Origin of the sequence: Psychrobacter sp. TB15, from assembly GCF_000511655.1 — a bacterium.
Lineage (GTDB): Bacteria > Pseudomonadota > Gammaproteobacteria > Pseudomonadales > Moraxellaceae > Psychrobacter > Psychrobacter submarinus.
In genome coordinates, this window is record NZ_AYXN01000013.1 from 1 (window position 1) to 56,215 (window position 56,215).

The following is a 56,215-nucleotide window of genomic DNA, read 5'->3' on the forward strand; positions in this document are numbered from 1 at the left end:
CTTAGATTAACACATGAAGTGCAATACCAAATGCAAGGTGAAAAAAAGACCTAGATGCGCTAGCATCAAAGTTTTTATCCACCGACCAAAGTGAGATTGCAACCATGAGCTATACACATCTAAGCCTAGGTGAACGATACCAGATTTATGCCCTTAAAGGGGCAAAACATAGTATTAATTTTATAGCGAGGGTGTTAAACAGAAGTCCCAGTACCATATCAAGAGAGCTTAGGCGTAATAAAAGCCTACGAGGTTACCGAGCAAAGCATGCTAATAACAAGGCTTGTGACAGACGGGCTAACAACGCCACAACTATTGTGACTGACCTCTGGGCATGGGTGACAGACAAGCTTAAAGAGAACTGGAGTCCTGAGCAAATATCTGGCGTTCATGCTGGTATCAGTCATATGAGCATTTATCGCTATATTTGGCGTGATAAGAGGCAGGGCGGTACATTGTGGCAGTGTCTCAGACGTAAAGGAAAACCATACCGGCAGCGTCTAACCGCTGAGACTCGAGGCCGTATCAATGACAGAGTCTCGATTCATGAGCGCCCTTGTATTGTTGAAGAACGCTCACGTATTGGAGATTGGGAAGCGGATACCGTTATCGGTCAGCATCACAAGCAAGCGATTGTCACGCTCGTTGAACGTAAAACGGGGCTGCTGAAGATGAAGCGTGTGGGTCATAAAACAGCACAGCAAGTATCAGAGGCAATGATAGAACTCTTAGCGCCAGTGAGGTTGCAGGTTAAGACCATTACCTCTGACAATGGTAAAGAGTTTGCTCAGCATAAGAAGGTGAAACAAAAGCTCTTTAGCCCTTTCTTCTTTGCCGATGCTTATGCGTCATGGCAGCGAGGAACCAACGAGAATACCAATGGCCTTATCAGAGAGTACTTGCCTAAGGGTTGTGACTTTAGACAAGTCTCTGATAATGAAATACAGGACATTGAGAACAAACTAAACAACAGACCAAGAAAACGATTAGGGTTTAAGACGCCTATGCAGGCGTTCTATAATATTAATTAGCGTTGCACTTGGTGTGTTAATCTAAGTATTGTTTGCGATCCACTGCTACCAAGTCGGTTCTAACTGTAAAATTGCATTCATACTGATTCTCCACCTTCTCGTCCGTGACAATTATCTCAATAGCATTGTAGAGTCATATAGTAGCCTAAACGCAGCCTCTATCCGATAACCCTACCCTAACCAACACTACTTCAAACTACTATAAAGTGGATTTTTATAAATTATAAGGTCGACTCAATATATAATCTTAGTCTAATAATCAGCCCAATAGTCAGCTCAATAAAAAGCCCCGCTATATGATAGCAGGGCTTATATGATACAAATTAAGTTTCTTAGTAGTCAAAAGCGTTGAGCTTTATACTTTGCTAGTCAATTCAGGTAAAGCTTCGAATAGATCTGCTTCTAAGAAGTAATCGGCAACGCTAGCAATAGGCGCTTCTGGGTCATTATTGATCGCAACGATAACTTTAGAGTCTTTCATACCTGCTAAATGCTGAATCGCACCAGAGATACCAGCGGCGATATAAAGCTGCGGCGCAACAATCTTGCCTGTTTGACCGACCTGCATGTCGTTTGGCACATAACCTGCGTCTACAGCGGCGCGTGATGCACCGATAGCAGCGCCTAGCTTATCTGCTAATGGCTCAATGTATTTAGTGAAGTTTTCACCATTTGCCAAGGCACGACCACCTGAGACGACAATACCAGCTGAAGTCAGCTCTGGACGATCTGAGGCTGCCATCTCTTCATTAACGAAGCTTGACTTACCTGCGTCTTGTACATTATCGATGGTTTCAACAGAGGCTGAACCACCTTCACTTGCTACTGGGTCAAAAGCGGTCGTACGTACGGTGACAACTACTTTTTCTTCTGAGGTTTTCACTGTCGCAGTCGCGTTACCAGCATAAATAGGACGCTCAAAAGTATGCGCGTCTACTACTGCTGAGATCTCAGACAGCATACTAACGTCAAGTAGCGCTGCAACGCGAGGCATAAAGTTCTTACCGGTTGTGGTCGCAGCGGCAACAATATGGCTGTAATCACCAGCGATGTCCGCTACCAATAGCGCAACGTTTGCGGCTAGTTGATGCTCGTAAGCGGCATTATCCGCTAATAAGACTTTGCTAACACCTTCAGCTTTTGCTGCTTCATCAGCTGCTGCTTGAGCGCTACTGCCAGCGACTAATACATGGATGTCATCGCCCATTTGCTTTGCCGCAGCGATAGTATTTAAGGTTGCCTTTTTTAGACTGGCATTGTCATGTTCTGCATATACCAAAATGGCCATTGTTTTTGTCCTTTATATATTCGCGTAATCGTTTATGTGCTTTAATATCTATGATGGCAGCTTTTGTGATATGTCTTATTCTTCAGTCCCTACTCTATCTTTTAATCAGACGGATTTTAAAAGAAACTATGCATATCACTTTGCCAAATATATAGTCAATATTAGATTACTTTAGCTTCATTTTTTAGCTTATCAACCAACTCATCTACAGACTTCACAGTGATACCTGCCTGACGCTCTGCTGGCGGCTCAACTTTAGTAATTTGCTGCTTAGATGCCATATCTACACCAAAATCAGCTGGCGTCTTTTCGTCAAGTGGCTTTTTCTTTGCTTTCATGATGTTTGGTAGCTTAGCGTAGCGTGGCTCATTTAGACGTAAATCAGTAGTGATAATTGCCGGTAGATCTAAAGCAACGGTCTGCAAACCACCATCAATCTCACGAGTGACGTTGACTTTATCGCCTTCTACTTTGACCTCTGAAGCGAAAGTACCTTGACCTACGCCCATCAGCGCCGCTAGCATCTGACCGGTTTGGTTGTTGTCATCATCAATAGCTTGCTTACCTAACAAGATGATATCAGTGCTCTCGCTCTCAGCGATATTTTTTAAGATTTTAGCGACTTGTAACGGATATGGTTTTTCATCAGTTTGGACGAGTACACCACGATCAGCACCTAGTGCTAAAGCTGCACGGATCTGCTCTTGTGACTCTTTTGGTCCGATTGACGCGACGATAATCTCATCAATGACGCCTGCTTCTTTTAGGCGTACTGCCTCTTCTACAGCGATTTCATCAAATGGGTTGATAGACATCTTAGTATTCGATAAGTCGACACCTGAGTTATCAGCTTTGACACGAACTTTTACGTTATAATCAATGACACGCTTGACCGCGACTAATGCTTTCATACGTTCCTCGTTTATGAATATTATGAATTAAAGCCATTCATTGATGGCTAATATAGATCTTACTTTTATTAATCTTACCTTTGACACATAAGTTTACTATAGTCAGTAAACTGGGATGTGGTAAATATTTACGCTTAGCTTATAAGACCCGACTATCTTGCGTGAGCAAGGCTTTTAGGTCAAGATGACGCCGTGAATAATGGGTCATAAATTTATAAGCATTTGAATAAATACTATAATTAAAACAATGATAGCTTTGCTCGTTTTCCTAAAGCCTTGTTATTAGTACCCTTTATAGCATCTGTCACCTGCAAATTGCTTAACGTTTTGTTATTATTTCGAAAATACGTCTACCCTACTTTGCTGCTCAATACCATTATCGTAGGTCGTTACCAAAATCTCATTATCGCGAATATCGTCAAATAGCGACCAATCAGGACTGGTATCGCTAGATTTTATAACGCTTATGTCAGCTGTCGTCTCCATAATCACTGCAAAAACTTCTGATTTAGATTTTATGCCATTTTTACGTAGGATTTGTTTGATATCGTTCTCGCTAAGCTTTGCTTCTTTTAGATTGTCATAAAGATACGCTCCATTCGCCATCAAGATAATAGGCTGATTATCTATAAGCGCTTTAAATGGCTTGAACTTTCGTCTAATGATGGAGAGTACTGCTTGCAGCGTGAACAGCATCCCAATAGCAAACACGCCTTGCAGCAGCGACGTTGATTTTGACAATACGGTTGATGCCAATATGCTACCGATACCGACAGTCATAGCCAAGTCATAACTCGATAACTTCGAGAAGCTACGTAAACCAACAATACGAGTAAACAATATCAGACAAAAATAAAAGCCGATAACTGACAGTGCTATACCGACAACTTGTTGCCAATTAATCGAAAACCAAGTTTGCCAATCCATATTCTTATCCTAGTCGTTTTGTTTTTGTAGATGACATTCATTGTAAGATATCAGACAAGATTCGCTTGTTACTTTCTTTTTGTTATCTCCTGCAAACTGTTGAACATGAGTAAGTAATGCTTTAATTCAAAAACGGTTGTCTCTCAAAGCGCTATCGAGGTATTTGCAGATAGCCTTTTGTACAATTTATCCAAAATTTAGACAAAAAAAAGCAACCCGATGAAAGGTTGCTTTTGCTATACAGTCTAAACAATAGGTTTGTTGTTCTCACAACATAGTCATTTGTGCGTGTAGATCTATAGATAAGAGTAACTGATATCAGTTATCCCCTATAGTAAATACACTTATAGCGCTTCGATTTGCTCAGCTTGTGGACCTTTTTGGCCTTCACCTAAAACGAATAACACTTTTTGGCCTTCCGCTAGTGTTTTGAAACCACTACCTTGGATAGCGCTGTAATGAGCAAATACATCTTGACCGCCATTATCTTGTGCGATGAAACCAAAGCCTTTAGCTTCATTAAACCACTTTACGGTGCCTTCAACTTTATCAGACATAATTTTTCCTAACTCTTAAACGATTGGTGCGACATCAGTCATCACCGATTAATTGATAAATACCCATCTGCTTTTGGATTGAACCCTTAAACTAACACAGTAATTTATCTTAGCGATTGCTTACCGTTATTGGCTTGCAGCCTATGAGCACTCTTCGATTATAGCAGTTTTTATCAATAGTGACAGGTTAAATTAGGTATTTTTGTAAAGTTTTAATTGTTAATCCTTGCCAATGAGTGAGTCTTATGTCCATACATAATAGACAAGCTTTAACTTGCTATAGGTAGCCAAGGTGACGCTAATACTAATAAACACAGAGCGAAGAATATCAATGCAAAAGATTGGCTATACGCTATATATTTGACGGGTACCACCAAATCTGCAGGTGAGTCTGGAATGCCTTTGCGCTTTAGTAGTCGCGTGCCATATATCCAGCCAAAAACAGTATAAATACCATAAGCGGCGGGCACAGCCACAGCAAGTGGTGCTAAATCTATAGCGTACAAGGCGACAGTTGAGACAAAAAACCAAGCGGTATCTGCAAATGAGCTGAACCTAAATAGCGCTGACTTAGGTAGCTTACCGTCACTGCGCTTGAGCATTGAGCACTCAATCCAAATCAAAACAGCGACTACGGCGCTAAGAGTAATATATACGAACTGCGGCGTTAGCCAGTCTGGATTTGATATTTGCACAACACAACCTATAGTTAACATTAAATTTAATTTTGTCTTATTTTTTGCTTAGTCTGGAGAGAAGCACATAAATCGCGCTTTTAGATCGATAGTTGTAAACCATACATTCATAGTAATCATGATAATGACTCATGCAGTAACGACTTAAAAAGCATATCGAGCACTACAAATACTGATTCAGAGACTAAGCTGAGTGCTTATATGAGGCAATGTCTACTCGTTTTCAAGATCCTTGTTGGACTAGACGGCGCTTTTTCTACTATAAACTTTTTACTTATAAAAAACCCATGCCATCGAGCGGATAGCATGGGTTAGTATTTTGATTGAAACTAAAATCTTAGAACTTATATTTTAAGTACTTAGATTTTAAAGACTTAGACTTTAAAACTTAAGTCCCAAAACTACAAAGACACCTTATTCAGGTTGGCTTTAGTTTTTATCTTTATCGATGATTTTGTTACCACCGATCCAAGGCATCATGCCGCGTAGTTTGGCACCAGTGATCTCGATTTGATGCTCAGCGTTGTTACGACGACGCGCAGTCATTGATGGATAGTTGGTTGCGCCCTCAGAGATGAACATCTTGGCATACTCACCTGACTGGATGCGTTTTAGCGCATTGCGCATCGCCTCACGTGATTGCTCATTGATGACCTCGGTACCTGTGACGTATTCGCCGTATTCAGCGTTGTTACTGATAGAGTAGTTCATATCAGCGATACCGCCTTCATACATGAGATCGACGATAAGTTTGAGCTCATGCAAGCACTCAAAGTAAGCCATCTCTGGAGCATAGCCAGCTTCGGTCAGGGTTTCAAAGCCCATTTTGACCAGCTCTACTGCGCCGCCGCAAAGTACCGCTTGCTCGCCAAATAGATCCGTTTCCGTCTCATCTTTGAAAGTTGTCTCGATAATACCTGAACGACCACCGCCCACACCTGCTGCATAAGATAAAGCTAATTGCTTGGCTTGACCAGAGGCATCTTGATAGACAGCGATGAGATCAGGGATACCGCCGCCTTTAGTGAACTCGTTACGCACGGTATGACCAGGCGCTTTTGGCGCGACCATGATGACATCAAGATCTTTACGCGGCTCGACTTGATTATAATGAATCGCAAAACCATGAGCGAACGCTAGCGTTGCGCCTTCTTTGATATTTGGCTCGATCTCATTTTTATACAGCTCTTTTTGGAACTCATCAGGCGTCAGAATCATGACCACGTCAGCGGCTTTTACCGCTTCAGCGACGTCTGCGACTTTTAAGCCAGCGTTTTCAGCTTTTTTGCGAGAGCTTGAGTTAGCACGTAGACCAACTGTGACGTCTACGCCAGAGTCTTGCAGGTTTAGCGCATGGGCATGGCCTTGTGAGCCATAACCGATAATAGCGACTTTTTTGCCTTGGATGATAGATAAATCACAGTCTTTATCATAAAAAACGTTCATACAGAGTCCTTTTCCTTAATCATGGAGAGCCATGGCTAGTAACACTTATAGTATCGCCAATGTATTCATTGATTGTACGCTATAAGCTTGTTGTTAATTTTAAGTTATCAGTTTTAAAGTCCTGATAACTGACAGTGTTAATTTCGATATCAAACTTAAAATGAGTTTTATATACTTAGCGTTTTTTCACCGCGGGCAATACCTATCACCCCAGAGCGGACGACTTCAAGTACGCGTTCACGGCCTATAGTCTCAATGAAACCATCGAGCTTGGCTTTATCACCGACGATTTGGATGGTGTATAAGCTGGCATTGACATCGACGATCTGCGCGCGAAAGATATCTGCGCTACGTTTAATCTCTTCACGGACATTACCAGTCGCACGCACTTTAATCAGCATCAGCTCACGCTCAACATGAACTGTTTCGGATAAGTTAAGCACTTTAACGACTTCAATAAGCTTATGCAACTGCTTAGTGATTTGCTCTATTTTCTCTGGAGACGTGATCGTCGTTAGCGTCAAACGCGAGATTGTAGGATCATCAGTTGGGGCGACGTTCAAAGTCTCGATATTGTAGCCGCGCTGCGAGAATAAGCCGACCAATCGCGACAACGACCCTGCTTCGTTTTCCATTAATACCGAGATCAGATGTGGTTGTTGCATTAAGTACGCTCCCCTTTGGTTAGCCACATATCACGCATCGTCTGTCCAGCCACTTGCATCGGATAAACATGTTCATTGCGATCTACATAGACGTCGATAAATACTAGCTTGTCAGTCATCGCCATAGCTTCTGCTAACTGTGCTTCCATGGTTTCAGGATTGGTAATCTTGATCCCAACATGCCCGTAGCTCTCAGCGAGCTTGATAAAATCAGGTAAAGAGTTCATGTAGGACTGAGCATGACGACCTTCATATAGCATGTCTTGCCACTGCTTAACCATACCAAGCTGCGCGTTATTGATGTTCAAGATTTTGACAGGCAGATTGTACTGTAAGCATGTGGATAGCTCTTGGATATTCATCTGAATAGAGCCCTCACCGGTGATACATACCACGTCGCGATCTGGACAAGCTAATTTGGCTGCCATAGCATAAGGCAAGCCCACACCCATAGTGCCAAGGCCGCCTGAGTTTAACCATTGGCGCGGCTCTCTATAGGTATAATACAGCGCGGCAAACATCTGATGCTGGCCGACGTCGCTTGTGATAATAGCATTACTATTGGTCACTTTGTCTAAAGCTTGTACGACGCTTTGCGGCTTAATACCATTTTCGGTACTGGTGTCATAACGTAGGCCATGACGCTTACGCCACTCATTGATTTGTGACCACCAATCAGTTAATGCTGGCTGATCAAGCTCTTTATCATGTCCAATGCTATCAAGCATATCAGTCAAGACAGATTTGACATCGCCAACGATAGGAACATGAGCGAAGATAGTCTTTGAGATAGAAGCCGGATCGATATCAATATGAATAATCGTTGCATTCGGGCAGAATTTTTTGACATTATTGGTGACGCGATCATCAAAACGAGCTCCTACCGCTAGGATGACGTCAGCATGATGCATACTCATATTGGCTTCATAAGTACCATGCATACCAAGCATCCCGAGGAACTGCTCGTCGGTACCATCAAAAGCCCCTAAACCCATTAGCGTATTGGTCACAGGCAGATTCAAACGGTGCGCAAGATCGCGAAGCTCTTCATAAGCATTGCTCCAAATCACGCCGCCACCTGAGTAGACCACTGGGCGCTTCGCCGCTAATAAAGTCTCGACCGCGCGTTTAATCTGACCGCCATGGCCTTTTTGTGATGGCTGGTAAGAGCGCATGGATACCGATTCTGGGTACTCATAAACGTATTTTTCGCTTGGCGCTGTCATGTCTTTTGGCACATCGATAACGACTGGGCCTGGACGACCTGAGCTTGCGATATGAAAGGCTTTTTTGACGATGGTAGGGATTTCGCTGGCATGGCGCACTTGAAAGCTATGCTTGACGATTGGGCGCGAGACCCCAACCATATCAGTCTCTTGGAACGCATCTTCACCAATTAGACTACTAGGGACCTGTCCTGAGATGACTACCATTGGCACTGAATCCATAAAGGCCGTGGCAATAGCCGTTACCGTATTGGTCGCGCCTGGGCCAGAGGTGGCGAGCACAACACCCGTATTGCCTGTCACTCGCGAATAGGCATCGGCCATATGGCCTGCCGCCTGCTCATGACGCACTAGAATATGCTCAATGACTTCTTGCTTAAATAGCGCATCATAGATATGTAGAACCGCGCCGCCGGGATAACCGAAGATATACTTAACGCCTTCGTCAGTCAGCGCTTGTATTAGCATCTCAGCGCCAGAGAGCATGACAGGCTCATTCTCAGCTAGCTGCTGTTGCTTTTCTTCAAAATGTTTGGCGGCGTTAGCCGTTTGCGTGTGTCCGGTCATATTCGGACTTTGCGTAGTTTGCGTCACTATCATCACCTTTATTTACAGCGCAGATGCAGCTTTTATGAGTATAGATCAGAGCACAAAGACTTATTGTGCCGACATCTACTACCCAAAGTTGTGCTTATCTTTGTCCATAGAAGAGTATCTACTCACTATGCAAAAACAGCTTGGCTTTATAAAAAGCATAAAGCAGCTTGCTACTTGAACACAGCCATTTTAAGGTCAGCTTAAAGAGGTATATCGGTATATGATGACTAGATGCGAGTGCATCTATAAAAGAGGCTTATTATTTAGATACCAACCAAATACCAATAGTGCGTTACTACCAATAAAGGCTAATGAGTCACTGAACCGCTAAAGATAAAAGAGCTCAAACTCACTAATAACAATTATGATAATTGCCTCTTAGTGTCTTTGCGTAAGCGATTCACCTTTTAAGCTTATGGCATCAAAACTAGTTTGTAGCATTGATACGCCATTACTCATGGCAACAAACCGACTTGGCGGTAAAGGGTTAAAAATAATAAGTTTATCTTAGTCATTGTAGACCGATAAGTCCGGAGACAAATAGCACAATCAACAATAGGCCAATGAATGGCCGCTATCCTTGCTCTGCTACTGTCACAAAGAAAACAAAACTATCAAGCCACCGATAAGCAGCCTAAGAGACTTTGTTTTCAAGTGCTACGGCAAAATTATAAATGCCGCTCACTGACCAACTGTTATTATAGTCACTGTTTTGGCTATTATTGTCAAGAGAAACTTATGAAGCCTAAGCCCAACTATAAGTTTTACAACTCCCTTTGAAACAAAATAATTGGTATTTAGTTTTAAAGATTTTTACTAAAATGAAGTTAGGCTTTTTAATTGAGCTAAGCTTTTTTAATTATGTATAATGTGGCTAGGCTTTAATGCTTACCTATAGATATCGATAGATAAACACTCCCTGTTTTCTCATTGGCAAAAAGGATTCTGAAAATGGCTTACGCCCCCTTGACAACTATCGCCTCTAAGCTTGTTTTTGGCTTATCGACTTGTAGTATTTTGTTATTGTCTATGAATGCCAGTCATGCGATTCAGGTTTACAAGTCTATTGGAGCGCATGGGGAGATTAAATATAGCCAACACGCCCCGCATAATGGCGAAAACGTTGAGATGATTGAGTTTCGCAGTGATGGTCGTCAAACTGATGCCGGCCAAATGGCTAATAGAACTAGCGATAGTCCAGATACTGCCCCTAAAGACGCTGAAGCTCAGCGAGTCGCTCAGCTTGAGGCTCGTATCAAAGAACAAGAAGCCAACGCCAATGCCCAGCGCTGCCAATCACTACGTAATAACTTAACCAACCTCAATGTGGGTGGGCGCATTTATGAGATGGACGCAAGTGGTAATCGCGAATATCTAGACAGCCGTGAGATTGAGCTCAAGCGTGAACGAGTACAACAAGCGATTAGCCAGTATTGTAGCTAACAAAACTAAGCTCGCTCAATATACTAAGCGAGCTTATAAACGGTTTGAAAAAACCTATATTATCAATGAGGTACTATTAAAGCCTCCATCACAGAGCGAACAGCCGCTGGCATATCTTGCGCCTGCATGCCGCGCTGCCCTACTCTCAGCGATAAGCCACTAGCAACGCTAGCCTTATCACTTGTTAATTGATTCAGTAAGGCATCACCTGCTAAGCCGTGAACAAGCACAGCCTGTCTGAGACTGCGCGCCTCATCGGCCAAGTCTAGCTGCGCTAACAGCCCTGCGCATACTCCTGATAACACATCGCCCATGCCCGCCGTTGCCATTCCTGCATTGCCAGTAGCACAGACATACACCTTCGGTTTATTATTATTTTTATCATGTAGATTCTGCTCTAATATAAGCGTCCCTGCTCCTTTTAGCACCCAATTGCCACCATACTGATCCGCAGCTTGCTTGATGGCGGTTAAGCGATCTTCTTCTATTTCGCTAATTTCTTTATTTAATAGCATAGCCGCCTCGCCACTATGCGGCGTCAGATACACTTTATGCTGAGTACTATGTGCTTTTAGTGCTTTAACTAACTTATGCTCATCACTTTGTAAGGTCGCTAAATGGTACAAACCATCCGCATCAATGACTATAGCCTTACCTGCTTCGATGGCCGCGTTTAGGTAAGCGATAAATAAATTTTTAGCCTTATCATCTCGGCCAAGTCCCATGCCTATAGCGATAACGCTAGCATCTTTAATCAAGCTTTTGAGACCTTCGACATCGTGCAGATCGATAGTCATTGCATCTGGTAATGAGGTCAGTAGTGCTCCATGAAAAGCGTCGTGACAAGCTACCGTAATTTTGCCGGCTCCAGTTGCCATAGCACTTGATGCTGATAAAATCGCTGCGCCGCCCATGCCTTGCGAGCCATCCACACGATTGCCAGCTATTATTAACACGTGACCATAACTACCTTTATAACTGTTTTGCTGACGCGGCGCTAAAGCATAAGCGGTCTGTAATAAAGTAGCCGCAGGCGATTTAGAGGTGATAGGTTTAGAAGTGATAGGTATGAGCGGAATGTCCAAAACTTCACCAGCATAGTCTTTACCATCTTTGGTATGTAAACCAAGCTTACGCGCGACAAGGCATAAAGTAATATCAGCACGTACTACCAAATGCGCAAACACCTGCCCTGTTGAAGCCACAAGACCACTAGGCACATCTACCGCTACTGCCAAAGCACAGTCACGCTCAGTCAGCCGGTTAAAAGTGGTAATCGCTTGCTGATAAATACCTGTTGGTGCGCGATCTAGGCCGATACCAAAGAGCGCATCAATATAGACATCTGCTCTAGGGAAATCACTCTCATCAAACTCCTTATCTTTAAAACCCTGATCTTCAAAACGTAGATAAGAGCAACCAGCGGTCAGTGCTAAGCGCTGGGCTTTAAGGGCATCACTGACCTGCTCTGTCTCCTCACTATTGTTTGAGTCATTATTCCCTTCTTTGTCGATAGCGGCCATGCCAACGGTCATAACTTTGACCTGCCAGCCTGCTCGCTGTAAATATAAAGCAATCAGCCAGCCATCACCGCCATTGTTACCTCGTCCCGCCCAGATAACGGCGCGCTTGTCTCTGTTGTATTGCTGAGCTGTGAGGTGGGTATTCTCATGACTCAGCCTGCGACTTTTTTGACTTTGCACGATATCATCAACGTCTATAATGCGCTGCGCCATCTGCCAAGCGGCCTGCTGCATCAAGGCAAAACTGCTATAGCCATCAGCAAACCAATCTTGCTCTATAGCATAGACTTGCGAGCTAGTATACAAAGCGATGGGCAGCGTTGCAGGACTTGAAAGTGACTTTTTAATAGTAGGCATAGATAATCCTTATAAAGCTTAGAGTACAAATAGATGAGAATAAGGGTAGCAAATGTCGAGGGCGACTTCTGTATGGATATCATCGGTATTATGCTATCTTTTTTGGGTCAGAGCGGCTTGTCATGGCATAATAGCTGTCGTTCACTTAATCATCCGTTCGCTCAATTATCCGTTTACTCAATCATATAGGCCGCTTATCTTATCCTATGAAATCATCTTCTAGCCTTATCCCTAGTACTGACAAACCTAGCTTTTCTTCGCCTGAAGAGATCAAGCAGTGGATTAAGGCGCAAGCGCGAGATTTAGGATTTGCCGATTGCGGATTTATATCCGTGCAGCATCCTTTATTTGCGCAGCAGCTTGAGCAGTTGCAGCTTTGGTTAGCGAAAGGTTATGAAGGACAGTTACAGTTTATGCATGGCAATCACCACCTGCGTGCTCATCCTGAGCAGTTGGTAGAAGGCGCTAAGACTATCGTTAGCGTGCGTATGGACTATTTGACTGAAACGCCTAAACCGCGCACCGTTGAAGATGACGATCGCCCAAACCACGGTATCATTGCGCGCTATGCTCGCGGGCGCGACTATCACAAGACCATGCGCAGTCGCCTCAAACAACTGGCTTTGAGGATAGAAGCGATGCTGCCAGAATGGCAGCAACTAGCTATTGGAGACGATATTGGTGCAAATAGTGATTTTGTCTTTCGGCCTTTTAGCGACTCTGCGCCTATTTTTGAGCGGCCTATCGCTGATGCTGCTGGCCTTGGCTGGACCGGCAAGCACACCTTGTTGCTCAATAAACAAGCCGGTTCTTTTTTTGTATTGGGCGAGCTATTTATCAGTCTAGAGCTACCTGATGATCAGCCGGTTGCCGCGCATTGCGGTAGCTGCCGCGCTTGTATCGATATCTGTCCTACTCAGGCAATCGTGGGTCCGCATGAGCTCAACGCAGCCGCTTGCATCTCATATTTGACCATCGAGCATGACGGCGTTATTGATGTTAAATATCGCCGCGCTATTGGCAACCGTGTGTTTGGCTGCGACGACTGTCAGCTGATATGCCCTTGGAATCGTTATGCCAAGCTCACAACGGTTGAGGACTTTGCCCCAAGACATAAACTCGATAGCAGTAGTCTGCTTGAGCTTTGGCAATGGAGCGAGGCGGATTTTTTACAATACACCCAAGGCAGCCCGCTACGCCGTACCGGCTATGTGAACTTTCTGCGTAATATCGCTATCGGTCTAGGCAATGCCACTGCTGATGATATTAATATTGAGCAATTAAAATCTAGACTTGGTCAACACAATGATATTTTGAATGAGCATATTCACTGGGCTATAGAAGAGCAAACTAGCAAATTAATCGCTAACAAGACTTCCCCTTCAAGTTAAACCAATAAAAAACGCCTCTTATTAAATAAGAAGCGTTCATCAAAATCAAAATATTACTTTTTACCCAGTTAATGGGTTAAAAATAAGTTGGCAGCATTATGGCTTAGGAATACGCAGTACTTGACCGGGATAAATCTTATCTGGATCTGACAGCATAGGTTTGTTAGCTTCAAATATTTTCATATAATCGCTTGATGAGCCATAAACGTCTTGAGCGATTTTTGAGAGACTGTCACCTGATTTTACTGTGTACATGGTAGATTCTGGCGCATCTTCTTCGATATCGATATTGTCGATAACCTTTGCTACGTTTTGAACGTTACCAATAGCAATAATCGCTTTTTCGCGGTCCGCTTGAGTCTTTGCATTACCGCTGATTTCAGCAGTATCAGTAGAACCATTATATTTGACTTTTAAATTACTGATCTGCAGATTCTGCTGCTGAATACGACGTAGCAAAATATTCGCCACCGACTGCGCCGATGGTTCGTTATCTTTTACTGGGGTATTAGCGTCTGCTTGAGTTTCTTTTTTTGCATCGTGCTTGTCATCATCACGATTAAAAATCTTATCACCAATGTCTTTTGCAAAACTGAACATTCCCATCTAATTACTCCTTTTGATGTTGTTATCTATTATTTACTTTATGAGTATAACAAAGGCTAGAGTTTTGCATAGTAGCGGTATGTTGAGTAATGTTAAACTTATGAAAACTTATGTCACCTTATGGAATAGGTTTAGCTTAATATCAATGCTAGTCATAAATGCGAGCCAAAAAAAAACCGCTTATCTATTAAGATAAACGGCGCAGCAGCTCGCTGATAATAGGGTAAACTGACACCATATTACAGCTGGGCTTGTACGTAATCGATAGCTTTTTGTACTGTAGTCAATTCTGCTGAGTCTTCATCAGGGATAGTGATACCGAAATCACTTTCAAATGACATAACTAGCTCAACTAAGTCCAAAGAATCAGCGCCTAAGTCTTCCATAAAAGAAGCTTCGTTTTTGATATCTTCAACGTTCATGCCTAACTGCTCTGCTACGGCAGATTTTATTCTTAGCTCAATATCGTTATTGCTCATACAAAGTACTCCTTAGTGTCTATCAATTTGGGAATTATAGCAATTATCTGAAGCGTTAAGGGCTTAGTTAAACTGTGATAGTGCTGACTGGTTACAGATAGCTCGATATCATTATCAGTTTTTGACCCGAATAACCAATTGCTATAATACAGGGGTTTGGCCTAAAAGTGTCCGTTATTATAACAGCATTTATTAGAGTTTACACTCGTTCACACAGTTTTTTATTGTGCTAATGTAACTTTTTAATATTTAACTTTTTGTGCTTAGTGTAGCGCACTACATATAAGCACAGTATATCATTGCAGCGCACTACATATACATGCCGCCGTTGACTGGAATGACAGCTCCTGTGATATAACTGGCTTCGTCACCTGCTAAAAATAACACCGCAGCAGCGATATCTTCTGGCTGACCCAAACGCCCGATAGGCACGGCATCTAACATAGAGTTGAGCAGACGCTCGTCAAGCTCGTCCGTCATATCCGTTTCGATCAGACCGGGTGCCACGCAATTGATAGTCACCTGCCGTGAGCCGATCTCGCGCGCAAGCGTTCGGCTAAAACCTTCAAGACCTGCTTTAGTCGCGGCGTAGTTCGACTGTCCAGCATTACCCATCTTAGCGACTACTGAGCTGATATTGATAATACGGCCACGGCGCGCTTTCATCATACCGCGAACCGCACGTTTGCTCATCCGGTACACTGAGGTCAGGTTAGTGTCGATGACACTTTCCCAATCTTCATCTTTCATACGCATAAGCAGGCCGTCTTTAGTGATGCCAGCATTGTTAACGAGTACTTGCACCGCGCCGTAGACACTCTCAATCTCTTCAAACAGCTTATCGATTTGTTCAGGGTCTCGAACGTCTAATACTCGGCCTATACCACCTGAATCATGCAGATAATCATCGATGAGGGCTGCGCCCTTCTCAGTCGTTGCGGTACCAATGACAAAATGACCTTCTTTAGCAAAGCGCTTGGCAACCGCCTTGCCTATGCCTCGGCTAGCACCAGAAACTAAGGTAATTGTACGACTCATGATAGTGCCTCCATTAATTTATCAAGACGAGCAGGCTTGTCCGTTGGATAGCTGGTAATCGGTTGAGCTTGACGCTTAGCCAAATTGCTCAGTACATTACCACTGCCGCATTCGATTAGAATATTGATTTGTTTGTCTGCGAGCTCTTGCATAGTTTTTGACCATAGCACCGCTTCACTGAGCTGCTCGGTCAATGCTTGCTTAATACTGGGCGAACTGGTCTCGACCCGTGCATGGCGATTTTGGATCACCGGAATCGTCGCTTGATCGAAATTAATAGCTGCCAAAGCTTCGGCTAATGCTTGGCTAGCAGGTTCCATCAAAGCGCAATGAGAAGGCACACTGACCTTGAGAGGTATCGCTTTTTTGCCCGTGTTCTGTACTTTGTCGATGACGGCAGCAACGCCTAGCGCATTGCCAGAGATCACCACTTGCCCAGGGCTATTGAAGTTTGCAGCGTTAACAATAGCATCATCTACATGCTCAGTCGCTTGCTCACATAAGGTTTCGACGCGGCTATCTTCAAGACCTAATACAGCAGCCATAGCAGTATCGATACCAGCAACCGCCTCTTGCATTAGTTGACCACGTTTATGTACTAGCTGTATCGCATCAGCAAAACTAAGCACTCCAGAAGCACACAGCGCACTGTACTCTCCAAGAGAATGCCCCGCTAAATAGCAAGGAGTAATATTCGCCTCAGTCAGCTTTTCTTGTAAGATACGCCAAATAGCGATACTCGCTGCTAATAGCGCAGGCTGAGTATACTGAGTCTGGTTGAGCTTATCCTCGTCTTGACAAATCGCCCACAAATCCTCTCCCAGCGCAGTGCTAGCCTCAGCGAATGTATCGCGAATCTGCGGGTAGATTTCGCTCAGCTCTGCGGTCATGCCGACTGCTTGCGCACCTTGCCCAGGAAAGACAATTGCAATACGGGGCTTCGTTGTTATCGTATCAGGCGTTAATGCCATAGCCAATATTCCTTAGTGATTAAAAGCGCTTTTGACAATAAGCAAATATAATAAACGGGTCAGTTATCATAAATTGTATTTAGTAGCTCATCGTCTGTGGTAATAGCTCATTCATTTATAATTCATCATAATCATGAGCAAACTATACACTGCTCTGCTCAATTATCATAGTTAACAACTGTACTCAGATTATTATAGCGCTAATAAATGATATCAATTAAACAACCACCATATATGAGACGGTGACGACATTGTTCATCAAATTCTAAATGGCAAAAAGCCAAGCCACCACGCTATACAATATATGATAGCAAGATAACTTGGCTTTTTTATAATCTGTATGTTCAACAGCAAACATCATAACGAATAATAGCTACTATTATGGTTAGCTACTATTTATTGATACGTTTACTTATCAAGCAATAGATTAAGCGTCTTGAGCAACTTTGAACAACTGACGACCGCGATAGAATCCGTCTTTAGTCATATGATGACGACGATGTTTCTCACCAGTAGTAGCATCTACGCTCAGCTCAGCCACTTCCATACGGTGGTGTGAACGGCGCATGTCACGACGAGAACGGCTTTTACGACTTTTTTGAACAGCCATGATATAGCTCCTATACTTAAAAAGGGGTAAGCTTAAAATTCAGCTTTAATCGATACTGACTTAAGCTTATGATCTATCAAACATCAACCACGAAAACTTAACACAGTACTAAATTAATGAGTTTGCTATCTGTTTAACCTGCCAATTGAATCTCACTAAGCCTTTATTAATACAAGCTCAGCGACCAGCAGCGCCTTACTAGAATGCAATAAACGGGACATTATACGCGGATTTATCAGATTAATAAAGCCCTGCGTCAAACTCTTCTGTGCCTAGTCACAAAATAGGCTAGTAAAAAATTACAGCTTGCCCTTTAACGCTGATAAAGCAGCAAAAGGGTTTTCGCCCTCTTCCTCTTCTGGTATCTCTCCAAACTGCTTAACGCTCATTTCACAGTCGTCATGTTTGGGCGCTAAAGGCATCTTGAGTAGTAGCTCATCTTCAATGAGTTTCTTAAGCGGTAGTAAGCGCTCAGGGGTTTGATTATCCACTATTTCCTCAAGAAGCAAATAGTCTTGCTCCTCATCCACCAAACTTGCCTGGCTCTCATCTTCTAGCAATGCAATATCATAGTCATCGGTTAAGGACGTCGCTACAGACTGCAAACAGCGTTGGCAAGTCAACCACACCTCGCCTTCTACCTCAAAGGATAAATGCAGAACATTATTACGGCGGTATAGATGCGTGTGTACTGGCAAATTAGTTTGTTGATGCTCATCAGTCAACGAAGCGGCTAAGCGCTCAAAGGAAGTAGGATTGACTTCACCTTGCCACTCAAAGCCCGTATCTTCCCATTTATTCAAAGAGATGTATTCAGGCATACGTACGTGAGATGACGCTTTATTATCTTGAGTGACAGTCTCTGATTTAGAGTTAGTTTGAGAAGGTGACATAAGCGGCCTCGCTGATCAAAATGGGGTATAATATTGCTTGCCATACTAACTGAAAGCGCGGTAGGACACTAGCGCAAGTATGTTACTGTTTTTGCAGCGTTAAAACTGCGAATTATTAGTACCAATAGCTCTGTTTTTAGTCATCAATTTTTAGTCATTTGTCGCTAATTGTTACGAGCGACTTTTCTATATAATTAAAATCTCTATGATAACCACAATCCTGACAACTGATACTCATACCGACTTCTCTACTCTGTTGACCAACGGTGCCGCTAATAGGCTCCTAGAAGCGCTTAATGCCTTAGCTGATAAGGAAGCTGATAAGTCTAGCTCAAAGAATAGCAGTTTGACAATCGATTGCAGTAACTTTGATGCTGATGATCTAAAGCTATTGGCTGACGACGATAAAGCGACTACAGCTTTGATACAGCTATTTAATCAGCTCTTTGTTGATCAGCAGGTAGAGCTGGTGCGCGGTGCACATGAGCCAGAATATTTTCCAGCGAATAACGGTAACCTAGCCCGTATTGAGTTCGCGCATGGGTTCTTTAATAGCGCTTTGCATGAGATCAGCCACTGGTGTATCGCCGGACAGGCACGGCGACAGTTAAGCGACTTTGGCTATTGGTATGCAGCAGATGGTCGCAGTGAAGCCCAGCAGCATGCTTTTGAGCGTGTTGAGGTCAAACCGCAAGCTTTAGAGTGCTTGTTTACTTTAGCTTGTCAGCGTCCCTTTCAAGTATCCCAAGACAATCTATTTGCAGAATTCGATACTAGCCGTAGCACTTTTGCCAGTGACGTCTATCGGCAAGCGCAAAACTATATCGCTCAGCCGCAAAGCTTACCTAGGGATGCTCAGACTTTACTAAAAACACTCTTGAGCTTATTTGGTGATAAAGACACTCAATCAATTTATTAATAAAAATTACCAGTTAACGATTCGCCACCATTTGTAACCTGTCACTACTACTATCTAAAACTTTTTTGATTTTATACTGGGTATTGAATCGTTATTCATTTAATATAAATGAGAAAAACAATAAAAAAGAACTATAAACGAGGAGCCATTATGCAAACGCTGTATATTCATCCTGACAATCCGCAGCCTCGGCTTATCAAGCAAGCCGCTGACATGCTGCGAGATGACAAACTTATTATTTATCCGACTGATACCAGCTATGCGTTTGGCTGCCGTCTAGGCGCTAAGGACGCTTTAGAGAAGCTAAAGATGATACGCGAGCTTGATGATAAGCATCAATTCACCTTGCTGTGCCGCGATCTAAGCGAGATTGCCACTTATGCTACGGTCGATAATGTCCAATTCAAACAACTAAAAGCGCATACTCCTGCGCCGATTACTTTTATTTTGAATGCCACCAAAGATGTCCCAAAAAAGCTCGCTCATGCTAAGAAAAAGACCATCGGTATTCGCGTACCGAGCAATCCTATCGCACAAGCACTATTAGAAGCGATGGACGAGCCTATCTTGACCAGCTCACTTATTTTACCTGATCGTGACGATATTTTAGATGATCCTTTCGATATCGAAGAGCTATTAGATAATCAAGTTGATGGTCTCATAAATGCCGGCATTAAGACTACTAAGCTGACTACTATCGTCGATATGACCAATAGTCAACCTGAGGTTATCCGGCAGGGCGCGGCGGATGTCAGCGACTTGTTACTATAAAGGCTTTACATTATTTGTATTTTCAACTGCTCACTAAACGTAGGGTGCGTTCCATATGCCGATTGCCTTTAAGAACCACTTAAATATTAAAGCATAGAATGCACCTTACAAATAATGTAATAGCTTTAGATCTAAATTTCAGACATAAAAAAAGCGCCAATAAATTGGCGCTTTTTTGTACAAAACCTAAACGGCTTATAGACTAGTCGCGGTCAACTAATTCTACATAAGCCATAGGTGCGTTATCACCATCACGGTGACCACACTTAACGATACGCAGATAACCACCTGGACGCGTTTGGTAACGAGGTCCTAACGTGCTAAATAGTTTACCTACCATAGCTTTGCTACGCATACGGCTAAATGCCAAGCGACGGTTAGCAACGCTATCTTCTTTTGCTAGAGTAATTAATGGCTCGGCAACGCGGCGTAATTCTTTAGCTTTTGGTAAAGTTGTTTTGATCAGTTCATGCTCAAACAATGAGTTAGTCATGTTCTGGAACATTGCTTTACGATGACTGCCGGTACGACCCAGCTTGACTCCACTCTTACGATGGCGCATAGTCAAATATCCTTAATGTTTAACGGCTGCGATAAGAGAAGCGATCATCAACCCGCAGGTCAGCTGGTGGCCAGTTATCTAGGCGCATACCAAGCTCTAAATCTTTAGACGCCAAAACGTCTTTGATTTCGGTTAATGACTTCTTACCAAGATTTGGGGTTTTTAGAAGTTCAGTCTCTGAACGCTGTACCAAATCACCGATATAGTAAATGTTTTCAGCTTTTAAGCAGTTGGCTGAGCGAACCGTTAGTTCAAGATCGTCCACAGGGCGTAATAGCACAGGATCGACCTCTTCTTTCTCTTTCACAGGCTCAGGCGCTTCTTCAGCTTCTAAATCAACAAAGATTGAAATCTGTTGTTGTAAAATAGTGGCCGCTTTACGAATTGCTTCTTCTGGATCTATAGTGCCATTAGTTTCAAGCTCAATGATAAGACGATCAAGGTCAGTACGCTGTTCAACACGAGCGTTCTCTACTTGATAAGCAACCCGCAGTACTGGGCTAAAGCTTGCATCAAGCTTTAAGCGGCCAATCGCTTTGGTATCACCATCTTCACGGCGCTGATTTGCTGGCTCATATCCACGACCCATCACTACGCGCAGACGCATCTTAAGATGACCGCGCTCACTCAACGTACCCAATACTAACTCTGGGTTAATAATGTCTACGTTGTGCGGCAATTCAATATCTGCAGCAGTAATGGTGCCTGGACCTTGTTTATCCAAGGTCAAGAATACTTCATTTTGGTCATGAAGCGTCAATGCCAAGCCTTTTAAATTCAAAAGCAAGTCAAGGACATCTTCTTGCAGACCCTCTAAAGTTGAGTATTCATGGTCAACACCATCAATCTCAGCTTCGATGACTGCAGCACCAGGTAATGAAGATAACAAGATGCGACGCAGGGCATTCCCTAAGGTATGACCAAAGCCGCGTTCTAACGGTTCGAGCGTGACTTTCGCAATCGTCTCGTTAACCGTATCCACGTTAATGGCATTCGGCGTTAGAAACTCAGTTGCATTTAGCATCATGATGTCACCTCGATTTGTTTATCTGGATTAATTAACGTTAATGGCTCAATGCTATAAGCATAACATTGAGCAGTACGTTACTTACTTAGAGTATAGCTCAACGATCAAGCTTTCGTTGATTTCAGCAGGTAGATCAATACGATCTGGAGCATGTTTAAACGTGCCCTGTAGTTTGCTGTTGTCAACATCAAGCCATTCTGGAATACCACGTTGTGATGCTAGTTCCATAGCGTTTTTAATACGTAGCTGTTCGCGAGACTTCTCTTGAATAGCAATGACATCACCATCTTGCAACTGGATTGATGGAATGTTCACACGAACAAACTCATCACGGCCAGCTTTTTTTACCATAACAGTGCGATGGCTGACTAGCTGACGTGCTTCAGCGCGAGTTGAGCCAAAGCCCATGCGGTATACCACGTTATCCAAACGACTCTCAAGCATAGCTAGTAGGTTCTCACCCGTAGCACCGCGCTTACGCGCCGCTTCTTTGTAGTAGTTTGCAAATTGACGCTCAAGTACGCCATAGATACGCTTAACTTTTTGTTTTTCGCGTAGCTGTAGAGAATACTCTGAGCTCTTGTTACGGCTTACACCGTGCTGACCAGGTGGACGACCAGCTTTCTTTGTTTTAACATCATACGGCTTAACACCAGACTTAAGGCCTAAGTCAGTGCCTTCGCGACGTGATAATTTGAGTTTTGGTCCAATATAACGGGCCATTGTTCTGTCTCCTTTAAGCTCTTATTATTAAAAGCTTCGTCTCTAATATTAGACGCGGCGCTTTTTCGGCGCACGGCAACCATTGTGTGGGATTGGGGTTACATCAGAGATGCTGTTAATTTTATAACCCAATGCACCTAGTGCTCTTACCGCAGACTCACGACCCGGTCCTGGTCCTTTGACCAAAACATCGACATTCTTAACACCATATTCTTGAGCCGCTTTACCAGCGACTTCAGCTGCAACCTGAGCGGCAAATGGTGTAGATTTACGTGAACCACGGAAGCCTTGTCCACCTGAAGTGGCCCAAGCCAATGCATTACCTTGACGATCGGTAATCGTTACAATGGTGTTATTAAAAGACGCATGGATATGGGCAACGCCCTCCGATACTGAACGACGAGTCACCTTTTTGCGACTACGAGTGTCTTTAGCCATCTTTTAGCTTCCTAAGTTAATTATCTTTTGAGAGGGCGTGTCGGACCCTTACGAGTACGAGCGTTGTTTTTGGTATTTTGACCACGAACAGGTAGGTTACGGCGATGGCGAATGCCACGGTAACAACCTAAGTCAACCAAACGCTTGATATTCATTGACACTTCACGACGAAGATCACCTTCAGTCATGTATTCTGCAACTTGTGCACGGATAGCATCTAACTGTGTATCATCTAACTGACTAACTTTAGTTGTAGGGGCAATGCCAACTGCTTCTAGAATTTTCTGAGCAGTGGTACGACCTATACCAAAGATGTAAGTTAGTGAAATAACAGCATGCTTATTATCCGGAATGTTTACGCCGGCAATACGAGCCATTGATTTCTCTCCATTAAAGAAAAATATGCATTATTTATTATAAATAGCGCATTTTTCAGATTTGTTGCTGTTGATACCTCACTTCTATCTCCCTACTTTGAAGCTTTTATTATCATTAACAGATAATAAGAGTGCTACTAAAGCAGAAGTTATAAAATTTTTTGGTATGAACTACGGCAAGTGGCGGATGATATCGCATCCGCCACTTTTTTTCAAGTATTAATTTAATAAACTGTTTAGGCTTAACGCCATGATCAGTTTTTAATTAACCTTGGCGTTGCTTGTGGCGCGGTTCAGCTGTGCAGATAACATGTACACGACCTTTACGGCGTACAATCTTGCAGCTACCACAAATCTTTTTTACTGAGGCTTGAACTTTCATGGAATGCTCCTTGAATAACCACCACACTCGCTTATGGCTGAGTGGGTGATTGAATTAACGTCTGATCATGGTATTGATGGGTCATCAAATGCGCTTGAATTTGCGAGATGAAGTCCATTACCACAACCACCATAATCAGTAGCGACGTACCACCAAGTTGGAACGGCACACCAAATGAGGATTGAACGACCATCGGCATCAAACAAATAACCGTCATGTACATCGCGCCAATAAAGGTTAGTCGATTTAACACATGGTCAAGATAACGCTGAGTTTGTTGTCCGGGGCGAATACCTGGAATATACGCTCCACTACGTTTAAGGTTTTCTGCAACCTCGCGTGGACTAAAAACCAATGCCGTATAAAAATAGCAAAAGAAGATAATCATCGCACCAAACAGTACTAGATATAGCGGCTGTCCAGGAGACAACACCAACGCTATATTTTGTAATATCTTTTGGGTAAAAGTAGGATCAGCCGATTGACCAACCCACTGCCCTAAACTCGCTGGAAACAGTAATAAGGAGCTAGCAAAAATAGCGGGAATAACCCCTGCCATGTTTAATTTCAGCGGCAAATGTGACTGCTGCTGAGCATAAATTTTGCGACCTTGTTGCTGCTTTTGCGCATAGTTTACTGGGACACGGCGCTGCGCACGTTCGATATAAACGATACCGGCGGTTACCGCAATGCCTAATATTACAAAGATAAAGAGTACAATCAAGTTCATCTGACCTTGATTGACCTGTTCGATCGATTGCGAAATCATACCTGGCGTACCGGCGACAATGCTTGCAAAAATAAGCATTGAGATACCGTTACCTACGCCGCGCTCTGTAATCTGCTCACCAAGCCACATCAAGAACATAGCGCCTGCAACCAACGAGGTTACAGCAGGAATATAAAAGGTCAGACCGGAAGATAAAGTCAGATTCTGACTGATCAAACCGGCACACATCCCTAATGACTGCACCAAAGCCAAAGCAAGCGTCCCTTGACGGGTATACTTATTCAGCGTACGTCGACCTGCTTCACCCTCTTTTTTGAGAGCTTCAAGCGAAGGTACGACTGCCGACATCATCTGTACAATAATTGACGCTGAGATGTACGGCATGATACCTAGTGCCATAATTGACATACGCTCAAGCGCGCCACCTGAGAACATATTAAACATGCTCAAAATAGTGTTTTCGTTGCGCGAGAACAAATCTGCCAAGTTGACCGGGTTAATACCCGGTACTGGAATATGAGACCCTAAACGATAAACAATCAATGCGCCAATCAAAAATAACAAACGCGTCCAAAGCTCGTCATACTTACGTATAAAAGCGAAAGGATTGAGCGGAATACCACTTGAGGTCATTGATTGTTTTGACACGTTACTACTCCTCGATGCTACCACCAGCAGCTTCGATTGCTTGCTTGGCGCCTTTAGTTACTTTGATACCTTTAAAGGTATAAGCTTTAGTAACTTCGCCTGATAGCATAACACGGGCACGTTTCATGTCGTGACGGATAAGGTTAGCTGCTTTTAGAGTCTCTAAGCTAATCACATCGCCTTCAACTTTATTCAGCTCAGACAAACGTACCTCAGCGGTAGTCATTGCCATTTTACTGGTAAAGCCAAATTTTGGTAGACGACGATATAAAGGCATTTGACCACCTTCAAATCCTGAACGAACGCTAGAACCTGAACGTGATTTTTGACCTTTTACACCGCGGCCACCTGTCTTACCAAGACCTGAACCGATACCACGACCACGACGTTGGGCAGTTTTCTTCGCGCCAACACCTGGTGATAATTCGTTTAATCTAAGTCCCATTACGCTTCCTCCACTTTTACCATGTAGTTGACGCGATTGACCATACCACGGGTTGAAGGAGTATCTTCAACGATGACTGTATGATTAATACGGCGTAAACCCAATCCTTTCAAGCTAGCTTTGTGGCTCTTGAGGCGATGGGCACCTGATTTAAATTGAGTGACTTTCATTTTTTTCATCGTAACTCACCTAGTCTAAGTTAACCCAAAATTTCGTCTACAGATTTACCACGTTTTGCTGCCATCTTCTCTGGAGTTGACATATCACGTAAACCGTTGAATGTCGCGCGAACGACGTTAGCGGTATTGGTAGAACCATGACACTTTGTTAAAACATCTTTAACACCAGCAACTTCTAATACCGCACGCATTGCGCCACCAGCGATTACGCCAGTACCTTCAGATGCAGGCTGCATATAGACCTTGCTCGCACCGTGACGTGCTGCAATAGGATGATGCAAAGTGGCTTCATTAAGATCCACAGTGATCATATTGCGTTTAGCTGCTTCTAAAGCTTTTTGGATAGCAGCTGGTACTTCGCGCGCTTTACCACGGCCGAAACCAACGCGGCCATTACCATCACCCACTACCGTTAAAGCAGTGAAAGAGAAGATACGACCACCTTTAACCACTTTTGCAACGCGATCAACGGTAACTAGGCGTTCTACTAAACCATCGCTTTGTTCATTTTTATCATTTCTATCGTTTCTAGCCATGATTAAAACTCCAATCCATTTTCGCGAGCAGCTTCAGCTAAAGCTTTTACTCGACCATGATATTTAAAACCACTACGGTCAAAGGCAACTTTCGTAATACCAGCTGCTTTTGCGCGTTCTGCGATCATTTGTCCTACAGACGTCGCTGCATCAGCGTTACCAGTCGCGCCTGAACGCAAGCTGCTGTCTAAGGTAGATGCCTGAGCGATCACTTCACCACCGTTCGGAGAGATAATCTGGGCATAGATGTGCTTTGGTGTGCGGTTTACCGTAAGACGATTAACGCCTAAATGACGGATATGTGCACGGGTTTTTTTAGCTCGACGCAGACGAGCTGCTTTTTTATCAAACATGTCCTCTCACCTTATTTTTTCTTGGCTTCTTTGCGAATAATGCGCTCGTCACTATAACGAATACCTTTACCTTTGTAAGGCTCTGGCGGACGGAAACCACGGATATTAGCCGCTGCTTGACCAAGTTGCTGCTTATTGTTTGATTTCAAAACAATTTCAGTTTGCGTTGGCGTTTCAGCTGACACACTTTCAGGCAACGTATATTCTACTGGATGTGAATAACCAACGTTTAAGGTTACTTTATCGCCAGCAGCTTGTGCACGATAACCAACACCGATTAGCTGAAGGCGCTTCTCGAACCCTTCGCTAACGCCTTTAACGTGGTTGTTAAGTAAGGCGCGAACGGTGCCAGTGTGCATCATGGCTTCTTTTGAATCGACTGTAGGTGAGAGAATGATAGTATCATCTTCCTGTTTCAGCTCGACCAATTCATGCAGGTGTAAAGACATAGTACCGTTCTTGCCTTTCACTTCGACCTGCCGATCGTTCAAAGTAACACTTACGCCGCTAGGCAGTGTCACTGGGGCTTTAGCCACACGAGACATAGGAATATTCCTTAAAAAAATTAAAACATCTGTTAGCTGACCACTATCAAAACATAAATTAAATTCAGTTAGGATAATAGCGAAAAAACTAACAGGCTAAAAAGCGTGTTAGTTTATCATAATTGATCTTAATTAACACCTATCAATTTATAATTAGTAAGTGCTGATGTGATATCAGGCTTACAGCTATTCAAAAAAATAGTCTGTAAGCTTAATAAGATACAAATAGACTTTATCGTTTTATTGCGTAGCAGAAATGCTAATTAAGCAACAAATGCAACGATTTCACCACCGATACCAGCAGCGCGAGCAGCACGATCACTCATGATACCTTGACTGGTTGATACGATAGCCACACCCATACCTTGCTTAACAGTAGGGATATTGTCTTTACCGCGATGCTGGCGTAGGCCAGGACGGCTATAACGTTGAATAGTTTCGATGACAGCTTTGCCTTCGAAATATTTAAGCTCGATAGTTAATGTCGCTTTGTTGTTCGCTTCTTCGCTAACTTCAGCGCTGGCTACATAACCTTCACTAACCAAAAGGTCAGCGATAGATTTACGTAGTTTTGAGCTTGGCATAGCTACGGACACTTTATTAGCCATTTGTGCGTTGCGAATACGGGTTAGCATATCCCCAACAGTATCTTGCATACTCATGTGATTACTCCTTACCAGCTTGCTTTACGAACACCAGGCACATCGCCTTGCATGACACGCTCACGCAGCATATTGCGTGATAAGCCAAACTTGCGGAAGTAACCGTGAGGACGACCGGTGATAGCACAACGATTACGCAGACGTACTGGTGATGAGTTGCGTGGTAGAGCTTGTAGCTCTAACATTGCATCCATACGCTCTTCGTCACTTGCGTTGATGTCACTGATAGTTTCTTTTAGCTTCACACGCTTCTCAGCGTATTTAGCAACCATTTTTTCGCGCTTTAATTCGCGGTTGATCATGCTCTTCTTTGCCATAACGTCTTTACCTTATTTGAATGGGAAGCCGAATGCTTTGAGTAACGCACGACCTTCTTCATCAGAACTTGCTGACGTAGTGATTGTCACATCCATACCACGGATACGATCAATTTTATCATAGTCTACTTCTGGGAATACGATTTGCTCTTTGATACCCAATGAGTAGTTACCACGTCCGTCAAAAGCTTTAGGTGAAAAACCACGGAAGTCACGAATACGAGGAATCGCAATAGCAATGAGACGATCTAAAAATTCGTACATTTGCTCACCGCGAAGCGTTACTTTACAGCCAATTGGCCACTCTTCACGAATTTTGAAACCAGCAACTGATTTGCGTGCTTTGGTGACAACAGGCTTTTGACCAGCGATAGCGGTCATGTCTGCTACAGCACCTTCAAGTAACTTCTTATCTTGTGATGCGCCGCCGACACCCATGTTCAATGTGATTTTAGTGATTTTAGGCACTTGCATCACATTTTCTACACCGATCTCTTTTTGAATCTGCTGCTTGAGTTCATTGTTATATAAAGCTTTTAATCTTGCCATTACTATTACACCCTTAGTGTCTTACGCAGTCGCCACTACTTCACCATTTGAGCGATAAACGCGTTGTTTCACGCCTTCATCGTTCGTCTGATAAGTAATACGGTCTGCTTTTTGGGTTTGCGCATTTAAGATTGCGACATTTGAAATATGCAAAAAGGCTTCTTGCTTAACGATACCACCCTCGCTACCAGTCGCCTGATTTGGCTTTTGGTGTTTGGTGACGATGTTAATGCCTTCGACTTTGATGCGATCGTTTTTAACAGCTTGTACAGTACCTTGCTTGCCTTTGTCTTTACCAGCAATCACGATAACTGTATCGCCTTTACGTAATTTAGCCATGGGTTACCTCACAATACTTCTGGTGCTAGGGATACAATTTTCATAAACTGATCACCACGTAGTTCACGAGTTACCGGTCCAAAAATACGAGTTGCAATTGGTGCTTTGTTTTGGTTGAGCAATACCGCAGCATTGTCATCAAAACGAATCACTGAACCATCAGAGCGACGAACGCCTTTTTTGGTACGTACAACTACCGCATTCATCACGTCGCCTTTTTTGACACGACCACGAGGAATAGCTTCTTTAACCGTTATCTTAATGATATCGCCGACAGATGCATAACGACGATGAGAACCACCCAGTACTTTAATGCACTGAACTCTTCTTGCACCGCTATTGTCTGCAACTTCCAGCATAGATTCGACCTGAATCATAGCGTTACTCCACACGTATGAGCAATAAAAGCCAGTTGCTGCCGCTTGCACAGTATGAGTAAGCGGCAGGTTTATACTAGTAGCCGCATTTTACTCATAGGTGTGTGATAAACGCTCGGCGCAATCAGCATCCCTAAAAAGGCGGATATTTTAACAGCTTCTGACTTTCAATGCAATTTACTTAAATTTTTTCTACAGTTTCAACCACGTCAACTAAAGTCCAAGACTTTGTTTTTGAGATTGGACGCGTTTCTTTGATGCGGACAAGATCGCCTTGTTGGCAGACATTGTTCTCATCGTGGGCTTTGATTTTAGTAGAACGACGAAGCTGTTTGCCATACAAAGGATGACGAACCAGACGCTCAATCAAAACCGTGATGGACTTATCCATCTTGTTGCTCACAACACGTCCTGTTAGGACGCTAGCATTGGTAGTTGCTTGATTGTTATCGCTCATGAGTCGCCTCGTTGTTTCTCGTTGATCAAAGTCTGAAGCTGAGCAATCGTACGACGATTGGCACGTACTTCATGGGTGTTCCCCAACTGACCGGTTGCTTTAGCCATACGAATACGGAAAGCATCAAGTTGCTTTTCATCAAGTAACTGGGTCAGTTCTTCTAATGATTTATCACGTAATTCACTGATCTTCATTACATTATCGTCCGCTTAACAATGGTAGTTTTAAAGGGCAGTTTTGCTGCTGCAAGCGTTAAGGCATCGCGAGCAAGCTCTTCTGAAACCCCTTCGATTTCGTATAGCACTTTACCAGGTTTGATTTCGCAGACCCAATACTCGACAGGACCTTTACCTTTACCCATACGTACTTCTAGAGGCTTATTAGTAATTGGCTTGTCTGGGAAAACACGAATCCAAATCTTACCACCACGCTTAATCTTACGAGTGATAGTACGACGTGCTGCTTCAATTTGACGAGCAGTCATACGACCACGAGTCAAAGATTTTAGACCAATTTGTCCGAATGCAACGGTGCTTCCACGATGAGCGAGCCCTGTGTTACGACCTTTGTGCATTTTACGAAACTTGGTACGTTTTGGCTGTAACATAGTTTAACCTCTGTCTGAGTTTCGACGGTTTGAGTTTCCGCGACCACGGCGTTTTGGCGCACGAGTCTGCTCTTCTTTGACCGGATTATAAACACTGTTCATACCGTCAAGGATTTCACCGCGGAAGATCCAAACTTTTACACCGATAGTGCCGTAAGTCGTTTCCGCACGTATTGACGCATAATCAATGTCAGCACGTAGTGTGTGCAATGGCACACGACCTTCACGGTACCATTCAGTACGAGCAATCTCAGCGCCGCCTAGACGACCAGAGAGCTCAACTTTGATACCTTTCGCACCAGAGCGCATGCTGTTTTGTACCGCGCGCTTCATAGCACGGCGGAACATGACACGGCGCTCAAGCTGGCTACCGATACCGTCTGCTACCAGACGAGCATCAAGATCAGGCGAGGTAATCTCTTCGATATTGACCTGAGCAGGTACGCCCATAATTTTGGTCAATTCTTTTTGCAATCTTTCGATATCTTCGCCTTTCTTACCGATAACGATACCAGGACGCGCAGTGGCGATGGTAATCTTAGCGGCGCCAGTAGGACGCTCGATCGTGATGTTGCTGATCATCGCGTTGTCTAGCTTTTTGCGCAAGTATTCACGAACTTGGATGTCGTTGATGAGGTATTCTGAGTATTGCTTTGGATCAGCATACCAGTTTGCATTATGCTTTTTGACAACACCAAGACGAATTCCGATTGGATGTACTTTCTGACCCATAGCTTATTCTCCTACCTTTATAGTGATGTGACAGGTACGCTTACTGATACGATCAGCGCGACCCTTAGCACGTGGTAGGATACGCTTTAGCGTAATGCCTTCATCAACGTAGATAGTCGCAACTTTTAGGTCGTCGATATCTAGGCCGTGATTATGTTCGGCATTGGCGATGGCTGAGTTAAGGCATTTCTTAACAAAGACTGCGCCTTTTTTATTGCTATACGTTAGGATATCCAAAGCACGCTCAATCGGCTTGCCACGAACTTCATCAGCAACGAGTCTAACTTTTTGTGCCGAGATGGCGGCACCGCGTAATTTTGCAGTTACTTCCATGGTAAGCACCTTATCTTTTTGCTTTTCTGTCAATGCCATGACCACGATACGTACGAGTCGGGGCAAATTCACCTAGTTTATGACCAACCATCTGCTCGCTGATAATGACAGGTACGTGAGTACGGCCATTATGAACAGATAAGGTTAAGCCAACCATTTGGGGCAGAATCATCGAGCGACGCGACCATGTTTTAATGGGCTTGCGTGAGTTGGTGTCAATAGCATTCTCAACTTTGGCAAACAAATGCGCATCAATGAATGGACCTTTTTTCAATGAACGAGGCATGAAATTCTTCCTTATTTCTTCTTGGCGCGGCGGCGACGGATGATCATATTGTCAGTACGCTTATTATGACGCGTTTTAAGTCCTTTAGACTTCTGACCCCAAGGGCTAGTTGGATGGCGACCTTTAACACGACCTTCACCACCACCATGTGGGTGATCAACCGGGTTCATAGCGACACCACGGACTGAAGGACGAACACCACGCCAACGTGAGGCACCGGCTTTACCAAGTGACTTCAAGTTGTTTTCAGTGTTAGATACTTCACCAATAACCGCACGGCACTCAACGTGTACACGGCGAGTCTCGCCTGAACGTAGACGTAGAATCGCGTAGATACCATCACGGCCTAGTAGCTGTACGCTTGCACCCGCTGAACGAGCCATCTGTGCGCCTTTACCGATTTTTAATTCGATATTATGGATCACAGTACCCAAAGGGATGTTTTTAAGCGGCATACAGTTGCCTGGACGAATTGGAGCCGTATCACCTGATAATACTGAATCACCAACTTTTTGCTTCTTAGCAGCAATAATATAACGGCGCTCACCATCAGCGTACTTAAGTAGAGCAATATGAGCAGTACGGTTAGGATCATATTCGATACGCTCAACCACAGCTGGGATATTGTCTTTAGTACGTTTGAAGTCAATGATACGATAATGATGCTTGTGACCACCGCCGATGTGGCGAGAAGTTATGCGACCATTGTTATTACGACCACCTGACTTACCTTTTGATTCGACAAGTGCTGCATAAGGACGACCTTTATAAAGGTGTGGATGCACCACTTTTTCAACAAAACGACGGCCTGGTGATGTTGGCTTTGCTTTTACGATAGGCATGAGTGTAATCCTTATTCGTTGTTCGCTGTTTCACTAGTAGAATCAGTCGTATTTGCGACCTCTTCACCAGCATCAGCCATTTGTACATCTTGACCAGCTTTTAAGGTAACATAGGCTTTTTTGAAGTCATTACGACGGCCGATGCTTCTACCAAAACGCTTTGTCTTACCTTTAACATTCAAAGTGTTCACCTTAGTGACTTCAACACCTTCAAACATCAACTCAACTGCTTTTTTGATTTCAAGCTTAGTGGCATTAGAATCAACTTTGAATACTTGCACACCAAATGAATCACCAAGCATTTGAGATTTTTCTGAGAATACAGGTCCTCTTAAGACCTGATAAAGTCTTGCGTTATTCATGCTAGTGCTTCCTCAAATTGTTTCGCAGCTTCAACTGACATGATGACTTTGTCAAAGGCGATCAAGCTCACTGGATCCACTTCAGATGTACCTAGTACATTGACGTGTGGAATATTGCGAGCAGCTAAATATAAATTCTCGTCAACTTCTTTGGTGACGATCAATGCGCGCGGCGCATCTAATTCATTTAGCTTTGCGATCAGCTCTTTGGTCTTAGGTGCAGAAACACTTATCTCTTCAACTAAAATCAAACGCTCTTGGCGAATGAGTTCAGCTAGGATGCACTGCATAGCACCGCGGTACATTTTGCGGTTAACTTTTTGTGACCAGTCTTGTGGCTTCGCAGCAAATGCGCGACCACCAGAACGCCAGATTGGGCTACGAATAGAGCCTGCACGAGCGCGACCAGTACCTTTTTGGCGCCATGGCTTGATGCCACCGCCAGAAACTTCGGCACGGGTTTTCTGCGCACGTGTACCTTGGCGAGCACCAGCTAAATAAGCGGTGACGACTTGATGCACTAATGCTTCGTTGAATTCACGACCAAAAGCCGTATCAGAAAGCTCAACCGCCGCACCTGTAACTGTTTTTAAATCCACGTTAATCCCCTTGCTTAGGCTTTGACTGACGGACGTACGATAACGTCGCCACCGGTGGCACCAGGGATGGCACCCTTGATGACAAGTAACCCTTTTTCAGCATCAACTGAGACCACTTCTAGGCCTTGTACGGTGACGCGCTTGTTACCCATCTGACCTGGCATCTTTTTGCCTTTGAATACTTTACCTGGTGACTGGTTTTGACCAGTTGAACCAAGGGCACGATGAGAGACTGAGTTACCATGAGTGGCGTCTTGCATGCTAAAGTTATGACGCTTTACGCCGCCTTGAAAGCCTTTACCTTTACTCTGTCCTGTGACATCAACAATCTGACCTTGTTCAAATAGGTCAGCTAGGATCTCACCACCAATCTCACGGCCTTCAAGGTCGCTATCATTGGTACGAAATTCCCAAACACCGCGGCCCGCTTTAACGCCAGCTTTTGCGAAGTGACCTTTTTGAGCTGCAGTTACGCGGCTGTCACGACGAGTGCCTGTGGTGATTTGAATGGCTTGATAGCCATCTACGTCATTACTTTTTACTTGAGTAATGCGGTTTGCATCGACCTCAATCACAGTAACAGGGATAGAAACACCTGCTTCTGTGAAGATTCGGGTCATGCCGCATTTTTTACCGACTAAACCGATCGCCATTTTAAACCTCTTTATATCTTCTATTAATGGATTGGGCGTTGTTGCGTATTAACCCAAAGCAATTTGGACGTCAACACCTGCCGCTAAATCTAACTTCATTAACGCGTCCACAGTTTTGTCAGTAGGCTGAACGATATCAACCATACGCTTGTGAGTACGGATTTCGTACTGGTCACGAGCGTCTTTGTTGACGTGTGGCGAGGTTAAAACGTCGAAGCGCTCAATGCGAGTCGGCAACGGTACAGGACCACAAACTTGCGCACCGGTGCGCTTTGCTGTATCAACAATCTCTTGTGCCGATTGATCAATCAGACGATGATCAAAAGACTTAAGACGGATACGGATTCTCTGGTTAGCCATGCCAGCAAGCTCCTAATATGTGCTTTGTTCATTCTTGCGCTGCAAGTGGATAAACATAAGCCGTTTGGTTAAAGATCTACTTTAAGCGGCTTCTTATTCTTTGTCAGACTTCTCTGAAAAATCAGGCTCTTGAAGAGAACCAGCAGCGTGCCAAAAGCAAAATAATTTAAAGCCCCGCCGACTCTTCCAGTTATCGGAAAAATCAGCAAAGCCATAATGAAATAGTGCTAGAAACGATGCTCTAGCTGTCATAGCAGCCGCTTTTTCTTAGGCGGATGCTTATAATTCAGTGGTGTGTATTATACACACCTTGTCGCTCATTGCAAGGGTAATATTAATCCAAAACGATATCGTATTGCTCTTGCGTGTATAAGTTCTCTACCTCAAAGGTAATAACTCGCCCTAGTAGATACTCCAGATCAGCGACAGTATCGGCCTCTGTGGTTAGCAGTAAGTCAATCACTGCTGCATGAGCGACTACCGTAAACTTCTTTGGCGAATTATAAGTACGCGCGCAGCGCATAATTTCGCGAAATATCTCAAAGCAGACAGTCTCAGCGGTTTTGACAAACCCGCGCCCCTCGCAAGTGGCACAAGGCTCACATAGCTGCTGACCTAAGGACTCACGCGTGCGCTTACGGGTCATCTCAACCAGACCCAGCTCGCTGACTTGGGTGATATTGGTTTTGGCATAATCTTCGGTCAATTGCTGCTGCAAGCTGCTTAGGACATCATCCTTATGCTCTTGCTCCAACATATCGATAAAGTCGAGAATAATAATACCGCCTAAATTACGCAGACGCAGCTGCCTTGCTATTGCATGCGTGGCTTCAAGGTTGGTTTTATAAACGGTATCCTCTAAGGATCTACCACCGACAAAGGAGCCAGTATTGACATCAATAGTGGTCATCGCTTCAGTTTGATCGATAATCAGATAGCCGCCTGATTTTAGGTTCACTCGGCGTTTTAGGGCATCGCTTAGATCGTCTTCAACACGGTGGACATCAAATAAAGCAGGCTCAGCGGTATAATGAATAATACGGTCATAAACAAAAGGCACAAACTCTTTGGCAAAGTAGCGTAGCTGCGCGTAGATTTGAGCATCATCGATGATGACCTTTTCGGTATCGATATGGACTAAATCACGGATGGAGCGTAGCGGCAACGATAGCTCTTGATAGATAAGCTCTGAGCTTTGATGATGTCTCATTTCTTGCCGGCGCGCACCGATAGTACGCCACAGCTGCAGCAGATAATAGATATCCTCTTCAAGCTTATTGACTGGGACACGCTCAGCGGCAGTACGCGCGATCAGGCCGCCTTGCAGATTAACCGTTTGCATCAGGCAAGTCAGCTCAGTCTTTAGGCGGCTGCGCTCCTCCTCGCCATCAATACGCTGAGAGATGCCGATATGATCACTAGATGGCAAATACACCAAATAACGTGACGGCAAAGAGATGTTAGTAGTAAGGCGCGCACCTTTACTGCCCAGCTGATCTTTAGTGACTTGTACTAAAATGCGCTGACCTTCATGCAGGCGATGTTGAATGAGGTTTTGGCTAGCCGCAGAGACGATTTCAGTGGTTTTGACCGCTGTACTTTCAGCGCTGACTACCGGCGGCGTAGCAGCGAGTGTCGACACTAAGCTTTCAGCTTTATCTTGTTGCATCTTAAGCGTGCTGGTCGTTTGGCTGTTACTGGCTGGATCTGGCTTTTGGCTAGGCTCGCTTTTACTGACAGCTCTAGGCGGACGCTGCATATCGTTGACATGCAAAAAAGCAGTACGCGATTGGCCGATGTCGACGAATGCAGCTTGCATACCAGGCAGCACTCGTACCACTGTTCCTAAATAGATGTTGCCAACTAAGCCAAGTTTATGATGGCGCTCAATGTAGATCTCACTGAGTACCCCATTATCCATAACTGCTACGCGCGACTCCATCGGACTAACATTGATCAGCAGCTCTTCAGACATAATGCCTCTTCTTATATGGTCTTATATGACACAGCTTTAATGACAGTGACTCTCGTTAAGGATTTATAGTGTAGCAAATAGCACGCGCATCTGCCCACTCCCCTGCCGTATCATTATGTGAGTTTGCTCCTCTTAGCTAACTTGCAGCTCATCAATCAAAGCGACAGTCTGCGCCAAAGGTAAACCGACGACATTGGTATAACTGCCGCTGATACGAGTAACCCAAGCAGCTGCTAAGCCCTGAATACCATAGCCGCCCGCCTTGTCTGCTGGCTCACCGCTGTCCCAATAGCTATCCATCATTGCCTGAGTTAACGGGATAAAGCTGACATCGGTACTCTCCATCATTTGCCGCTCGGCTGTGATCTGCCACAGCTCTACCCCCTTATCATCGCAAGTAAGCTGCACTTTTACCGCACGTACTGCCGTCCAGACTTGATGAGTACTATCAGACATCTGCTGCCACATGCTATGCGCATGAGCGCGATCGACTGGCTTGACCAAAACCGTCTTGCCATCAGCTAGCACGCCAATGGTATCTGCGGTCAACACAATAGCCGTTGGCGTGCTTGAGATACTCGTACGCTCAGTACGATCCGCTAGCTGTAAATTCAACTGCTCAATAGCTGCATCAGACTTATCTTTGACCATCCGCTTTATATAAGTGGTCGGCAGCTCATCGGTAAGAGGCGTCTCATCGATATCGACACTCATAGTGTCAAAGCGCAATTGCGCCAAATCTAGCAGCTCACGACGACGCGGTGAGCCAGACGCTAAAATGATAGTAGACATAATACTTTTAGGGTTCTTAGGATTGATTGCTTACAGGTTTATTGATAAAAGCGCGGATTTATAGCATCGCAAAAGCTTATGGTTAGGCTTAGTTTATAAGCCTATGATTGAGCTTAACGAGTAAACTTGCGTAAAACTAAAAGCACCAAAGGCCAACTAATGATACTTAACGCTAATGCAAAAGCGGACTGAGCGATAAAAGTGCTTTGGGTGATTAGTTGTAATAACCAAAGCGTCGATTGAAATACCAACAAGCTTATAGTGGCGACTATCCAAGCGCTAAGCGTATTTAACTGCTTGAGATAAATACTAGAGAGCCTAATCGTAAAGGCCACGACCACAGCAGCAAAAGCCTGCTGACCAAGAAGGCTATCGGTCAATAAATCAGCGATAAGACCTATAGTAAAGGCAAGAAAGACACCGGCATAACGTGGCTGGAATAATAGCCAAAAAATAAGCACCATCACCATAAATAAAGGTCGTAGCGCAGCCAAATACTGACCCAAAGGATAGACGCTAAGCGATGAAGCGACAATAAAGCTCAGCACCATAGCGCTTATCAATAGCCCAGTAGGATGTTCAGAGTCCGGATACGCCATAACTGCTACCTGTACGAAAGCTTAGCGAGTATTGCTGATAGGTTTGCTAAACATAGATAAAAAACCTTACAGCCTGCTGTTTAAGTTACGATTAGAAGTGATACTGATAAGGCTCTTAGCGGCTTAGTTAATGACTAGCTGTTTCTCTAATTCGCTAACTCACGAATCGTGCGCTCTTTATCCTGTAGCACTAAGACGTAGGCGTTATCCACAAAATTGGCCGCGGGCGTCACCTTAATGCTCTTAAAGTTATCCGCTTGCGTATCTTCGATATGTGCAATCGTACCGACGCGGTAGCCTGCTGGAATACGGCCGCCAAGGCCTGAGGATATCAGCACATCACCAACGCGCACATCTGAGGTCTTAAACACATAATTTAGACTCAAAGAGGTCGGCAGACCGACGCCTGTCACAATCGCGCGCTGACCGGTGCGCTTGACTGTTACCGCCACAGATTGCTGCTCATCACTTATGAGTAATACACGGCTGGTATTGGGATAGACGTTAATGACTTGCCCTAATATGCCATGCTCATCGATGACGGTTTGTGCCACTTGGACGCCATCGCGCTCGCCTTTGTTAATCACCACGATTTGCTTGAGCAGGTTGGTATCGGTGCCAATAACTTGCGCCAGATTGAGATCAAACTGCTCAGGTCTTGTGGTTGATAAAATACCTTGCAAGCGTGCGTTTTGTGCCAAGATATAATCTTGCTGCTGAAGCTTGGCCTGCGCGTGTAGCAACTGCGACTTGAGTTGCACATTCTCACGGCGCAGCGACTCTTTGGACTGTAGCCTTCCACTCGCCCAATGTTTGGCGTAGCTTGGGAGCAGCGCTGATTGATAAATCGGCTGCATAGAGGCGTGGCTAGTATCGCGTATCGGCTTGAACCATTCTGGATTCTTACTATCAAACCACATCAAAACCAACGCCACTATCAGAGCGATAGCAGTGACGCGTAATGATAAAGGCTGACGAGCAAAAATACTGGGAGTCATATAAGATCTAGCTTCTTTAAAGAGTATAAGGGCTAAGCGGTGATTAAATATCTATAACTGATAGCAATAAAGGCCGCCTTATGACCGCCTTTATCGATAAATTTAATGAGGGTTGCTCATTTACTAAGCTGCCCATTGACTTAGACGCTTAAGCGGTTAAACGAAGATCATATTCAAGCTTTTGTTATTAATAAAATCAAGCGCCATACCGCCGCCGCGACTAACACAAGTTAATGGATCTTCAGCGACTGTCACCGGTAGGCCGGTCTCTCTTGAGACAAGCTTATCCAAATCGCGTAGCAAAGCACCGCCGCCGGTCAAGACGATACCGCGCTCAGCGATGTCCGAAGACAGCTCAGGCGGGGTCTGCTCAAGCGCGGCTTTGACCGCACTGACGATACCACTTAGCGGATCACTTAACGCTTTTTGAATCTCTTGCGAATTGATCGTAAAGGTTTTAGGCACCCCTTCAGCCATACTACGGCCACGAACCTCTACTTCTAGCTGCTCTTCTTCATTGAGCGCTGAACCGACTTCAGTCTTGATGCGCTCGGCAGTGGTTTCACCTATCACGCAGCCGTGAGTACGGCGCACATGCGTGATGATCGCTTCATCAAAGATATCACCGCCAATACGGATAGACTCAGCATAAACACAGCCCGATAGCGCGATAACTGCAATCTCAGTAGTACCGCCGCCAATATCGACCACCATAGAGCCACTTGCTTCATGGACAGGCATGCCAGCACCAATAGCCGCTGCCATTGGCTCCTCTAGCAACAAGACTTTGCTTGCACCTGCTGAAGATACCGCTTCACGAATGGCTTTGCGCTCTACTAGCGTTGACTTACAAGGTACACAAACCACCACGTTAGGCTGAGCCAAAAAGCGTTTCGCCTTTACCTTAGTAATGAAGTGTTTGAGCATCTTTTGCGTCACTTCAAAATCAGCGATGACGCCATCTTTTAAAGGCCTAATAGCGGTAATGTTCGCCGGCGTTCGACCTAGCATTTGCTTGGCATCGATACCTACCGCCGCAACCGTCGGATTTTGAGTGCGATTGCTGCGCAAAGCAACGACTGTTGGCTCATCGAGCACTACCCCTTTATTAGGGATAAAAATTAAGGTGTTGGCAGTGCCAAGATCAATGGCGATATTACTTGATAAAAATCCAAACAGGTTCATGACTATTATATCCAGCGTCTTACAAATGAAGGCAAATGAGGCGAATGAAACGGCTAAGGCGTACTTATTGGCAGTGTAAGGTCGGTATTTACCGCCTATGGTAACGAAAGCTTACCTATACAACAAGAGGGCCCTAAACTACAAAGATGAAAGTGGGCTAAATTATACCGATTTAGGATGAAAAAAACATGGCTATTTACAGGAGTGAAGTAATAAATAACATCTTAAATGCTAGAATTTGTTACAAAAACTAAAGCGATGCCGTTCATAATTGATGCCGTTTTTAATTAGTGTAACTAAGATACAAGGTATTATCTGTCTATGCTAGTTTTTATTACGACGCTGTACTCATCAAAACAGATTTATAGCTGAGACAACCTCTCTTTAAGAAGTAGTGAAATGCCGGTAGAAGTAACGGCAAGAATAATAGAAATAAAGAGCAAATTTAGGACAACATCGTCAATACATTGTGGTCAATTGGTGGCTAATGTGCACCTCTACTCTGTAAACTTAGCTTAGATGCTTTATAATAACACTCATATGACTATCGCGTATCAGCTCGCCCTTTGAGATTTTGAATTTTAAGCTTTTGAATACAGATAAGCGTCTCTTATTAATGAGACTTATCAAGGGGCCACAGCACTTTTATTATTTACCTTTCGTTGGAGAAATTATGTCACAGCAAGCACCCGACAAAACCTCTATTGAGCACGACCATGTGAGCCGTGAAGAGATTTTAGAAATCGCTACCTTAGCACGTTTAGGAGTGGATACAGACACCGCTGGTAGCTACGCTGAAGATATCAGTAAAGTATTAGGCCTGATGAAAACTCTAGGCGGCGTTGATACTACAGGTATTAAGGCTTTATCTAATATCCATGAAGTCTGCCAAGAACTACGCAGCGACGTCGCCAAACATGATATCGACCGCGAGCGTAACCAGTCTATGGCGCCTGCAGTCGAAGACGGTCTCTATCTCGTACCGCAAGTAATTGAATAGCCTATAGATACGAGCTTATTAGGACCTTTTACTTTTATTTCTCAACTGGCTTTTTTCACTAGCTTTATAACTACTAGCTTTATAACTCTTAGCCTTATAACTATAACGGACGACACCTTATGTCTGAGATGCATCTCTTATCTACCGAGCAGCTGATTACAGGCTTGCAGGACAAGCAATTCAGCAGTCTTGAGCTGACCGAACACTATATCAAGCGTATAGAAAACTTAGATAACCAGGTTAATAGCTTTATTACTACAACCTTTGATAGCGCTCGTGCGCAAGCTAGCGCCGCTGATGCTATGCGTACTCAAGGCGACAAACGCCCACTGCTAGGCGTACCAATGGCGCACAAAGATATCTTTTGTACTCAAGGGGTATTGACCACTTGTGGCTCGAAGATGCTGCATAACTTTATCTCGCCTTATGACGCCACTATCGTCAGTAACATCCGCGAGGCTGGGATGATTAATCTAGGTAAGCTCAATATGGATGAGTTTGCGATGGGCTCAGACAATAGCAGCTCATACTATGGCAAGGTGCAAAACCCTTGGAACCTAGAGCGCGTTCCTGGTGGCTCATCAGGGGGTAGCGCGGCAGCAGTAGCGGCAGGCTTTGTACCTATGGCAACCGCTAGCGATACCGGCGGCTCTATTCGTCAGCCGGCATCGTTTTGTGGTTTAACCGGTATTAAGCCCACTTATGGCCGCGTCTCGCGTTTTGGCATGATTGCTTATGCGTCAAGTCTCGATCAAGCAGGCACTATGGGTCGTAGCGCGCAAGACTGCGCTTATCTTTTGCAGCCTATGGTCAGCCATGATGAGCGCGATGCTACCTCCGTCAAACATGACATTCCAGACTATGTACAAGATATCAAAGACGCTGAAGCTGCAGCGGGTGACAAGCCTCTTGATGGTCTGCGTATCGGTGTCGCAAAAGAATACTTCACCAAAGGTTTGAACAAAGAGGTCGAACAAACCGTGCGCGCGGCACTAAAACAATACGAGGCGCTTGGCGCGACGATTGTAGAGGTTAACATTACTAACCCTGACATCACGCTCGCGACTTATTATATGTTGGCCCCTGCTGAGGCTTCCTCTAACTTGTCACGCTTCGATGGCGTGCGCTTTGGCTATCGCTGCGAAGAGCCAAAAGATTTGACTGATCTTTACACGCGCTCACGTTCTGAAGGTTTTGGTCCTGAGGTGCAGCGCCGTATCTTGACCGGCACCTATGCGCTATCTGCAGGCTACTTTGATGCTTATTATACCAAAGCACAAAAAGTACGCCGTATGATTGTTGAGGACTTCGACAAGGCCTTTACTCATTGCGATGTCATCGCCAGTCCTACTGCGCCAACTGCTGCTTATAAACTCAGTGACAACTTAGATCCAGCCGCTATGTATCTAGGCGACGTTTATACTATCGGGGTCAATTTGGCAGGCTTGCCAGCACTTAGCCAACCAGTAGGTCTAACCTCTGAGGGCTTACCTGTCGGTCTACAGCTCATTGGTCAGTATTGGCAAGAGAGTAAACTGCTGAGCACCGCGCATCTGTTTCAGCAACATACCGATCATCACTTGCAAAACTCGCTTATCGCGAAGCAAAACGTATAAGTTATCTGTTGATGGTCAAATCACTTACGGTATAAGACTACTTGGTTTCGCTGATTGGTTTTGCTGAGTAAAACTGGACTCTAATAAGGATATAAGATGACTGTTATCGATATGTTGAAACAAGATTACGGCTTAGATAATGACCAAGCAGCTGGCTTGCAGGCTAAGCTAAAAGAGTTAGAGGCGTTTTTTGATAAAAACTTTGAAGATAGTCCAAGCTTTTTCAAGACTTTCTATAGCAAGTTTGAAGAGACGATTGCTCCTTACGGTTTTGAAGAAAGGAATGCAAAGCAGGCTGAGCCTTTGGTAAGTGATCTGTATTTGCAAGGCGATTTTAAGATCTTGGTCAGCTACATTATCCCCGCTTATTATCAAAGCGGCGGCGATAGTGAGGTTTTCTCAGATACTTATACCCAACTGATGAACAGCTATTAAAGTCTGAAAGCGAGCCAATAGCACAACACATTCGGCGGTAGCGGGCTAATGAACTACGATAAGACGATAAATGGGCACGAATACTATTATCATCGCTCGCGACTATGAGCCTAGAAGACTTTTAGCATACCCCTGTTTTATTTAATTTTTCGATAGGATTTTATGATGGAAATGACAGAATTTGCAACTCGTAAAGAGCTGCTCGTCGACGGCTATGAAGTCGTCATCGGTATTGAGATTCACTGTCAGCTCAATACCGACAGTAAAATATTCTCAAGCGCCCCTACCGACTTTGGTAATGAGCCAAACACTCAGGCGAGTATCGTTGATCTAGGTCTCCCTGGTGTATTACCTGTTTTAAATACAGGTGTTGTCGACCGCGCCTTAAAGTTCGGTATCGGCGTCGATGCCGAATTAGGACTATTTAATACATTTGATCGTAAAAACTACTTTTATCCTGACTTGCCTAAAGGCTATCAAATCACGCAAATGGCAAACCCTATCGTCGGCAAAGGCTATATCGATGTCGTGGTTAATGAAGGCGAAAAGAATGAATATCATAAACGTATGGGTATCACTCGCGCGCATTTAGAAGAGGATGCTGGCAAGTCTGTCCACGATGCAATCGATGGGATGACGGGTGTCGATCTGAACCGTGCTGGCACGCCGCTCATCGAGATCGTCTCTGAGCCAGATATGCGCTCAGCGGCCGAAGCTTTGGCTTATATCAAAGCCATCCATCAACTCGTGACTTGGCTTGGTATCTCGGATGCGGTCATGGCAGAAGGCTCGTTCCGCTGCGATTGTAACGTCTCTGTGCGTCAGCCAGGCGGTGAGCTTGGCACTCGTACTGAGCTAAAAAATCTAAACTCATTTCGTTCAATCGAACGCGCTATCGCTCGCGAGATCGAACGTCAAATCGATATTATCGAGGACGGTGGTAAAGTCGTGCAAGCGACGATGCTCTATGATCTTGAAAAAGATGAAACCCGCGTCATGCGTACCAAAGAAGACGCCAACGACTATCGCTACTTCCCTGATCCTGACTTGCTACCTGTACGTATCGAGCAAGCCACCATTGATGCAATAAAAGCGGCGATGCCTGAGCTGCCTGCTCGTCGCCGTGAGCGTTTCGAGAATGAGCTTGAGCTATCAGAATACGATGCGCGTATCCTAACTGGTAGCCGTGCGATTGCCGACTACTTCGAAGACGTCGTTGCTGAGGTTGGGCAAGACAATGCTAAGACTGCCGCAAACTGGGTCATGGGCGATCTGCTCGGCGCGCTCAATAAGGATGACACGGACATCACCGACTCTCCTATCAGCGCTAAACAGCTAGCAGGACTGCTTGCCAGACTGTTTGATGATACTCTATCTGGTAAACTGGCTAAGAAAGTCTTTAGCGCTTTATACGCACGTGAAGGTGGCGACGGCGATGATGCCGCAGATATTATCATCAAAGATAAAGGCCTCAAGCAAGAAACTGACACCGGCGCGATTAAAGCGATGGTCGAAGAGGTGATCGCCAACAATCAAACCATGGTCGATGAGTATAAAGGCGGTAAAGAGAAAGCCTTTAACGGTCTGGTCGGGCAAGTAATGAAAGCCAGCCGCGGTAGTGCTAACCCTCAGCAAGTCAATCAGATCTTAAAAGAGCTGCTTGGCTAGAGCGTCAGTAAGAGGGCAATGGCTGTTATAAGTGCAATTAAAAGGTGATAAAGGGCCGTAACAATTAGCTCTTGCAATCTAAAGAAATTTGGGTAGAATAGCAGTCATTCGGGGCGTAGCGCAGTCTGGTAGCGCACTACACTGGGGGTGTAGTGGTCGCAGGTTCAAATCCTGCCGTTCCGACCAAACATAGTAGTAAAAAGAAAAGCCAATCATTGCTTGCAATGGTTGGCTTTTTTTTATGCAGCTATTAAACGGACGCCTTAGTAATAGCGCTTAATTCCTCATTAATTATAAAAGTCTTCGCGCGAATACCGCTGAAGCCAAATGACTCTAAGCGTTCAGTGTGCTTGGTTTGATATCTATTAGCATCATCTAAATGGTCAAAGACATAAATACCGCCCGCCTCCTGCGTGTCTTTATTCTCTGTCCATAACTTATAGACTAAGCCTTTTTCCGTAGCAATGTCCTCTGCAAGCTCTTTCATTTGCTCATAGAACTCATCACCAAAAGGACCCGTATAAGGGAAATCCATCTGTAGCAGGTATTTCATATTTTATTCCTATGATTTATTAGACCGTGATTTATTAGGCCGTCACTTATTGGACTGTTTTAACAGGATACTGTTTATGGAATTATAGATAATGTAGATCTTGTATCATTACAACCAATTATAGGCCAACTGCCTATAGACTTTTAATCGTCAAGCGGTTAGCTTAAATAGGTCATCAACTATTCAAGTTTATGCTATGTCCGAGCCTATTGCTCAACTCTCACCGAATAACACTATGTCTAGCGGTCGTCCACCATGGGAAGCTTATCGTCGCCCTTATGTGCGTGATTTGGCGTATGTACTTGCTTGCCCTAACATCTTAACTCACTGGATCGACTTCTCGCCAGATCAAATTACTCATCCCATCGCGGTTCATAATAGTGAGTTTTGGCTAGCGCAGTTTCAAGCGTACCAGCAGCGCTTAGAGCAGCTTGATAACACTAACGCTTATCAAGATTTGACGCGTTATCTATTATCGCGGCCTAGTCCGAATCGCTTAGGCTTTCACTTTGAAGGCTTATTGTCGTTTTGGTTACAGGATGGGTTTGCGCATGAGCTGCACGCGTTTGAGACCTTAGCCAGTAATATTCAATTGTATAATGATAAGCAAACGGTAGGTGAGCTTGATTTAATTCTTTATAATCATGTTCAGCAGCAGACGGAGCATTGGGAGTTAGCGATTAAGTTCTTTATGGGCTCGCAGCCATTCGCACCGCAAGACTGGGTTGGCATTAATTCAAACGATAACCTTCAGCGCAAAATGACTTATATGCAAAATAAGCAGTTTCGCAGCGTTTGGGTAGATACTGAGGATCATGGGCGCGTCAAGATTGATAAACGTTATGGAGTGATCAAAGGTCGCTTCTTTTTGCCTGTTCATTATACTGATTTTACTTATCCTGACTGGCTAGAGCCGACATTTCCTATGCATGAATGGTGCGATATAAACGATGAAACTACTCTTGCTGATCTCGATAAAAGCTCGCTACGCCAAGCCCATTATATTGAGTGGTTCACCAAGCGCGACTTTTATGACGAGCATCAGTCGTTATCTGGTCTGCCACTAGGATCAATGGGACAGCCACCTAAAGCGGGGTTATACTTTATAGAAGAGCGCCCACTGGTGATTTACCCTTATGTGAGCGCTAGTAGTGAGAATAAACTCTAAGGTGGAGCCTTGTTTCAATAGTTCTCAATGACCTGCATAATCTCGTATCTAAGCATATCGGCGCTCGGCATACGCTCAGCATGAAAGCGGACGATAGCGATACCGGCACTGGCTAGTGCTTTGTCTTTTTTATCGTCGGCCTTTTGCCGCGATTTACTGCTATGAGTCCAGTCATCCAGTTCGATGGCGACTAAAGTGGTTTGTGCGTCGATATCGGTAATCACATAATCGACGCTTTGCCGGCAGATACGATTAAACCAAAAGCTGCGCTCGCTGGCCTCCTCAGAGTTGGCTTCGATAATGCGGGACAACTGAACTTGGACGAAGATATGATATTCAGGGAGGGCATTTTTGAGCTTATTAAAAAAGATGACTTCGGTATCGGTCATAATAGGCATCGGCGCAAAAGGCCAAATCGCCAAATCGTCACCACGTACCGGTGCAGGAGCCGGCTCTTCTCTTTTTGAATTCGACTGATGCTTTATCACCACTATCAGAGTCAAAAAGCCGATAGCTGCGAGCAGAAATACAATGCCAAGTGACATAGGTTTACCTTATAAATTTGAGGCGACCGCCCAGCCTTTGTAGGCTGATAAGTCATACAGTAGGAAATAAAAAAGCAGCCGCTATCGTATACAAGCTTAACTCAATCAGCAATCTATAAAATAAAAAACACGACAATATATGTCGTGTTTTAAGCTAAAGTTTTGCGCTATAGATGGTTTCGAGCTAAAGATAGATACTCATAAGAAAGTAAGTGTTTACCAATATTTGACCCAAGCACCGCTAGTATCCACTTTGGGGTCGTTGTTAATCTTATCTTTTAGCGCTAATGCGGCCACTTTACCGCGCTCAGGACCAACGACGACGCGGACACCGCGACTGGTCTTACTCGTTGTCACTTGATAGCCTGCATCTTTGAATTTTTTGGCGACTCTATCGGCACCGGCTTGATCGCTAGCTAACGAGACTTGTACGCCAAAGCTGCCCTTAGCATCGGTTTGTTTCGCTTCTCTACGAGCCTCTACCAAGCGCTGCTGCGCATCACGCTTTGCTTGTGCTTGCGCTTTTTCTTGTTCGCGCTTACGCTCTGCTTCTGCCGCTTCACGCTCTAAGCGCTGAATCTGTTTACGCGAAGGAATGGTAATCGTCTGCCCTAATTGTAAGGTAGCAGATGGTGAGGTGTTATTGGCTTGGGCTAAGGCTTCAACGGGCACATTGTACTGACGTGCTAGCTTGATTAAGCCATCACCGGACTTGACTTTGTATTCGCTTGGCGAGCTTGGTGGCTCGGATTTAGCCGCTTGCGCTTTTTGCTCAGCTGCCTTGTTTTCAGCGGCTCTTTGTTCAGCGGCCTTTTGTTCTGCCGCTCTTTGCTCGGCAGCTTTGCGTTCGGCTTGTTCTTTGGCTGCCGCTTTTTCTCGGGCCTCAGCTTCTGCCTTTTGTTGAGCAGCGCGCTGCTGCTCTTGCTCAGCTGCTCTTTTTGCTTCAGCGGCGCGGCGCTTTTCTTCTTCAATGCGACTTTCGTTACTTACAGCGTTTGCGCTCGTACTAGTAGGTGTCACTGTCACGGTATCTTGCTGCGTCTGTACTGCAGGGTTGTCTGATGTGGTGGGCGTTTCTTGTATCGCCTCTTCTTCATCAGCTTTGGGCGTGGCATTATCGATATAGCGTTGGTTTTCTGCGCGTGCTTTAGCGAGTGCTTTGGCCTCTGCAGACTCTTGCTCAGCCAAAAACTGCTCGGCACGCTTTTCTTGTTCCGCTACCCGCAGGGCACGCTCTTTTTGTTTTTGAGCCAATAGCTTTTTTTCAGTTTCGATATCTGTGGTCAACGGGGTCACGTCCTGTTGCTCTTCAGCGCTAGTCTCAACGATAGCTGGGGCCGCAACGGTATTATCATTGGTTCCAATCTGTTGCACCATGGCATATAGCATCACGCTACCGCCAATAATCATGCCGATGCCCAATAAGGCTTGTCTAGAAAAATTCATCCGTTTCATTTCCTCAGTTGGTAACAATGATCACTTTATACCCTCAAAGCTTTATACGCACTGCTTATACTGCAAACTTATTTGATAAATGAGTACTATTTTTACGAAAAAATAGCACTCATTCATTTATAAAGCCTTTTATTATCATAATAAAGCGCTTTGATTATAAAACAATTTTTTCGTATTGTCTGCTAACAGGATACTTCAACAGACGATGCAAACTGCGTTACCTAACAAAAGCTAAATCAAACTACTTATCGGCTGAGCTTAAGGTTTTTAGCTTGACCATGTTAGTTTGATGAGCAGCTCTATCCTAGCGTTATGTTGGCTCTAGGGTCAAAGCTAAAAGCGTCTCGCCAATGGTATGAAAAGAGCCGCAAACTAGCAGGAGATCGTGTGGCTGACTCGCCAAAATAGCCGCTTGCGCCGCCTGCTGTAAACTCTCAAAAGTATGGATGCGCTCTTGAGGAATATAAGCGCTCATCGCGGCTACTAATTGCTCAACGCTCGCTGCTCTTGGATAATCTATCTCAGCGATAAACCACTCAGACATCGGCAAATCAGCTTGCGTTAAACGCTGAACAACCAGCTCGATATCCTTATCTGCGAGCATAGAAAACACTACCTTAATCGTCGCAGTTTTATTACCGGCCAGTTGCTTGTGCTGCTGCCAAAGCGCTGCTAACTGTGCGAGCATAAAATCAACGCCATGCTCGTTATGGGCGACATCGAATAGCCAATGGCGATCAGCCAGCTGCCGATAATCAAAACGCCCTGCTAGCTGAACGCTACCCAAGGCTTGCTTGATAGCGTCAATGCCGATATCGAGAGGACTGGCTAGCACGGCTGATACCGCATTAGCAGTATTGGTCAGTGACAGTTTTGGCCGCGGTAATTGTAGTGTCACTGCCGCATTACTATATTGCCAAGTGGGCTTAGCATTAGTATTAAGCTCATTATTAAGCTTAGTATTTATCTTATCTTCGCTACTACTCTTAACTTCACGGTAATAAAAATCCTGTCCCACTTGATAGCAAGTGACATTATGCTGCTCAACAAGTTCTGCAACGCTGGCGGGCATTTCAGTAGCGCCGTAAATCAGGGGAATACCTTCACGTAAAATACCCGCCTTTTCACGGCCGATATCTTCAAGGTTGTCTCCGAGCCAATCCACGTGATCGATACCGATATTGGTAATCACTGCCAGATCAGGATCGATGATATTGACCACATCTAAGCGCCCGCCTAAGCCAACTTCTAGCACCCAAACCTCGCAGTCTGCGTTCGCAAATATCAAAAGCGCGGCTAAAGTCGTCATCTCAAAAAAGGATAAGGTTAATCCGCATTGCAGCCTTGCGGCCTCAACTTGCTCAAAAGCCGCTATCAAAGTCTTATCACTAACCATCTGGCCATTAATACGTACGCGCTCATTGAACTCAATTAAGTGCGGCGACTGATACAGCGCGGTTTTATATCCCGCAGCTTGACACAGCTCACTGATCATCGCAGTCGTGGAGCCCTTACCATTGGTGCCTGCTACCGTAAAAACGTAGGTATTTTCTTTGGCCGACTGGACGACTCCTAAACGCTCAGCGACCGGCAGCACTCTGGAGAGCCCCATATCTATCGCTGAGACGTGGATTTGCTGCATATAATCTAGCCATTCCGTCAGGCTAGAGTCTTTAGTCGGCTTATGCGCCTGCGAAGTCAAAGAAGAAGAGTCCATAAATAACCTATATCAAAAATGGGCGTAAAAAAAGCTATAAATCGTCATTATGTTTGCCTCAAAGTGTATAGCAAATTCAATCAAAACCCCAATTCAAAATGACAAGTCAAAACCAAAAAATAGCACTTACCGCTCTTCACGATAAATGCTATTAAAAGTGTGCTAAGTGTACTTTAAAAACAGCTTAAACGCAGAGCTAAGCATCCACGTTTGGCTGATGACAAAGCTTAGCAAGCAGGCGATAAATGGTATCTATCATTTGATGACGATGCACCACTTCATCGACAACGCCGTGCTCTAATAAAAACTCAGCGCGCTGGAAAGGCTCTTCTAAGGTCTCGCGTACGGTTTGCTCAATGACGCGCTTGCCGGCAAAGCCTATCATCGCTTTTGGTTCGGCTAAATGGATATCACCAAGCATGGCAAGCGATGCCGTCACGCCGCCGTAAACGGGATTGGTCAACACCACGATATAAGGAATACCTGCCAAACGCAGACGCTCAACCGCAGCTGCGGTACGCGCCATCTGCATCAAGGACAGTAACCCTTCTTGCATACGCGCACCACCAGAAGCAGCAAAACAAACTAACGGTTTACGCTCTGCTAAGGACTTCTCCGCCGCTTGTACAAATCGATCGCCAACCACTGAGCCCATCGAGCCGCCCATAAATTGAAAGTCAAAAGCACAGGCCACGACTTCAAGATTGCGTAGCTTGCCATATAGCACAATCAGCGCTTCGCTCTCGCCCGTCTTAGTCTGGGCTTGCGTCATACGCTCAGGATAAGGTTTGCTATCGACGAAGCCTAACGGGTCTTTTGCGATAAACTCCTGCCCAATCTCGCCATCGACTTGCTCCAAAAACCATTGCAAGCGCTCACGAGCAGTCATCGCCAGATGATGATCGCAGTGCGGACAAACATAACAGTTAAAGATAAGCGCCGTATTGGTGATCATCGACAGGCAGTTCGGGCACTTAGTTGAAGGCTCAGTCTCAACTGCAGTCAGTTGCGGCGTGAGCTGCTGCTTAACGCCCGGTACGGGACGATTAAACCACGATTGGCCTGCCGTATCGGTACTGGTTTTGGTACTGATTTTGACACTGTCCTCTGACATCTCAGTTTTTTCTATAGTTTCAGTCATATTATTCGCCATTATCAAAAGGTTATCCGGCACGTTTGCGCATAACCGTTTATAGTATTATGAATGATTGCTCATGCATCATTGCAGATATGGTCTTAGTTTACACACGTAAACTAAAATTAGCAAAGCCATTCAACATATTGCTATTAACGGCTTTTCTCGATAGTTTACTGGAGTAATAGTATATAAAACCCGCACTGACGATAATATTACAAACTATCTAAAGCGTCTCTTAGCTCATTCATTTTAGTCATAATACGCTGCTGTGCTTCCGCTACCGCCTTGCTATCGTTGGCATCGATATCAGCAAAGTTCTGCACTAAGGCACTCCCCACAATGACCCCATCGGCGTGCTCGCCAATGGCTTTGGCAGACGCACCATCACGAATACCAAAACCAACACAAACTGGCAAATCCGTCTCTGCCTTAATCGCTTGTACTTGCTGCGCGACATCATCAGTATCGAGCGTAGCAGATCCGGTAACGCCTTTGAGTGACACGTAATAAATATAACCGCCACAATGGGTCAAGACTTGCTCACGGCGCTCAGGTAAAGTCGTAGGCGATAATAAGAAAATCTCATTCATCGAATGCTCGGATAGATGCTGAGTAAAGCTGCCCGCCTCAGCTGGCGGCAGGTCCACCATCAAGAGACCATCAACCCCTGCCTGTTCACACAGCTGCACAAAGTTATCATAGCCAATGATTTCCACAGGGTTAAGATAGCCCATCAGGATAATAGGCGTCTGTGTATCTTGCTTACGAAACTCGCTTACCATATTTAGCGCATCACGAGTGCTAGTACCTGCCGCCAACGCGCGCTCGCCTGCTAAAGCTACGGTTGGGCCATCGGCCATAGGATCTGAAAACGGTAAACCGACTTCAATCATATCTGCGCCGTGCTTCACTAAATCGTGCAATAGACCGACAGTGGTTGCAGGATTAGGATCGCCTGCCATCACGTACGGAATCAGCGCTTTTTTGTTCTGTGATTTTAAAGTTTCAAAGGTGCTTTCAATTCGGGTCATAATTTTCTCTAGTTATTATTTAATAAAAACAAGAGGCTATTATTAGCCTCTGTTAATCATATTATTGAATGCTACAGCTCAATCCCTTCCGCCTTCATCACTGAATGCAAATCTTTATCGCCGCGACCTGACATATTCACCACGATAGTCTGCTCAGGTGTCATGGTTTTGGCCAGTTTTAATGCATAAGCGCAAGCATGAGACGTTTCTAAAGCTGGAATAATACCTTCTTTACGCGTCACTTTATGAAAGCCCTCTAACGCCTCTTTGTCGGTACAGCCAACATATTCAACCCGGTTCATGTCTTTTAGGAAACTATGCTCAGGACCAACACCTGGATAATCAAGACCTGCCGAGATCGAATGCGTTTCTTGAATCTGACCATCATCATCTGCCATTAGATACGTACGATTACCATGCAACACGCCGATACGGCCCGCCGCTAGTGGCGCTGAATGACGACCACTTTCGATACCATCGCCTGTAGCTTCGACACCATACATCTTCACATCGGTATCGTTTAAAAAGTCAAAAAACAGACCAATAGCATTCGAGCCGCCGCCAACACAAGCGACTAGTGCGTCAGGTAACTTACCTGTTTGTTGCAAGTGCTGTACACGCGTCTCTTTACCGATGATCGCTTGAAAATCACGCACCAGTAGCGGATAAGGATGCGGGCCTGCGACCGTACCGATAATATAATAAGTCGTATCGACATTGGTGACCCAATCGCGCATGGCTTCGTTCATTGCATCTTTTAAGGTGCGCGACCCTGAAGTCACTGGCACGACAGTCGTGCCTAAGAGACGCATACGGTAGACGTTCATCTTTTGTCGTTCGACGTCGTCTGCGCCCATATAGACGATGCACTCTAAGCCCAAACGTGCGGCGATAGTCGCGGTTGCCACGCCGTGCTGACCCGCTCCTGTCTCCGCGATAATGCGTTTTTTGCCGCACATTTTGGCGAGTAGCGCCTGCCCGATAGTATTATTGACCTTGTGCGCGCCGGTATGATTGAGATCTTCACGCTTAAAGTAAATTTGCGCGCCGCCGATTTCATCGCTTAAACGCTTGGCATGATACAGCGGCGTTGGGCGACCGACGTAATTGACCAAATCGTTATGATACTCCTCCCAAAAGGCCGGATCAGCTTTGACTTTGGTGTATAGCGTCTCAAGCTCTTCTAGCGCTGCCATCAAAGTCTCAGACACAAAGCGGCCGCCATGCACGCCAAAATGACCACGAGGATCAGGGTATTGATTGAAATCAGCGACGTCTTTTGGATTGGTAAAAGTATTGATCGTTTGTGCTGAATTATTTTCGGTTGTAGTACTCATCAAAATATCCTGTAGATAACATATAGGTTAAAAATGCTTATAAATTAAAGGCCAAACAATTAAAACAATATAGGGCTTATAAATAAATCGATAAAACTCTTTGCCTTGATCTCGGCCATAGTCAATCTCTTCGCCGATCATTGCCATCGATCTCGTTTGACCGCTTTCATAAAGCCGCGCATTTTGTCTTCATCTTTTTTACCTTTCGCGGACTCAATACCGCCGCTCACATCGAGCGCGTAGAGCGCATGGATAGGCAGATCTAAAGTTGCAGCGACATTATCAGCATCAAGCCCGCCTGCCAATATAATAGGCAGCGCACTGTCTGTTGGGATCAAATCCCAATCGAACTGATCGCCCGTACCGCCATATTTCTGCGGATTATAAGCATCAAGTAAAATACTACTTGCACCAGCGCTAGCAAAATCGTTAATTGTAGCTTGGACGCTCGCTAGCGTGTCTTGTTCGCTATTGATACGTAGCGCCTTTATCCAGCGTTTATGCACGCTATTAGCCAGTTGCTGACATTGCTCAGGACTCTCATCGCCATGAAACTGGATAATATCAAAAGCGACTTTATCGGCTAACTCCATAAGCTCGTCTTTATCCACATTGACCACTAAGGCGACGACGCTAGTAAAGGCTGGTACTCCGGTAGTCAATTGCTGCGCTTGCGCTATGGTCACCGCACGCGGACTTGGCGGATAAAACACTAAGCCTACCGCATCGACCCCTAGCTGGATAGCTGCCTCAATATCAGCAAGCTGAGTGAATCCGCAAAATTTTACCTGCATATTTTGACCTTAGCCAAGTAAACTTGAAGTTGTCTTAATAAAGTGGCTGTTCATAAATTAGCGATTAATAGAGGCGCCCAGCTCTAGAAATGAGGGTGATTTGTTAACTCAAAGCCAAATCAATTGCATCCAAAAACTTATCCTAGCATACTTTTATTCATAGTTTTGTTTATGATTACCATAAGGACTTTTCAATGTCTAAAAAGACAGCGGCAACTAGCAGCAGTAAAGATAACGATAGTAAAAAAAAGCCGGATAATAATGCACATTCGCCCCATTATCTAATGTGGTTTCGTCGTGACTTGCGTATACATGACAATACCGCTTTGGCCGCTATTTGTGAACAGGCTAATGCCAGTGAAGCGCCTGTTACCGCCGTCTACTTTATCACTCCTGAGCAATGGCTTGAGCATGATGACTCGCTCGTACAAGTCGATCATATCGCGCGTACTCTGCCGATACTAGCGCAAAAGCTAGAAGATCAGTTAAATATCGCTTTAAACGTCTATCTATGTGCCGATTTTGATAAGTCTATAGAAGCTATCACTGAGCTATGTGCAGAGCAAAAAATTACTACCGTTATGGCCAATCACGAGTACGAAGGCAATGAAATCGATCGCGATGAAAAGTTGACAAAGCAGCTTGCTAATGATGACATCGAGTTTATCCGCCATCATGACCAGTGTATATTGCCGCCGCTGAGCATCACCACTAATGACGGCGATAGCATGTACAAAGTCTTTACCCCATTTTATCGTAAATGGCGCGATACGTTGGAGGCAGGTTCGCTTAGCGCTCATGAAGCTACAAAAGTGACTGCTAATAATAAAACCAAAGCTCGCATAAAATCTATGGCACTAAAGTCTGCCACAGACAATGCCAATACTAGCGCCAGTATAGAAAAGCTTGCGCACAAAATAGTCGCTGACTATCAAAAACCTTTAGAGTACGACGAGAAAAAATTCACCGATAAGCCTGCGCAGCTTAAGCAAGCACGCGAGGATTATCCGGCTGGTGAAGACGCCGCTATACAGCGTTTAAAGGAGTTTGTCGCTGAGGATATCGAAGATTATGATGTCAGTCGTGACAAGCCTATTTTGCAAGGTACGAGTCACCTGTCGGCCTACTTAACGATTGGCGCTATCAGTCCAAGGCTATGTTACCTGCAAGCAGCGCAAGCGCAAGAAAAACTGCACGGTAATGATAGCGATAATGAGGACATCAATCGCTGGATAAGCGAGCTGGCTTGGCGCGACTTTTATCGTCATGTGTTAGTCGATAAACCCAAACTCATCGAGCATAAAGCTTATAAAGAAGACGCCGATAATAAGGTCAATTGGTCATATGATAAAGATGACTTTGCCGCTTGGTGCGCAGGCAAAACAGGTGTGCCGTTAGTTGATGCCGCGATGCGTTGTCTGAATGCCACAGGCTTTATGCATAAT

Annotated in this window: 67 protein-coding genes and 1 tRNA gene (1 of these 68 cut by a window edge); 12 read left to right on the plus strand and 56 right to left on the minus strand. The window is 44.6% G+C overall.

From position 1 onward, the window contains the following. The first annotated feature begins 104 nt into the window (after positions 1-104). Positions 105-1,031, plus strand: coding sequence for an IS30 family transposase (locus tag W234_RS13605; RefSeq protein ID WP_025643743.1), 927 nt, complete (start codon positions 105-107; stop codon positions 1,029-1,031). Between the two features lie 355 nt (positions 1,032-1,386). On the opposite strand, the gene W234_RS0102220 is transcribed toward W234_RS13605, so the two are convergent. The 8 genes from W234_RS0102220 to W234_RS0102255 all read right to left on the minus strand — a co-directional run bounded on the left by W234_RS0102220 (position 1,387) and on the right by W234_RS0102255 (position 9,232). Further along, a complete protein-coding gene (locus W234_RS0102220) occupies positions 1,387-2,319 on the minus strand; it encodes an electron transfer flavoprotein subunit alpha/FixB family protein (protein ID WP_025644322.1) in 933 nt (310 codons plus the stop codon). A 161-nt stretch (positions 2,320-2,480) separates the two neighbouring features. Beyond that, entirely contained in the window at positions 2,481-3,230 is a 750-nt protein-coding gene (locus tag W234_RS0102225) for an electron transfer flavoprotein subunit beta/FixA family protein (RefSeq protein WP_025644324.1), read from the minus strand. Positions 3,231-3,563: 333 nt separating this feature from the next. Then, the gene (locus W234_RS0102230; protein WP_025644326.1) at positions 3,564-4,157 is read right to left on the minus strand and encodes a DUF421 domain-containing protein; all 594 of its coding nucleotides are present in this window, start codon (positions 4,155-4,157) and stop codon (positions 3,564-3,566) included. A gap of 344 nt (positions 4,158-4,501) precedes the next feature. Then, positions 4,502-4,714, minus strand: coding sequence for a cold-shock protein (locus W234_RS0102235; protein WP_025644328.1), 213 nt, complete (start codon positions 4,712-4,714; stop codon positions 4,502-4,504). Positions 4,715-4,983: 269 nt separating this feature from the next. Further along, positions 4,984-5,409, minus strand: a complete 426-nt coding sequence (locus tag W234_RS0102240) for a hypothetical protein (protein ID WP_025644330.1) — start codon at positions 5,407-5,409, stop codon at positions 4,984-4,986. Positions 5,410-5,838: 429 nt separating this feature from the next. Beyond that, positions 5,839-6,855 (minus strand): ketol-acid reductoisomerase, encoded by a 1,017-nt coding sequence (ilvC, locus tag W234_RS0102245; RefSeq protein WP_025644332.1) that lies wholly within the window; start codon positions 6,853-6,855, stop codon positions 5,839-5,841. Between the two features lie 167 nt (positions 6,856-7,022). Further along, positions 7,023-7,520, minus strand: coding sequence for an acetolactate synthase small subunit (gene ilvN, locus W234_RS0102250; protein ID WP_025644334.1), 498 nt, complete (start codon positions 7,518-7,520; stop codon positions 7,023-7,025). Next, positions 7,520-9,232 carry an acetolactate synthase 3 large subunit gene (locus tag W234_RS0102255; RefSeq protein ID WP_025644336.1) on the minus strand — a complete coding sequence of 571 codons (1,713 nt, stop codon included), beginning with the start codon at positions 9,230-9,232 and terminating at the stop codon, positions 7,520-7,522. Before W234_RS0102255 ends, ilvN begins: the two co-directional genes overlap by 1 nt. 1,062 nt (positions 9,233-10,294) lie before the next feature. Between W234_RS0102255 and W234_RS0102265 the strand changes: the two genes are divergently transcribed. Further along, the gene (locus tag W234_RS0102265) at positions 10,295-10,786 is read left to right on the plus strand and encodes a DUF4124 domain-containing protein (RefSeq protein ID WP_025644340.1); all 492 of its coding nucleotides are present in this window, start codon (positions 10,295-10,297) and stop codon (positions 10,784-10,786) included. Between the two features lie 62 nt (positions 10,787-10,848). On the opposite strand, the gene W234_RS0102270 is transcribed toward W234_RS0102265, so the two are convergent. Next, positions 10,849-12,666: an NAD(P)H-hydrate dehydratase gene (locus W234_RS0102270; protein ID WP_025644342.1), complete on the minus strand. Its 1,818-nt coding sequence runs from the start codon at positions 12,664-12,666 to the stop codon at positions 10,849-10,851. 206 nt (positions 12,667-12,872) lie between these two features. On the opposite strand from W234_RS0102270, the gene queG reads away from it, so the two are divergent. Next, positions 12,873-14,057: a tRNA epoxyqueuosine(34) reductase QueG gene (queG, locus tag W234_RS0102275; protein ID WP_025644344.1), complete on the plus strand. Its 1,185-nt coding sequence runs from the start codon at positions 12,873-12,875 to the stop codon at positions 14,055-14,057. 96 nt (positions 14,058-14,153) lie between these two features. Here the strand turns inward: queG and lysM are convergent, their stop codons facing one another. From lysM to W234_RS0102305, 6 genes are all read right to left on the minus strand, one after another. Further along, positions 14,154-14,663 (minus strand): peptidoglycan-binding protein LysM, encoded by a 510-nt coding sequence (gene lysM / locus W234_RS0102280; RefSeq protein WP_025644346.1) that lies wholly within the window; start codon positions 14,661-14,663, stop codon positions 14,154-14,156. Positions 14,664-14,902: 239 nt separating this feature from the next. After that, positions 14,903-15,142 carry an acyl carrier protein gene (acpP, locus tag W234_RS0102285; RefSeq protein ID WP_025644348.1) on the minus strand — a complete coding sequence of 80 codons (240 nt, stop codon included), beginning with the start codon at positions 15,140-15,142 and terminating at the stop codon, positions 14,903-14,905. A 309-nt stretch (positions 15,143-15,451) separates the two neighbouring features. Next, complete coding sequence (gene fabG, locus W234_RS0102290) at positions 15,452-16,180, minus strand: 3-oxoacyl-ACP reductase FabG (RefSeq protein WP_025644350.1); 729 nt, start codon at positions 16,178-16,180, stop codon at positions 15,452-15,454. Next, the gene (gene fabD / locus W234_RS0102295) at positions 16,177-17,151 is read right to left on the minus strand and encodes an ACP S-malonyltransferase (protein WP_025644352.1); all 975 of its coding nucleotides are present in this window, start codon (positions 17,149-17,151) and stop codon (positions 16,177-16,179) included. Before fabD ends, fabG begins: the two co-directional genes overlap by 4 nt. A gap of 427 nt (positions 17,152-17,578) precedes the next feature. After that, positions 17,579-17,761, minus strand: a complete 183-nt coding sequence (gene rpmF, locus W234_RS0102300; RefSeq protein ID WP_025644354.1) for a 50S ribosomal protein L32 — start codon at positions 17,759-17,761, stop codon at positions 17,579-17,581. A gap of 299 nt (positions 17,762-18,060) precedes the next feature. Further along, positions 18,061-18,654: a YceD family protein gene (locus tag W234_RS0102305; protein WP_025644356.1), complete on the minus strand. Its 594-nt coding sequence runs from the start codon at positions 18,652-18,654 to the stop codon at positions 18,061-18,063. A gap of 205 nt (positions 18,655-18,859) precedes the next feature. Between W234_RS0102305 and W234_RS13610 the strand changes: the two genes are divergently transcribed. Together W234_RS13610 and W234_RS0102315 are read left to right on the plus strand one after the other, a co-directional pair. Next, on the plus strand, positions 18,860-19,573 hold the full coding sequence (locus W234_RS13610) for an elongation factor P hydroxylase (RefSeq protein WP_025644358.1): 714 nt from the start codon (positions 18,860-18,862) through the stop codon (positions 19,571-19,573). Between the two features lie 150 nt (positions 19,574-19,723). After that, the gene (locus tag W234_RS0102315; protein WP_025644360.1) at positions 19,724-20,344 is read left to right on the plus strand and encodes an L-threonylcarbamoyladenylate synthase; all 621 of its coding nucleotides are present in this window, start codon (positions 19,724-19,726) and stop codon (positions 20,342-20,344) included. Positions 20,345-20,546: 202 nt separating this feature from the next. Here the strand turns inward: W234_RS0102315 and rplQ are convergent, their stop codons facing one another. The 33 genes from rplQ to W234_RS0102485 all read right to left on the minus strand — a co-directional run bounded on the left by rplQ (position 20,547) and on the right by W234_RS0102485 (position 40,322). Next, complete coding sequence (gene rplQ / locus W234_RS0102320; RefSeq protein ID WP_025644362.1) at positions 20,547-20,906, minus strand: 50S ribosomal protein L17; 360 nt, start codon at positions 20,904-20,906, stop codon at positions 20,547-20,549. A 19-nt stretch (positions 20,907-20,925) separates the two neighbouring features. Beyond that, positions 20,926-21,933 (minus strand): DNA-directed RNA polymerase subunit alpha, encoded by a 1,008-nt coding sequence (locus tag W234_RS0102325; protein ID WP_025644365.1) that lies wholly within the window; start codon positions 21,931-21,933, stop codon positions 20,926-20,928. A gap of 81 nt (positions 21,934-22,014) precedes the next feature. Next, positions 22,015-22,656, minus strand: coding sequence for a 30S ribosomal protein S4 (gene rpsD, locus W234_RS0102330; RefSeq protein ID WP_025644367.1), 642 nt, complete (start codon positions 22,654-22,656; stop codon positions 22,015-22,017). A gap of 48 nt (positions 22,657-22,704) precedes the next feature. Next, positions 22,705-23,094, minus strand: a complete 390-nt coding sequence (gene rpsK / locus W234_RS0102335; RefSeq protein ID WP_025644368.1) for a 30S ribosomal protein S11 — start codon at positions 23,092-23,094, stop codon at positions 22,705-22,707. A 20-nt stretch (positions 23,095-23,114) separates the two neighbouring features. Next, on the minus strand, positions 23,115-23,471 hold the full coding sequence (rpsM, locus tag W234_RS0102340; RefSeq protein ID WP_025644369.1) for a 30S ribosomal protein S13: 357 nt from the start codon (positions 23,469-23,471) through the stop codon (positions 23,115-23,117). A gap of 265 nt (positions 23,472-23,736) precedes the next feature. Continuing rightward, positions 23,737-23,853 (minus strand): 50S ribosomal protein L36, encoded by a 117-nt coding sequence (gene rpmJ, locus W234_RS0102345; RefSeq protein ID WP_025644371.1) that lies wholly within the window; start codon positions 23,851-23,853, stop codon positions 23,737-23,739. A gap of 31 nt (positions 23,854-23,884) precedes the next feature. After that, on the minus strand, positions 23,885-25,216 hold the full coding sequence (secY, locus tag W234_RS0102350) for a preprotein translocase subunit SecY (RefSeq protein ID WP_198013330.1): 1,332 nt from the start codon (positions 25,214-25,216) through the stop codon (positions 23,885-23,887). Positions 25,217-25,235: 19 nt separating this feature from the next. Beyond that, positions 25,236-25,676, minus strand: a complete 441-nt coding sequence (rplO, locus tag W234_RS0102355; RefSeq protein WP_025644375.1) for a 50S ribosomal protein L15 — start codon at positions 25,674-25,676, stop codon at positions 25,236-25,238. Beyond that, a complete protein-coding gene (gene rpmD / locus W234_RS0102360) occupies positions 25,676-25,855 on the minus strand; it encodes a 50S ribosomal protein L30 (RefSeq protein WP_025644377.1) in 180 nt (59 codons plus the stop codon). The genes rplO and rpmD overlap by 1 nt, the downstream gene beginning before the upstream one ends. Before the next feature lie 20 nt (positions 25,856-25,875). Then, positions 25,876-26,391 carry a 30S ribosomal protein S5 gene (gene rpsE / locus W234_RS0102365; protein ID WP_025644379.1) on the minus strand — a complete coding sequence of 172 codons (516 nt, stop codon included), beginning with the start codon at positions 26,389-26,391 and terminating at the stop codon, positions 25,876-25,878. 2 nt (positions 26,392-26,393) lie between these two features. Beyond that, on the minus strand, positions 26,394-26,744 hold the full coding sequence (rplR, locus tag W234_RS0102370; RefSeq protein ID WP_025644381.1) for a 50S ribosomal protein L18: 351 nt from the start codon (positions 26,742-26,744) through the stop codon (positions 26,394-26,396). An 11-nt stretch (positions 26,745-26,755) separates the two neighbouring features. Further along, complete coding sequence (gene rplF / locus W234_RS0102375; RefSeq protein WP_025644383.1) at positions 26,756-27,289, minus strand: 50S ribosomal protein L6; 534 nt, start codon at positions 27,287-27,289, stop codon at positions 26,756-26,758. Between the two features lie 263 nt (positions 27,290-27,552). Further along, positions 27,553-27,951, minus strand: coding sequence for a 30S ribosomal protein S8 (gene rpsH / locus W234_RS0102380; protein ID WP_025644385.1), 399 nt, complete (start codon positions 27,949-27,951; stop codon positions 27,553-27,555). Positions 27,952-27,962: 11 nt separating this feature from the next. Next, a complete protein-coding gene (gene rpsN / locus W234_RS0102385; RefSeq protein ID WP_025644387.1) occupies positions 27,963-28,268 on the minus strand; it encodes a 30S ribosomal protein S14 in 306 nt (101 codons plus the stop codon). A 12-nt stretch (positions 28,269-28,280) separates the two neighbouring features. Beyond that, complete coding sequence (gene rplE / locus W234_RS0102390; RefSeq protein ID WP_025644388.1) at positions 28,281-28,817, minus strand: 50S ribosomal protein L5; 537 nt, start codon at positions 28,815-28,817, stop codon at positions 28,281-28,283. A gap of 21 nt (positions 28,818-28,838) precedes the next feature. Next, complete coding sequence (gene rplX / locus W234_RS0102395; protein ID WP_025644390.1) at positions 28,839-29,156, minus strand: 50S ribosomal protein L24; 318 nt, start codon at positions 29,154-29,156, stop codon at positions 28,839-28,841. 8 nt (positions 29,157-29,164) lie between these two features. Next, positions 29,165-29,533, minus strand: a complete 369-nt coding sequence (rplN, locus tag W234_RS0102400; RefSeq protein ID WP_025644392.1) for a 50S ribosomal protein L14 — start codon at positions 29,531-29,533, stop codon at positions 29,165-29,167. Positions 29,534-29,714: 181 nt separating this feature from the next. Continuing rightward, positions 29,715-29,990 carry a 30S ribosomal protein S17 gene (gene rpsQ, locus W234_RS0102405; protein WP_025644394.1) on the minus strand — a complete coding sequence of 92 codons (276 nt, stop codon included), beginning with the start codon at positions 29,988-29,990 and terminating at the stop codon, positions 29,715-29,717. Next, the gene (rpmC, locus tag W234_RS0102410) at positions 29,987-30,184 is read right to left on the minus strand and encodes a 50S ribosomal protein L29 (RefSeq protein WP_025644397.1); all 198 of its coding nucleotides are present in this window, start codon (positions 30,182-30,184) and stop codon (positions 29,987-29,989) included. The genes rpsQ and rpmC overlap by 4 nt, the downstream gene beginning before the upstream one ends. Then, a complete protein-coding gene (rplP, locus tag W234_RS0102415) occupies positions 30,184-30,597 on the minus strand; it encodes a 50S ribosomal protein L16 (RefSeq protein WP_025644399.1) in 414 nt (137 codons plus the stop codon). Before rplP ends, rpmC begins: the two co-directional genes overlap by 1 nt. A 3-nt stretch (positions 30,598-30,600) precedes the next feature. Continuing rightward, complete coding sequence (gene rpsC, locus W234_RS0102420) at positions 30,601-31,329, minus strand: 30S ribosomal protein S3 (protein WP_025644406.1); 729 nt, start codon at positions 31,327-31,329, stop codon at positions 30,601-30,603. A 3-nt stretch (positions 31,330-31,332) separates the two neighbouring features. Further along, positions 31,333-31,662, minus strand: coding sequence for a 50S ribosomal protein L22 (gene rplV / locus W234_RS0102425; RefSeq protein ID WP_025644408.1), 330 nt, complete (start codon positions 31,660-31,662; stop codon positions 31,333-31,335). Between the two features lie 10 nt (positions 31,663-31,672). After that, positions 31,673-31,948: a 30S ribosomal protein S19 gene (gene rpsS, locus W234_RS0102430; RefSeq protein ID WP_025644410.1), complete on the minus strand. Its 276-nt coding sequence runs from the start codon at positions 31,946-31,948 to the stop codon at positions 31,673-31,675. Between the two features lie 11 nt (positions 31,949-31,959). Further along, a complete protein-coding gene (gene rplB, locus W234_RS0102435; RefSeq protein ID WP_025644412.1) occupies positions 31,960-32,790 on the minus strand; it encodes a 50S ribosomal protein L2 in 831 nt (276 codons plus the stop codon). 11 nt (positions 32,791-32,801) lie between these two features. After that, positions 32,802-33,152, minus strand: coding sequence for a 50S ribosomal protein L23 (gene rplW, locus W234_RS0102440; RefSeq protein ID WP_025644414.1), 351 nt, complete (start codon positions 33,150-33,152; stop codon positions 32,802-32,804). Then, a complete protein-coding gene (rplD, locus tag W234_RS0102445) occupies positions 33,149-33,751 on the minus strand; it encodes a 50S ribosomal protein L4 (RefSeq protein WP_025644417.1) in 603 nt (200 codons plus the stop codon). Before rplD ends, rplW begins: the two co-directional genes overlap by 4 nt. Positions 33,752-33,765: 14 nt before the next feature. Continuing rightward, complete coding sequence (gene rplC / locus W234_RS0102450; RefSeq protein WP_025644419.1) at positions 33,766-34,404, minus strand: 50S ribosomal protein L3; 639 nt, start codon at positions 34,402-34,404, stop codon at positions 33,766-33,768. A gap of 48 nt (positions 34,405-34,452) precedes the next feature. After that, complete coding sequence (gene rpsJ / locus W234_RS0102455) at positions 34,453-34,764, minus strand: 30S ribosomal protein S10 (RefSeq protein WP_025644420.1); 312 nt, start codon at positions 34,762-34,764, stop codon at positions 34,453-34,455. Positions 34,765-35,098: 334 nt separating this feature from the next. Then, entirely contained in the window at positions 35,099-36,739 is a 1,641-nt protein-coding gene (locus W234_RS0102465; protein ID WP_025644422.1) for an Rne/Rng family ribonuclease, read from the minus strand. A 132-nt stretch (positions 36,740-36,871) separates the two neighbouring features. Next, a complete protein-coding gene (locus W234_RS0102470; RefSeq protein ID WP_037058727.1) occupies positions 36,872-37,531 on the minus strand; it encodes a Maf family protein in 660 nt (219 codons plus the stop codon). A gap of 113 nt (positions 37,532-37,644) precedes the next feature. After that, the gene (gene mreD, locus W234_RS0102475) at positions 37,645-38,130 is read right to left on the minus strand and encodes a rod shape-determining protein MreD (RefSeq protein WP_025644425.1); all 486 of its coding nucleotides are present in this window, start codon (positions 38,128-38,130) and stop codon (positions 37,645-37,647) included. A gap of 146 nt (positions 38,131-38,276) precedes the next feature. Then, a complete protein-coding gene (mreC, locus tag W234_RS0102480) occupies positions 38,277-39,128 on the minus strand; it encodes a rod shape-determining protein MreC (protein WP_025644427.1) in 852 nt (283 codons plus the stop codon). A gap of 156 nt (positions 39,129-39,284) precedes the next feature. After that, the gene (locus W234_RS0102485) at positions 39,285-40,322 is read right to left on the minus strand and encodes a rod shape-determining protein (RefSeq protein WP_025644429.1); all 1,038 of its coding nucleotides are present in this window, start codon (positions 40,320-40,322) and stop codon (positions 39,285-39,287) included. A 664-nt stretch (positions 40,323-40,986) separates the two neighbouring features. On the opposite strand from W234_RS0102485, the gene gatC reads away from it, so the two are divergent. The 5 genes from gatC to W234_RS0102510 all read left to right on the plus strand — a co-directional run bounded on the left by gatC (position 40,987) and on the right by W234_RS0102510 (position 45,218). Further along, a complete protein-coding gene (gene gatC / locus W234_RS0102490; protein ID WP_025644431.1) occupies positions 40,987-41,313 on the plus strand; it encodes an Asp-tRNA(Asn)/Glu-tRNA(Gln) amidotransferase subunit GatC in 327 nt (108 codons plus the stop codon). A gap of 119 nt (positions 41,314-41,432) precedes the next feature. Continuing rightward, positions 41,433-42,929, plus strand: a complete 1,497-nt coding sequence (gatA, locus tag W234_RS0102495; RefSeq protein ID WP_025644433.1) for an Asp-tRNA(Asn)/Glu-tRNA(Gln) amidotransferase subunit GatA — start codon at positions 41,433-41,435, stop codon at positions 42,927-42,929. Between the two features lie 96 nt (positions 42,930-43,025). After that, positions 43,026-43,364, plus strand: coding sequence for a hypothetical protein (locus W234_RS0102500; protein WP_025644435.1), 339 nt, complete (start codon positions 43,026-43,028; stop codon positions 43,362-43,364). 165 nt (positions 43,365-43,529) lie between these two features. Beyond that, positions 43,530-45,032, plus strand: coding sequence for an Asp-tRNA(Asn)/Glu-tRNA(Gln) amidotransferase subunit GatB (gatB, locus tag W234_RS0102505; RefSeq protein ID WP_227501907.1), 1,503 nt, complete (start codon positions 43,530-43,532; stop codon positions 45,030-45,032). A gap of 109 nt (positions 45,033-45,141) precedes the next feature. After that, positions 45,142-45,218: transfer RNA gene (locus W234_RS0102510), tRNA-Pro, on the plus strand. A gap of 64 nt (positions 45,219-45,282) precedes the next feature. On the opposite strand, the gene W234_RS0102515 is transcribed toward W234_RS0102510, so the two are convergent. Next, on the minus strand, positions 45,283-45,585 hold the full coding sequence (locus tag W234_RS0102515) for a monooxygenase (RefSeq protein WP_025644438.1): 303 nt from the start codon (positions 45,583-45,585) through the stop codon (positions 45,283-45,285). A gap of 196 nt (positions 45,586-45,781) precedes the next feature. On the opposite strand from W234_RS0102515, the gene W234_RS0102520 reads away from it, so the two are divergent. Next, entirely contained in the window at positions 45,782-46,753 is a 972-nt protein-coding gene (locus W234_RS0102520) for a DUF1853 family protein (protein WP_025644440.1), read from the plus strand. A gap of 14 nt (positions 46,754-46,767) precedes the next feature. Here W234_RS0102520 and W234_RS0102525 read toward each other — a convergent pair whose 3' ends face one another. The 7 genes from W234_RS0102525 to W234_RS0102560 all read right to left on the minus strand — a co-directional run bounded on the left by W234_RS0102525 (position 46,768) and on the right by W234_RS0102560 (position 54,770). Further along, entirely contained in the window at positions 46,768-47,298 is a 531-nt protein-coding gene (locus W234_RS0102525) for a DUF2726 domain-containing protein (RefSeq protein WP_025644442.1), read from the minus strand. A gap of 216 nt (positions 47,299-47,514) precedes the next feature. Beyond that, on the minus strand, positions 47,515-48,744 hold the full coding sequence (locus W234_RS0102530; RefSeq protein ID WP_025644444.1) for an SPOR and LysM peptidoglycan-binding domain-containing protein: 1,230 nt from the start codon (positions 48,742-48,744) through the stop codon (positions 47,515-47,517). A gap of 319 nt (positions 48,745-49,063) precedes the next feature. Next, positions 49,064-50,470, minus strand: a complete 1,407-nt coding sequence (gene folC / locus W234_RS0102535) for a bifunctional tetrahydrofolate synthase/dihydrofolate synthase (RefSeq protein ID WP_025644446.1) — start codon at positions 50,468-50,470, stop codon at positions 49,064-49,066. Positions 50,471-50,666: 196 nt separating this feature from the next. Beyond that, complete coding sequence (accD, locus tag W234_RS0102540; RefSeq protein ID WP_227501908.1) at positions 50,667-51,584, minus strand: acetyl-CoA carboxylase, carboxyltransferase subunit beta; 918 nt, start codon at positions 51,582-51,584, stop codon at positions 50,667-50,669. A gap of 236 nt (positions 51,585-51,820) precedes the next feature. After that, a complete protein-coding gene (gene trpA / locus W234_RS0102545) occupies positions 51,821-52,639 on the minus strand; it encodes a tryptophan synthase subunit alpha (protein WP_025644450.1) in 819 nt (272 codons plus the stop codon). Between the two features lie 71 nt (positions 52,640-52,710). After that, complete coding sequence (gene trpB / locus W234_RS0102550; RefSeq protein WP_025644452.1) at positions 52,711-53,976, minus strand: tryptophan synthase subunit beta; 1,266 nt, start codon at positions 53,974-53,976, stop codon at positions 52,711-52,713. Between the two features lie 137 nt (positions 53,977-54,113). Continuing rightward, on the minus strand, positions 54,114-54,770 hold the full coding sequence (locus tag W234_RS0102560; RefSeq protein WP_025644455.1) for a phosphoribosylanthranilate isomerase: 657 nt from the start codon (positions 54,768-54,770) through the stop codon (positions 54,114-54,116). A 194-nt stretch (positions 54,771-54,964) separates the two neighbouring features. Here W234_RS0102560 and W234_RS0102565 point away from each other — a divergent pair, with 194 nt between their 5' ends. Next, positions 54,965-56,215, plus strand: the 5' portion of a protein-coding gene (locus tag W234_RS0102565; RefSeq protein WP_025644457.1) for a cryptochrome/photolyase family protein. It continues 393 nt past the right edge of the window; the window shows 1,251 of its 1,644 coding nt (coding positions 1-1,251); it begins with the start codon at positions 54,965-54,967; the stop codon falls past the right edge of the window.

Coding starts and splice junctions, on each gene's coding strand:
- W234_RS13605 (WP_025643743.1), top strand. CDS start 105: ATGAGCTATACACATCTAAGCCTAGGTGAACGATACCAGATTTATGCC.
- W234_RS0102220 (WP_025644322.1), bottom strand. CDS start 2,319: ATGGCCATTTTGGTATATGCAGAACATGACAATGCCAGTCTAAAAAAG.
- W234_RS0102225 (WP_025644324.1), bottom strand. CDS start 3,230: ATGAAAGCATTAGTCGCGGTCAAGCGTGTCATTGATTATAACGTAAAA.
- W234_RS0102230 (WP_025644326.1), bottom strand. CDS start 4,157: ATGGATTGGCAAACTTGGTTTTCGATTAATTGGCAACAAGTTGTCGGT.
- W234_RS0102235 (WP_025644328.1), bottom strand. CDS start 4,714: ATGTCTGATAAAGTTGAAGGCACCGTAAAGTGGTTTAATGAAGCTAAA.
- ilvC (WP_025644332.1), bottom strand. CDS start 6,855: ATGAACGTTTTTTATGATAAAGACTGTGATTTATCTATCATCCAAGGC.
- ilvN (WP_025644334.1), bottom strand. CDS start 7,520: ATGCAACAACCACATCTGATCTCGGTATTAATGGAAAACGAAGCAGGG.
- W234_RS0102255 (WP_025644336.1), bottom strand. CDS start 9,232: ATGCTCTCTGGCGCTGAGATGCTAATACAAGCGCTGACTGACGAAGGC.
- W234_RS0102265 (WP_025644340.1), top strand. CDS start 10,295: ATGGCTTACGCCCCCTTGACAACTATCGCCTCTAAGCTTGTTTTTGGC.
- W234_RS0102270 (WP_025644342.1), bottom strand. CDS start 12,666: ATGCCTACTATTAAAAAGTCACTTTCAAGTCCTGCAACGCTGCCCATC.
- queG (WP_025644344.1), top strand. CDS start 12,873: ATGAAATCATCTTCTAGCCTTATCCCTAGTACTGACAAACCTAGCTTT.
- lysM (WP_025644346.1), bottom strand. CDS start 14,663: ATGGGAATGTTCAGTTTTGCAAAAGACATTGGTGATAAGATTTTTAAT.
- acpP (WP_025644348.1), bottom strand. CDS start 15,142: ATGAGCAATAACGATATTGAGCTAAGAATAAAATCTGCCGTAGCAGAG.
- fabG (WP_025644350.1), bottom strand. CDS start 16,180: ATGAGTCGTACAATTACCTTAGTTTCTGGTGCTAGCCGAGGCATAGGC.
- fabD (WP_025644352.1), bottom strand. CDS start 17,151: ATGGCATTAACGCCTGATACGATAACAACGAAGCCCCGTATTGCAATT.
- rpmF (WP_025644354.1), bottom strand. CDS start 17,761: ATGGCTGTTCAAAAAAGTCGTAAAAGCCGTTCTCGTCGTGACATGCGC.
- W234_RS0102305 (WP_025644356.1), bottom strand. CDS start 18,654: ATGTCACCTTCTCAAACTAACTCTAAATCAGAGACTGTCACTCAAGAT.
- W234_RS13610 (WP_025644358.1), top strand. CDS start 18,860: ATGATAACCACAATCCTGACAACTGATACTCATACCGACTTCTCTACT.
- W234_RS0102315 (WP_025644360.1), top strand. CDS start 19,724: ATGCAAACGCTGTATATTCATCCTGACAATCCGCAGCCTCGGCTTATC.
- rplQ (WP_025644362.1), bottom strand. CDS start 20,906: ATGCGCCATCGTAAGAGTGGAGTCAAGCTGGGTCGTACCGGCAGTCAT.
- W234_RS0102325 (WP_025644365.1), bottom strand. CDS start 21,933: ATGATGCTAAATGCAACTGAGTTTCTAACGCCGAATGCCATTAACGTG.
- rpsD (WP_025644367.1), bottom strand. CDS start 22,656: ATGGCCCGTTATATTGGACCAAAACTCAAATTATCACGTCGCGAAGGC.
- rpsK (WP_025644368.1), bottom strand. CDS start 23,094: ATGGCTAAAGACACTCGTAGTCGCAAAAAGGTGACTCGTCGTTCAGTA.
- rpsM (WP_025644369.1), bottom strand. CDS start 23,471: ATGGCTCGTATTGCCGGCGTAAACATTCCGGATAATAAGCATGCTGTT.
- rpmJ (WP_025644371.1), bottom strand. CDS start 23,853: ATGAAAGTTCAAGCCTCAGTAAAAAAGATTTGTGGTAGCTGCAAGATT.
- secY (WP_198013330.1), bottom strand. CDS start 25,216: ATGACCTCAAGTGGTATTCCGCTCAATCCTTTCGCTTTTATACGTAAG.
- rplO (WP_025644375.1), bottom strand. CDS start 25,676: ATGGGACTTAGATTAAACGAATTATCACCAGGTGTTGGCGCGAAGAAA.
- rpmD (WP_025644377.1), bottom strand. CDS start 25,855: ATGAAAAAAATGAAAGTCACTCAATTTAAATCAGGTGCCCATCGCCTC.
- rpsE (WP_025644379.1), bottom strand. CDS start 26,391: ATGGCTAGAAACGATAGAAATGATAAAAATGAACAAAGCGATGGTTTA.
- rplR (WP_025644381.1), bottom strand. CDS start 26,744: ATGTTTGATAAAAAAGCAGCTCGTCTGCGTCGAGCTAAAAAAACCCGT.
- rplF (WP_025644383.1), bottom strand. CDS start 27,289: ATGTCTCGTGTGGCTAAAGCCCCAGTGACACTGCCTAGCGGCGTAAGT.
- rpsH (WP_025644385.1), bottom strand. CDS start 27,951: ATGAGTATGCAAGATACTGTTGGGGATATGCTAACCCGTATTCGCAAC.
- rpsN (WP_025644387.1), bottom strand. CDS start 28,268: ATGGCAAAGAAGAGCATGATCAACCGCGAATTAAAGCGCGAAAAAATG.
- rplE (WP_025644388.1), bottom strand. CDS start 28,817: ATGGCAAGATTAAAAGCTTTATATAACAATGAACTCAAGCAGCAGATT.
- rplX (WP_025644390.1), bottom strand. CDS start 29,156: ATGGCTAAATTACGTAAAGGCGATACAGTTATCGTGATTGCTGGTAAA.
- rplN (WP_025644392.1), bottom strand. CDS start 29,533: ATGATTCAGGTCGAATCTATGCTGGAAGTTGCAGACAATAGCGGTGCA.
- rpsQ (WP_025644394.1), bottom strand. CDS start 29,990: ATGAGCGATAACAATCAAGCAACTACCAATGCTAGCGTCCTAACAGGA.
- rpmC (WP_025644397.1), bottom strand. CDS start 30,184: ATGAAGATCAGTGAATTACGTGATAAATCATTAGAAGAACTGACCCAG.
- rplP (WP_025644399.1), bottom strand. CDS start 30,597: ATGTTACAGCCAAAACGTACCAAGTTTCGTAAAATGCACAAAGGTCGT.
- rpsC (WP_025644406.1), bottom strand. CDS start 31,329: ATGGGTCAGAAAGTACATCCAATCGGAATTCGTCTTGGTGTTGTCAAA.
- rplV (WP_025644408.1), bottom strand. CDS start 31,662: ATGGAAGTAACTGCAAAATTACGCGGTGCCGCCATCTCGGCACAAAAA.
- rpsS (WP_025644410.1), bottom strand. CDS start 31,948: ATGCCTCGTTCATTGAAAAAAGGTCCATTCATTGATGCGCATTTGTTT.
- rplB (WP_025644412.1), bottom strand. CDS start 32,790: ATGCCTATCGTAAAAGCAAAGCCAACATCACCAGGCCGTCGTTTTGTT.
- rplW (WP_025644414.1), bottom strand. CDS start 33,152: ATGAATAACGCAAGACTTTATCAGGTCTTAAGAGGACCTGTATTCTCA.
- rplC (WP_025644419.1), bottom strand. CDS start 34,404: ATGGCGATCGGTTTAGTCGGTAAAAAATGCGGCATGACCCGAATCTTC.
- rpsJ (WP_025644420.1), bottom strand. CDS start 34,764: ATGGCTAACCAGAGAATCCGTATCCGTCTTAAGTCTTTTGATCATCGT.
- W234_RS0102465 (WP_025644422.1), bottom strand. CDS start 36,739: ATGTCTGAAGAGCTGCTGATCAATGTTAGTCCGATGGAGTCGCGCGTA.
- W234_RS0102470 (WP_037058727.1), bottom strand. CDS start 37,531: ATGTCTACTATCATTTTAGCGTCTGGCTCACCGCGTCGTCGTGAGCTG.
- mreD (WP_025644425.1), bottom strand. CDS start 38,130: ATGGCGTATCCGGACTCTGAACATCCTACTGGGCTATTGATAAGCGCT.
- mreC (WP_025644427.1), bottom strand. CDS start 39,128: ATGACTCCCAGTATTTTTGCTCGTCAGCCTTTATCATTACGCGTCACT.
- gatC (WP_025644431.1), top strand. CDS start 40,987: ATGTCACAGCAAGCACCCGACAAAACCTCTATTGAGCACGACCATGTG.
- gatA (WP_025644433.1), top strand. CDS start 41,433: ATGTCTGAGATGCATCTCTTATCTACCGAGCAGCTGATTACAGGCTTG.
- W234_RS0102500 (WP_025644435.1), top strand. CDS start 43,026: ATGACTGTTATCGATATGTTGAAACAAGATTACGGCTTAGATAATGAC.
- gatB (WP_227501907.1), top strand. CDS start 43,530: ATGGAAATGACAGAATTTGCAACTCGTAAAGAGCTGCTCGTCGACGGC.
- W234_RS0102515 (WP_025644438.1), bottom strand. CDS start 45,585: ATGAAATACCTGCTACAGATGGATTTCCCTTATACGGGTCCTTTTGGT.
- W234_RS0102520 (WP_025644440.1), top strand. CDS start 45,782: ATGTCCGAGCCTATTGCTCAACTCTCACCGAATAACACTATGTCTAGC.
- W234_RS0102525 (WP_025644442.1), bottom strand. CDS start 47,298: ATGTCACTTGGCATTGTATTTCTGCTCGCAGCTATCGGCTTTTTGACT.
- W234_RS0102530 (WP_025644444.1), bottom strand. CDS start 48,744: ATGAATTTTTCTAGACAAGCCTTATTGGGCATCGGCATGATTATTGGC.
- folC (WP_025644446.1), bottom strand. CDS start 50,470: ATGGACTCTTCTTCTTTGACTTCGCAGGCGCATAAGCCGACTAAAGAC.
- accD (WP_227501908.1), bottom strand. CDS start 51,584: ATGTCAGAGGACAGTGTCAAAATCAGTACCAAAACCAGTACCGATACG.
- trpA (WP_025644450.1), bottom strand. CDS start 52,639: ATGACCCGAATTGAAAGCACCTTTGAAACTTTAAAATCACAGAACAAA.
- trpB (WP_025644452.1), bottom strand. CDS start 53,976: ATGAGTACTACAACCGAAAATAATTCAGCACAAACGATCAATACTTTT.
- W234_RS0102560 (WP_025644455.1), bottom strand. CDS start 54,770: ATGCAGGTAAAATTTTGCGGATTCACTCAGCTTGCTGATATTGAGGCA.